The organism is Haloactinopolyspora sp., assembly GCF_027324685.1.
Lineage (GTDB): Bacteria > Actinomycetota > Actinomycetes > Jiangellales > Jiangellaceae > Haloactinopolyspora.
Genome location: NZ_DAHVSH010000188.1, coordinates 1 through 48,959, shown reverse-complemented (window position 1 = coordinate 48,959; position 48,959 = coordinate 1). Strand labels below are relative to the sequence as shown.

Below are 48,959 nucleotides of genomic sequence, written 5' to 3'. Positions count from 1 at the left end.
GCGCCGGGTGCCGGGGCGGTCCGGGTGCGGCCGACCGGGCTGATCTCGGGACCGGCACGGAAGCGGTACCAATAGTCGCGGCCGGGCTCCAAGCCGTCGACTTCGGCGTGCACGGAATGGCTGAGCTCCGGCGTCGCTCGCTGGGTGCCCTGGCGCACCACCCGCCGGAAGTCGGGATCCTCGGCTACCTGCCAGTTGACCGGGACCGCGCGCTGGGGCATGCCGGCGCGGCCCTCGGGCTCCGTCGGGTCGGGCGCCAGTCGCGTCCAGAGGACCACACCGTCCGGCGTGGGATCGCCGGAGGCCACACCCAGGGTGAACGGATCGTCGGCGAAGGTCGGCGAAGCCCAGACCGACGACGCCGAGAAACCGGCCAGCGTGGAGGCCGCGACGAGGCCGCTGCCTCCGGTGAGGGTGAGGAATCGGCGACGGTCCAGGGTCGGTGGTCGGCGGTCGGACATGACTCCTCCAGGGCCGGGTGACATTGGCGTCGATCACATCACGGACGGCCATACTAGAAGTCAAATTGTGGTTAACGTGCAGGTTAACGGCGAATAGTGCGATTTCTGCGCCCGGGTGCTCACTGGTGCCCAGCAGCGCGGGGTTTCAGGGGGCCTGCACGAGCGCGGCGCGGCGAGGTCGTCGTTGTCGATCACGACGATGCGGCTTCGGCCGGGAATCCAGCGCTCCCAAGCAGCCGCGGGTCCCATCCGTGCGCGTCTGAGCGGTCGAAGCAACCGAAACTGCCGCGTAACGCTCTCACTGCGCCGACACGCGTCGCTCAGATGCGCTAGGACCGCTCAAGCGGTCACCGTCGTCAGGCCAGGTCGGCCGCGCAGCGGAAGCCGGTGTTCCCGGTGGAGCTGTCTGGCGTGTTCCGCGTGCGTGCGGCCACGCGGTAGCGGTTGCAGTACGAATGGTGGCACAGGTAGCTGCCGCCGCGGGTGACGCGGAACTCACCCTCCGGGGGGCCGACCGGGTCGATGCGCGTCTGCGGCCGCTCCTCGGCGTGCCAGGTGGTGCTCCACCAGTCCGCGCACCACTCCCACACGTTGCCGGCCACCTCGTACAGCCCGTACCCGTTGGGGGCGTAGGACTTCACCGGCGCCGGACCGACGTGCCCGTCCTCGACGGTGTTGACGCGCGGGAAGTCACCTTGCCAGATGTTGCACCGCCACCGGTTCTTCGGCACGAGCTGATCGCCCCAGGCGTATTTCGCCTGGTGCAGTCCGCCTCGGGCGGCCTTCTCCCACTCGGCTTCCGTGGGCAGTCGTTTCCCGGCCCAGGCAGCGTAGGCCGCGGCATCGCGCCAGGACACGTGGACGACGGGGTGCTGCGGCCGGGTGGTGACGTCGCTACCGGGTCCCTCGGGGGCACGCCAGGTGGCGCCTTCGACGGCGAGCCACCACGGCGCCCCGGGAACGGTGGCGTCCATGACGTGCGGACGCGCGGCAGGACCGATGAACAGGTGGAACACGAACGACCAGCCGAATCGTTCGGCATCGGTCTCGTACCCGGTCGCCTTGACGAATGCTGCGAACTGGCGGTTGGTGACGGCGGTGGCGTCGATGCGGAACGGCGACACCTGCACCGTGCGGACCGGGCCTTCGCCGTCGTCGGGGAAGGCGTCGGGGTCGTCGCCGCCCATGGCGAACTCGCCCCCGGGGATGGCGACCATGCCGCGGGCGACATCGCGCGGGTCGCGCTGCGGCGGGGTGAAGGGGAGTTCGAGGACGTCCGCCGCAGGCTCGCCGTGATCGGCCGAGGGACCGCAACAACCCGACACCGTGACCGCCTCTCCGAGTCTCCTCGCTGTTCTCGCTGGTTCGCTTCGCCACAGTAGTCGAGCCCGCCGACGGTGCCGGAACGAACGGGGTGCTCGTGCGGCGGCGCGGGCGGGGGTAAGGCGAGGCGCACCAGGAGGGGAAAGAGGTGCACCACGAGGGGAAAGGCGAGGTGCACCACGAGGTGTTGTGTCGCATCACCACCCGTACACGCATGGTGCGGCAGGTAATCGGGTAGTGAACATGATCATTCAACAGGGGAGGGGTGGGTGGGTAGGGTGGAAGTCAAGGTCGGCAACGGGTAGGTGAGCGCGATTTCTGGAATCGCGGCAGCTTACGGTCCATTCGATCCGCTCGAAGGATTGCGGATGCTGGACCGGCTGACCCATCGCGGCCCGGACGGGCAAGGCGTTCGCACGTTCGACCACGCGTGGCTGGGCCACCGGCTGCTGGCGATCGTCGACTTCGACGCCGGCCTCCAGCCGTTGAGCGACCCGGACGGCACCCGGCTGCTGGTCGGTGACGGCGAGGTCTACAACTACCGCCGGCTGCGCCGTGAACTTGAGCGACGCGGCCACGTGTTTCGTACCCGAACCGATCACGAAAGCGTGTTCCACCTGCTCGAAGCCGATGGCCTGGACGCGTTGTCCCGGTTGTGGGGATGGTTCGCGTTCGTGGGTGCCACAGCCGACGGCGGCTTCTTCGCCGCCCGCGACACCATCGGCATCTCACCGCTGTACTGGACCGGCCCCGGCGACACGGTGGTGTTCGGCAGCGAGCTGAAGGCGTTCGACCCGGACCGTCGGCCCGATGTCGAGCCCTTCCCGCCAGGTCACGTGTGGACACCGGACGAGGGCCTGCGGGAGTTCCGCAGCTTGCCCGAGGTCGAGCCGGTCATCGCTGCGGCCGCGAGCGAGCCCGAGGCCGAGCCGTCCGACGACGTGCTGGCCATGATCCGCGAGCGGCTGATCGCCGCGGTCGAACGCCTCATGGAGACCGACGTGCCGGTGGGGTCGCTGCTGTCCGGCGGGCTGGACTCCAGCATCGTCACCGCGATCGCCGCACGCCACATGCATCGGCAGGGCCGCCAGTTGCCCACGTTCGCCGTCGGCCTCGTCGACAGCGACGACCTCCGCAAGGCCCGGCAGGTGGCCGCTGAGCTGGGCACTGACCACCACGAGCGGGTCTACACCGACGACGAGCTCATCGACTGGGTCCCGGAGGTCATCCGGGTCATCGAGTCGTTCGACCCGCAGCTGGTCCACAGCTCGGTCCCGAATCTGCTGGTGTCCAAGATGGCCGCGCGATCGGTGAAGGTCGTGCTCATCGGTGAGGGCGCAGACGAGCTGTTCGCCGGCTACGACTACTACAGCAAGATCAAGGACGAGAAAGACCTGCACGAGGAGCTGCTCGAGACGATCCGCGGGCTGCACGTCGGCGGTCTGCAACGGGTCGACCGCGTGGCCGGCGCCACCGGCCTGGAGGCTCGTACCCCGTTTCTCGATCTGGACGTGGTCGAGCTCGGGCTCAGCCTGCCCGCGCAGTGGAAGCTGTCGCACGGCGGCCGGATGGAGAAGTGGCTGCTCCGCAAGGCGTTCACCGGATGGCTGCCCGAACGGGTGTTGTGGCGGCCCAAGGCTCAGTTCGGCGAAGGCACCGGTGCCCGGGACGCGCTGGGCGAGTACTATGCCTCTACGGTCTCGCCGGAGGAGTTCGAGGCGCAACGCGGTGTCATCGACCCGCCCTTGCGCTCTCCCGAGGAGTTGGCCTACTACCGCCTGTTCGAACGCGAGCTCACCGGCATAGACCCACGTAACCTCGTCGGCCGTTTCGCCGAGTGGTGACTCCGCGTCCTCCGGCCTGAGTGGAGGTTCCGATGACCACTCTTCGCGTCGCCGTGGCGCAGATCCCGAACCGGGTCGGCGACCTGCGTGGCAACACCGAGCGCATCGGCGCGGCCATGGACTGGGCCGAACACGACGTCGAAGCCGACGTTCTCGTGTTCCCTGAGCTCGCCCTGACCGGCTACGGACTCGGCGACCTGGTGCTGCACCGCGAGTTCGTCGACGACGCCGCCGATGCGCTCTCCAAACTCGCCATCCGCTCGGGCCGGGTGACCACCGTGGTGAGCACGGTCGAGCGGGTGCCGCCGGTCCGCTGGGCCGACAGCCGCGAGCGAGACGTCGCCATCAGCGCCGCGTTGCTGTGCGGGGGAGAGATCCGCGGCCGGTACATCAAGTCGCTGCTGCCCTTCTACGACGTGTTCGACGAGGGCCGCCACTTCGTGCCGGGAACCCAGCCCGACGCGCTGTGGCGCATCGGTGACGTCGTGGCCGGTGTGGTCATCTGTGAGGACATGTGGTCCGCCGACGGTCCGCCGGAGGCGCAGAGCGCGGCCGGCGCGCGCGTCCTGCTGGTCCCGAACGCCTCACCGTTCCACCGGGGCAAGGCCGAAGGCCGGCTGGCCACCACCCGGGCGGTGGCGGTGCGCAACGGCCTGCCGGTGGTCTACGTGAACTGCGTCGGCGGGCAGGACGACCTGGTGTTCGACGGCGGCTCGATCGTCGTCGACGCGCAGGGCCGCCTGCTGCACCGCGGGCGGGAGTTCGCCGCCGACCGGTTCTGGCTCGACCTCGAAGTCGCCCCGCCACGTGTGGTGGGGCGATCGGTCACGAACGTTCACACCCGGCCCACCATGCGCCCGTCGCCACTCGCCTTGGAGCCGCCCAGGGAGCCGATGGGTGAGGTGGAAGCCGTCTGGCACGCCATCACGACCGGGCTGCGCGACTTCGTCGAGCACAACGGGTTCGAGGGGGTGGCGCTGGGGTTGTCGGCGGGCATCGACTCTTCTGTCGCCGCGGCGCTGGCGGTCGACGCCGTGGGCGCAGAGAACGTGTTCGCTGTGGCCATGCCCTCGCCGGATACGGCTGCTGCTGAGACCGAGGACGCCCGCCGGCTGGCCGAAAACCTCGGAATCTCCTTCGAGGTCATCCCGGTGCAGATGCAGGCCGCCGCGGAGGACGTCCCGCTCGCGGTGCGCCGTCGCCACCCGGAGATCTCCCCGCTGGAGCGGGAACGGCATTACGCCCGAGCCCGGGGCGCCGTGCTCGGCGCGGCCTTCGGCGAGCGCGGATATCTCGTCCTTGCCACGGGGAACAAGAGCGAGATCTCGATCGGGGCGGCGTCGCTGGCCGGCGACCTGCTCGGGGACTTCGCGCCGCTGAAGGACTGCCCGAAGACGCTGGTGTACGAGCTGGCCGGATACCGCCAAGAGCGCAGCCCGGTGTTCCCGCCCGGAGTGCTGCGGCGACCGGCGACGACGCAACGTCTCGGCCCGGAGCACCTGCCCGACTACGAGATCCTCGACGACATCGTGCGCCGCCACGTCGAACACGGCGAGGACCTGTCGGACATCGTCGCTGCCGGACACGACCCCGACGTCGCCTTGTACGTCTTGCATCGCTTCGCCGCCGCCGAGCGCACACGCCGGTACGCACCGCCCGGCGTGAAGGTCACCTCGCGGGCTTTCGGCCAGGATTCCCGCTTGCCGATCAGCAATGCCTGGCGGACGCATCCCCGTCCGCTCTGACGCTGTGCGCCGCCCGCTCGGCGCGCTCGGACGGCTACTCTCGTGGCGTGGTGAGCCAGGCATCCGACGAGACCGATGTGGACCGGCGCTCTCCGCGTCGGCTGCGGGCCGAGATCTGGATCGTGCTCGGGCTGTCGCTGGGACAGTCCGCCGTCTACGCCGTGGTCAGCCTGATCGCCAAGCTGACCGAGGACACGGCGTTGCGCGACCAGGTCGTGACGATGAACGTCTCGCGCAGCAGCCGGGGCTACCTCGACCTGACCTATCAACTGCTGTCCATCGGCTTCGCGCTGGTGCCGGTCGTGCTGGCCCTCTATCTGCTCTCATCGTCGGGTCGCTCGGCCACCCGTGCCATCGGCTTCGACTTCGCCAAGCCGGGACGCGACCTCGCCTTGGGCGCCGGCCTGGCCGCCGTCGTCGGGATCCCCGGCATCGGCATCTACCTGCTGGGCCGCCTGCTCAACGTCAACGCGACCATCGCGCCGGAAGGGCTGAACGAGCACTGGTGGACCATCCCGGTTCTGGTGTTGGCGGCCGTGGAGAACGCCGTGGTCGAAGAGGTCATCGTCGTCGGCTTCTTGATGACGCGGTTGCGGCAGCTGCAGTGGCGGCTCCCGGCGATCATCGCCACGAGCGCCGTGCTCCGCGGGTCCTACCACCTGTACCAGGGGTTCGGGATGGCCGTGGGCAATGCGTTGATGGGCGTGCTGTTCGCGTGGTGGTTCCACCGCACCGGCCGGGTGATGCCGCTGGTGATCGCACACACGATCCTCGACGTCGTCTCGTTCGTCGGCTATGCCTTGTTCCGCGACGCGCTCGGCCTGCCCTGACGGGTATGTCGCCCGCGCTCACCGGCCGGCATCGCTGATCCGTGGCATCATGCATGAGAGACCTCTCATGATGGTCTCATCGCGGTCTAGTCGGGCTGGAACAGCATCGTGAGCATGAAGTCTGCTGTCGCACTCGCGTTGGCCGGCCTGGCTGTGATCGTCGCCGCGGTGGTCGGTGTCGGTGCGCTGCTCGCCGGACCGTCGGCCGGGTCCGACCTCGGTGGTCCCGTCGACGTCGGCGCCACCGACAGCACGGGCTCCGATCGCGGGGCGACGAGCCCGGCCGACAGCGCTTCGCCGTCCCCGACGCCGGACCGGACGAACCCACCGCGGCCCACCCCGACCGACGACGATGACGATGACGACGATGACGACGACGTGGGCGAACGGGTCAGTCCGCCGCCGCCGGTGAACCCCGACGACGACGATGACGATGACGACGATGACGATGACGACGAGGAGGATGACGACTGAAGCGCGACAGCGCCGGCGCCGTCGTTGACGGGCGCGTCTGGCTGTCAGTCCGCACCCGAGTCCTCGCGGCGGTCCTGGGGGCGACGATGCTGGGCATGCTCGTCGCCGGGGTGGCGGCCTTCCTCGTGCAGCGTGAACGGGTCGACGCGAGCATCGACGACAACCTGGCGCAGGAGGTCGAAGAGTTCCGGGAGTTCGCCCGGAGCGGGATCGACCCGGAGACCGGCGCTGAGTTCACGTCGGTGTCGCGGTTCCTCGAAGTCATCTTGCGGCGCAACGTTCCGGACGCCAACGAAGGCCTCGTGGCCCTGGTGGACGGGCGGCCCGCGTGGGTGCCGGGAACCGAGGTCGACGTCCAGCTCGAGGACGACCCGGAGTTTCTGCGCGAGGTCGCCCAGGTCCCCGACTCCGCTCGGGTCCAGCCCCGCACGGCCGAGACGTCGCTCGGCGCGTTGCGCTACGTCGTCGTGCCCGTGTCGGTGCCCGGCGACCCGTCGTCCGGGCGCTACGTCATCGCCTACTCGCATGATCTGGCGCACGCCGACGTCGTGGACGCGTTCCAGACCTTCGCCGCGGTGGCCGCCATCTCGGTGGTCGCCGTGGGCATCGTCGGTTACGCCGTCGTCGGCCGACTGCTGGGGCCATTGCGGCTGCTGCGCGAGACCGCCCAGCGCATCAGCGACACCGATCTGTCCGGCCGGATCGCCGTCAGCGGCAACGACGATGTGTCCGAGCTCGCCCGTACCGTGAACGCCATGCTCGACCGGCTCGAGGTCGCTTTCGCCGCCCAGCGCGATGCGCTCGACGACGCCGGGCACGAGCTGCGTACGCCGATCACCATCATCCGCGGGCACCTCGAACTCGTCGACGTCGACGACCCCGCCGACGTCACCGAGACCCGCGACCTGGCCCTCGACGAGCTCGACCGGATGCACCGGATGGTCGACGAGCTCGTCATCCTCGCCAAGGCCAAGCGCCCGGACTTCGTGCGCCCACGCCCGGTCGAGGTGGGATCGCTGCTCGACGACGTCGTGGACAAGGCCGAAGCGCTCGCGCCGCGGGCCTGGACCGTCGACGCTCGAGCGGAGGCGAGCCTGCTGCTGGATCCGCAGCGCATCACCCAAGCCTTGCTCCAATTGGTGATGAACGCGGTAACGTTCACCGATCAGGGCGACATCATCGCAGTGGGGGCGCAGGTCGACGATGACGTGGTGCGGTTGTGGGTACGCGATTCTGGACCGGGCGTGGCGCCGGAGGACGCAGAGCGCATCTTCGACCGCTTCGCCCGGGGGGACGGCGGCCGGGGCGGGGAGGGTTCCGGCCTCGGGCTGGCCATCGTTCGCGCCATCGCCGAAGCGCATCGTGGCCGAGTGGTGCTCGACGGGCGCCCCGGCGAGGGGGCGAAGTTCACCCTCGAGCTGCCGGCCCACGTCGCTCGCGCCGACGAGGCAGCTGTGGAGGGCTAGATGCACAGGATTCTGATCGCCGAAGACGAGTCGCGCATCGCCTCGTTCGTCGAGAAAGGGCTGCGCGCCGAAGGCATGACGCCGACGGTGGTCGGTGACGGCCGCGCCGCCTTCGACTACGCCATGACCGGCGGGTTCGACCTGATGGTTCTCGACATCGGGCTGCCGGTCATGGACGGGTTCTCGGTCCTTCGGCAGTTGCGAACCGCCGGCAGCGAGATGCCGGTGATCATCCTGACCGCGCGTGATTCCACGACCGACACCGTCGCCGGCCTCGAGGGCGGCGCGGACGATTACATGGCCAAGCCGTTCCGGTTCGAGGAGCTGCTGGCCCGGATCCGGCTGCGGCTACGTGAGGACCGCTCGCCGGACTCGATGCTGCTGCGTCAAGGTGGCCTGACACTCGACTTGCGCACCCACCGCGCCACCGTCGACGGGCGTACCGTCGAGCTGTCGGCGCGGGAGTTCGCGTTGGCCGAGACGTTCATGCGGCACCCGGGCCAGGTCCTCAGCCGAGAGCAGCTGCTCAGCCGAGTCTGGGGATACGACTTCGACCCGGGCTCGAACGTCGTCGACGTCTACGTGCGGTATTTGCGCCGCAAGCTCGGTGGCGAGCGGTTCCACACGGTTCGGGGCGTCGGTTACCGCTTCGTCGGCGACGAGTCCGACGCGGTGGAGGAGCCGGTGGGTCCGGCGCCTCGCGCCGACTGAGGCCGAAACAACAGTGGCACCAGCGCTGCGCTGGTGCCACGGTGCTGAGCTGAGCGTGCCAGGGCCGCCGTGCCGCGCCAGGGTCATCGAGGCGACGACGCGCTGTTCGCCGAGGCCGGGCTGGCCGGGGTGTTCGCCGAGGCGGCCGTGTTCGCCGAGGCAGCGGTGTTCGCGGAAGCCGCGGTGTTGGCCGACGCGGCAGAGCTGGCCGAGGCGCTGGTCGCCGCCGAATCCGACTGCGACGAGTCACCCGGCGAGACGGGGCCCTCGATGCTCGGCGACGACGGCGGAGCGTCGTCGCTGAACGACGGAGCCGCGACGACGGCACCAGCACCGATGCCTACCGCAGCCAGCGCCCCGACGGCGACCCACTTCTTCTTCTTGACCTTCACGACGTTCCTCCTTGCCGGTGAGCAACACCGGAAACGTTGCTGTTCGGTGCTGACATCCTCAGTTTCGACAGGCCGGGTGAAGCTACGAGGAGAGCCGGATGAGAGAGCTCTCAGATTCGCGTCGAGCCGGCCCCGAGCCACTGCTCGGCCAGCTCGATCCGCTCGACCGTGGCGGCCTGCCAACCAGGCTCCTGGGCGCGATACGGCCCGGTGGCCAGCGACATCAACACTCCGGCCGTGCGGGCGTACAACTCGCGCCGATCAACCTGCAGTTCGAACCGCTGCGTCCACTGGGTCAGCGCGCTACGCGCGGCCGCGGCCGCCGGCTCGCGAGCGGTGATGCTCAGATGGGCCAGCAGGCACGCCAGGTCGTCCGCGCGGCGGCCGGGGCCGATCGTGTCGATGTCCAGCAGGCCGGTCACGGCGCCGTCGGCCACCAGCAGTTGTGCCTCGTAGAAGTCGCCATGGGTGGGCTCGTCGCCATCGGGGTCATCGGCGATGGCCGCCTCGATCCTTCCGGCCACATCGTGCACTCTGGCGCTGACCTGCGGGTACGCAGAGGCCACGACGCCGGCGTAGTGCACGGCGTGCGCCGACCACGCCCGGCGCCGAGGCAACTCGGCGACCTGCGCCGGGAACAGGTCCAGCACGGAGAGCAGGTCGTCGGCGCGCACCGGCACCGGGTGCGGGCCCATGAGCAGGGACCCCAGCGACGTTCCGGTCAGGGCTTCGAGCGCGATCACGCCGTCCGCGCTGGTGCCCAGGACGCGGGGCACCGGGACGCCGGCCTCGGCGAGCAGGCGGTGCCGATACTCCACGTCGGCGACGGCGCGCGGCCGCAGAACCTTCAGGAACATCCGCTGGGTACCGGCGCCGAAACGGACCTCGACCACCGCCCGTTTCCGGGGGCGGTAGGCGACGACGCGTACCTGCAGGCCCTCGGGATCATGGCCCATGCTGCGAAGCAGCTCGCGCACCGTGGAGTCGAAGGTGACGCCGGGAAGTCCCGGGAGCTCGGGGTCGAACGGGAACCGCCACACCTGGACGTGCCGGTCGCCGTCGGTGACCACCGGACCCGGCGGAGGTGCCCCGGTCGAGGTGCTCGCCCCGAGGGTCTCCACCCGTTCGCCGTCCGGCCAGGCGACGGTGGCGTTGTACGACACCGTCGTGCGATCCGACGGACGATGATCGACGTCGCGCAGCGACCAGTGCAGCAAGCGTCCGCCCGCGGGTTCGATGGCCGCGGTGAGCAAGTCCGCGGCGTCGGCTCCCGTGAGCAGCTCCAAGCCGTCGTCAGTGGTCGTAGGCACGATTCAAGCATCACCACCGCTGGTAAGCGACCGATGAGCCGTCGATGAGAGAACTCTCATCGACGTTGTGCGACCCCACCACATCACCGACTTCGCGACCGGGACAGGCAGGATAGGGAGATGACGACGCATGACGATGCCGCCACGGCCATGAGCTCCCTGGCTGACGAGTACTGGGAGCACGAGCTCGAAGCCCACCCGCTGTACGCCTCGTTCCTCGGGGACCACCGCTACGACGACCGCGCCGACGACTACTCGGTCGAAGCCGACATGGCCAAGCGGGAGCGGTATCTCACCCTGCGCGGCCGGCTGGCGGCCGTCGACGAAAATGCCCTGAACGACACCGACCGCGTCACACGAGAACTGCTGCAGGGCGAGCTCGACGACGCGATCCGGCGGATCGACCTGCGCCTGGTCGAGCTGACCGCCGACCAGATGCAGGGCGCGCACGCCGAACTGCTGATGATCGCCGGGCAGCTGCGGGCCCCCGAGCCCGAGCATGCCCGCAACGCGGTGAGCCGCATCTCGGCCATGGCCACGATGCTCGACCAAGCGGCCCAGCGCTACCGCGACGGCGCCGCGGCCGGGCGGACCCCGGCGGCGATCAACATCACCCGGTCAATGCATCAGGTGGACGGCTACCTCGCCTCACCCCTCGAGGACGACCCGTTCGTGTCGCTGGCAGGTCCCGAGAACTGGGACGGTGAGCAGGAGTGGCGCCAGGAGCTGGCCGAGGCCGTGCGGCACACGCTGCGCCCGGCATTCGCTCGCTATCGCGACGTGCTCGCCACCGAACTCGCCCCGGTCGCCCGCCCCGACGAGCAGGCCGGCTTGTTGCATTTACCCGAGGGCGAGCAGATCTACCAGACGCTGATCGAACTGCACACCGGCCTGCCGTTGAGCGCCGATGACCTGCACCGCATCGGCCTCGAGCAGGCCACCGAGACGATCCGGGCCGAGTTCGCCGAGGTGGGCGAGCGGGCCTTCGGCACCTCCGATGTCCGGGCGATCTTCGATCGCCTGCTCAACGACCCTGACCTGCGGTACAAGGACGGCGACGAGATCGTGCGGCAGGCGACCCGGTGCCTGGACGCGGCGCAGGCCGAGATGGCCGCGTGGTTCGGCACCCTGCCCGCCGCGCCGTGCGTGCTCACGCCGGTCCCGGAGTACCTGGCGCCCGACGTGCCGCCCGCGTACTACCTGCCGCCTGCACCCGACGGCAGCCGGCCGGGGGAGTTCTTCGTCAACCTGCACGCGCCGACCGAGCGCGGCCGGTACTCCACCGCGTCCATCGCCTACCACGAGGCGATCCCGGGCCACCACCTGCAGCTGGCGATCGCCGCCGAGTCCGCCGGCCTGCCGGAGTTCCGGCGGCTGGGCATGGGGCACACCGCCTTCGTCGAAGGCTGGGCGCTGTACACCGAACGCCTCGCTGACGAGATGGGCCTCTACGCCGACGACCTCGACCGGCTGGGCATGCTGTCCTCCGACGCCTGGCGAGCATGCCGGCTCGTCGTCGACACCGGGCTGCACGCGCGCGGCTGGAGTCGTCAGCAAGCCATCGACTTCATGGTCGAGCACATGCCGGTCGATCTCGACACCATCACCGTCGAAGTCGACCGCTACATCGGTATGCCTGGTCAGGCACTGGCCTACAAAGTGGGCCAGCGTGAGATCCTCAGCCTGCGTGAGCAGGCGCGACGCGAGTTGGGCGACGCCTTCGACGTGAAAGGCTTCCACGACGCCGTGCTCGGTGCCGCGACCATCAGCCTGCCGGTGCTGCGGCGTCGCGTGCACGAATGGGTGACTCGCGTACGCGGCTGACCGTTCGTCGACACCACGACACGTGATCATGCGCGATGACCAATTAGGCTGACCGCATTGACCCGACGAGCAGATCGGGCCATGACACATACGGGAGGAGTTGTGTCCGCCGTGCAGACGGACGGATCAAGTCATTCAGGCGTTCTGACCAGTAGGTGCGGTGATCGTCGGTGACCACCGCACTGGCCCTTGTCGCCGTCTTCGTTCTCACCTTCGGGACCGCCTACTTCGTCGCTCAGGAGTTCGCCTACGTCTCCGCCGACCGGGTGGAGCTCTCGCGGCTGGCCGCGGCCGGAAACAAGCGCGCCGCTTCGGCGATCCGGGTCATGGAACGGCTGTCCTTCATGTTGTCGGCTGCCCAGGTCGGCATCACCGTCACCGGCTTGCTGGTCGGGTTCATCGCCCAGCCTGCGTTCGTCGACGTCATCGACCCGGCGCTCTCGGCGGTGGGGGTCCCTGACGTCGTGGTGTCCGGCCTGGCCGTGGCGATCGGCTTCGGCCTTGCGACGGCGGTGCAGATGCTGCTGGGCGAGCTGTTCCCGAAGAACGTCGCGCTGGCCACGCCGGAGCGGCTGGCGATGCTGCTCGCGCCGTCGACCCACGTGTATCTCGCGGTGAGCGGCCCGCTGGTGCGGATCTTCGACAACTCGGCCACCTGGATGTTGCGCAAGGTCGGCATCGAGCCGGTCGAGGAGTTGCACCATGGTGCGACCCTGGAGGAGCTCGGGCACGTCATCGGCGAGTCCCGAGAGCAGGGATCGTTGTCGCCGCAGATGTCGCGTCTGCTCAGCCGAGCGTTGACGTTCTCGGACCATACGGCCGGGGAGGCGATGATCCCGCGGCCCGACGTCGTCAGCGTGGGTCGGGACGAGCCGGCGGCCGCGGTGATCGATCTGATCACCGAGTACGGGCATTCGAACTACCCGGTCTTGGGCGAGAGCACCGACGACGTCGTCGGTGTCGTCGGCGTGCGTGAGCTGATGTATCTGCCCGAGGTGGACCTGGCCCGCCGGCCGGTGGGTGACCTCGTCCGGGCGGCGCTGCTGGTCCCGGACAGCCTGGCCCTGCCCGCACTGGTGCAACAGATGCACGACGCCGACGACGAGTTCGCCGTCGTGGTCGACGAGTACGGCGGTCTGGCCGGGATCGTGACCTTGGAGGACATCTCCGAGGAGCTGCTCGGCGAGATCACCGACGAGACCGATCGACAACCGACGCTGGCCACCCGGCACGGGGAGTGGTGGCGCGTGGACGCCGGGCTGCGTGTCGACGAAGCAGTCGAACAGACCCGGCTGCCGCTGCCGGAGTCCGACGACTACGACACCGTCGCGGGCATGATCGTCGCGGCGTCCGGCCACTTCCCGGTACCCGGTGAGCGGCTGACGCTACCGGCGGCGCCGCACGACGACGCTCGGCTGATCGACATCGAAGTGCTCACGGTCTCGCGGCACGTGCCGGAGTTCGTGTTGATCAAAGAACGCCTCGACGTCAAGGGTGAGCACGTCGCCAGTGCGGGGGCCGAGTCGTGAGCCCGATGACGGCGATCGCCGTGACCCTGGCCCTGTTGGCGGCCAGCGCGTTCTTCGTCGCCACGGAGTTCGCGCTCGTCGGCGCCCGGCGACACCGGCTCGAGCAGGCCGCGGCCGAAGGGCGACGCGGCGCCCGAGCCGCTCTGCACGGCGTTCGCGAGCTCTCGCTGATGTTGGCCGGTGCGCAACTGGGCATCACCATGGTGATGATCGGCCTGGGCATGGTGTCCGAGCCGGCCTTCCACCACCTGCTGGAGCCGCCGCTGTCGGCACTGGGTCTGCCGTCGGGGGTCGCTGACGTGGCGGCCCTGGCGGTGGCGCTGGTTGTCGTCACCTACCTGCACGTCGTCGTCGGTGAGATGGCGCCGAAGTCGTGGGCGATCGCTCATCCCGAGCGCTCGGCCATGCTCCTCGCGCCGCTGTTCCGGGCGTACACGGCGGGCGTGCGCTGGGCGTTGCAGTCGATGAACGCGACGACCAACGTGCTGGTCCGGCTGGTTCGATTGACCCCGCGCGACGAGATCACCACGGTGCGCAACCGCGAACAGATCCACCAACTCGTCAGTGAATCTCAGCGCCTGGGCCTCATCGGCGACGACGATCACGGTCTGCTCACCCGGGCACTCGGGGCGCCTGAGCAGCCGGTGCGCACCGTCATGGTGGCGGCGGCACAGATCGTCTCGGTGCCGGCGACGGCCGGCCCGCAGGAGGTCATCGACGTCGGGCGCGACAGTGACCGAACCCGGGTCGTCGTCCGCGATGAAACCGGCGACGTGGTCGGCGCCGTGCACGTGCGCGGCGCGCTGATCGCCCGGAACCGTGGCGCGGCGTGGACGGCCGGTGCGGCCGCCATGCCCGTGCCCAGAGTCGCGCCCGACGACGATCTGGCCCACGTGGCCGAAGTGCTCCAGGGCGCGCGGTCTCAACTGGGTGTGGTCGAGGACCGCGACGGGACCGTGGTGGGTTTGGTCAGCATGGACGACGTCGTGACGGCGGTGTTGCTGAGTTGACGGCGGTCTCGTGGATCGCGCTGCTCACCGACTACGGTCGGCGGGACGGGTTCGTCGCGGCCTGTCACGGTGTCATCGCTCGCATCGCGCCGTCGGTCCGGGTGATCGACATCACCCATGACGTCCCGCCACAGGACGTTCGGCACGGCGCGGCGGTCTTGGCGCAGACCGTGGGGTACCTGCCGCCGTCGGTGATCGTCGGCGTCGTCGATCCCGGTGTCGGCACCGGCCGGCGGGCGGTGGCGCTGGGCGCCGGTGACCACGTTCTGGTCGGTCCCGACAACGGACTCCTCACCTGGGCCGCCGATGCGTGCGGCGGCGTTCATCGCGCGGTCGAGCTGACGTCGCCGCGGTTCCACCTCGACACCGGCGCCACCACGTTCGACGGCCGGGACGTGTTCGCGCCGGTGGCCGCGCACCTGGCCGGAGGGCTCGCGATGACCGACCTCGGTCCCGAGCTCGCTGCCGATGACGTCGTGCGGTTGCCTGACCCGTGGGTGCGCGTGCAGGACGGCCGGTTGGAAGCCGAGGTGCACGTCGTCGACCACTTCGGCAACGTCGCCCTGGCTGCGCGCGCAGCAGACCTCGAAGCGGCACGACTGGCTGCGGCCGACACCGTGCAGGTGGCCGTCGGCGATCGGATCTCGGTGGTCCGGCTCGCCCGGTCGTTCGCCGAGGTGGCAGCGGGTGAACTGGTGGTGTTGGTCGATTCCGCCGGTCACGTGGCGGTGGCCGCGAACCGCGGTGACGCCGCCGCTGAGCTCGGGCTGCGTCCAGGGGACCGGGTGGTTCTCAGCGCCTGACGGTGGCGACGGCGAGGGTGGCCGCCTCGGTGCCGTCCCAGCTGCCGATCAGCCGGGCATCGCCGGCCACTTCGGTCCCGATCTCGCGGACGACGACGATGTCGACTGACCCGGCTGTCACCACCGTCGTCGCTCCTTCGTCGTGAGCGGTGACGGTCTCGATGGCCGCGACGTTCTCGGCGCGGGAGCCGGCTGCGTGGACGCGAACCGTCGGCGGCCGCGGGACGAGCTCGCCGTCCACGTCCATCACTTCCTCGGCCTGCTCCCCGCCGGCGAGGATCGCTGTGGCCAGTGCGGTCGCCCAGACCGGATCGCCGGACGCGTCGTACACCCAGCGCGTACCCAGCACCGAGTGCTCGGCGGTGCCGAGCAGGAAGTCGTCCGCGCCGGGCAGCGGTGCGCCTCGATAGGAGAGCGGGACGTGAACGATCACGTCACCGTCGGCCTGGATCAGCATGCCTTGCAGACCCACCTCGCCGGCGGGGTCGTCGAAGCGGTATGCGCCAACGTGGGTGATAGCGGGGCTCGCGGTGAACCACGACCTGGTCGGCAGCCAGGACGTCAATAGCTCGAGCTTGGATGGGGTGAGAGTCGCTCGGTGAATGAGTGCCACAGGTCGATCCTAGGGGGTCGGTTGGCACGAACAGGTTGGACGAGTTTGCAGTCTTGGCAACATATCTTGCCGCTGGCCGAGATGCAGGCGCACAGTGGAGATCTCCGGAACCGATGAGAGGAACTGAGCGCGTGATGGATGCCCAGCACTGGGACGAGATGTACAGCAGCCGCGAGCAGGTGTTCAGCGGCAACCCGAACGGCGTGCTCGTCGCCGAGGTCACCGACCTGCCACCGGGCCGGGCGCTCGACGTCGGTTGCGGTGAGGGAGCCGATGCCGCCTGGCTCGCGCGACGCGGCTGGCAGGTCACCGCCGTCGACATCTCCGAGGTGGCGCTGCGCCGTGCCGCAGCGACCGCCCCCGACGTCGACGGCCGGGTGGCGTGGAAGCAGGGCGACCTCACCACGTCGCCGCCCCCGGCCGGCGCCTTCGACCTGGTGTCCAGTCACTACTTCCCGCTCATGCGCGCGCCGGGCCACGCGGCCCTGCACGGCCTGCTGGCCGCGGTCGCCCCTGGCGGCACGTTGCTCTTCGTCACCCACGCCCTCGCCGACTTCGCCGCGCACGAGCACGAGGACTTCGACCCGGCCGACTACTACCAGCCCGACGAGGTCGCCCAGTTTCTGGACGCCGGGTGGGACGTGGTGGTCAACGAGACTCGGCCCCGTACCGCCCCACCGCCGCCGGGTACCCATCACATGAACGACACCGTCCTGCGAGCTCGGCGCCGCCCGGTCAGCTGACCGGCGCCACGCCGCGGTGCAGCGCTGCGTACACGAGGTCGCGCAGTTCGTTGACTTCGTCACCGCTGAGCGTGCGATCGACCGGTCGCAGGACGAGGCGGAGCAGGATGTTGTGCTGGCCCGGGCGGATGCCCAACCGGCGCCGAGCCGCCTCAGGGAGCTCGGCGTAGGGCGTACTCGACAGCACGCTCACCTCTTCGACGAGATCGGCCCGCGTGCCGAGCGCCTCGCGGACCCGGTCGCCGATGATCTCGGCATCGTCATCGGCGTCCACCGCCACGGACAGGTCGCGGCGAGCCGTCGGCAGGTCCGACACCGGGGTGTAGGGCTCCAGGTCGAGCATCTGGTCCGCGATCCGCGGATCGGCAGAGCGCAACAACCGGATGTCCGGGATGTGCTTGCGCAGCATGAGCAGCCGGTCCAGGCCCATGCCCAGGGCCAGGCCGCTCCACCGGTTCGGGTCGAGCCCGCAGCGGGCCAGGACGTCCGGCGCCGCCAGTCCGCACTCGGCGATCTCGACCGGGGCGTTGTCACGGATCGCCTCCACCTCGCGTCCGCCGACGGTGTACGGATGCGTGGTGGCGTTCCACCGCCAATGGCTCCCCGGGAGCAGTGTCTGGGCGAGCGTGCTGACCATTCGGTGCAGGTCGTCGTGGTCGAGCCGGGGCCCACCAGGGCGTAGCAGCCACAGGTCGAGTTGGTGGGGTGCACTCGTGTGCAGTCGATCGATCGCGTCCCGGCGGTGACAGATACCGGGCAGGACCAGCAGTACGGGTTGCTCGGGACCCGTGGCGAGGCGGCGCAGGGCCGGCGGGATCCCTGCGCTCGTGTGGCTGCGCAGCATCGTGGTCGCGCTGATGTAGCGGGTGTAGCGCACATCGCGCGCGACGGCGTCGGGCTGATAGCCCAACCGGTCGTAGTTGTCTTCGAGCGAGACCACGGGGCGCGATCGTTCGACCTCAACGGCGCAATCCCACAGCGCGGCCAATGCGCTCGCGGCATCGTCGACGAGGAGCTGGAGTGCGTGCCGTCCCTGCGCCGGATCGGTGAGATCACGCAACTGCAGGGCACGAACCAGCGCCGGTACGGGCAGGGCCTGCGGCGCGGCAACAGGATCGGATGAAAGGACAGAAGTGGACATGACCAGGCCTTCGGATCGAGACGACGGATCAGGGAGCCTCCCCCGGTCGGTCGTCCGCGAAGGGCCTAGGCGCGCCTGGCCTCCGGGCGGCGGACGTGCACCGACCGGGGGCAGCTAAACCAGCGTTGACCTGGCATGGGTAGAACCTTATCCGACCGCGAGATGATCAGCCAGCCGAGCCAGGCAGTCGTGCCAGCCCTTGAGGTGGTCGTCGCGTTGCAGCTCCGTGGCGTTCTCGCTGTGGGTGACCACGACCTCGCTACCGCCTTCGTGGGGCCGGATCTGGACGGCGACCTGGGTGAACGGCGACATGTCCCCGTCCCAGGCCCACAAGAACGTCAACAGCTCCGGCCGACGGATCTCGCCGTAGATTCCGCGGACCGCGACGTTGTTCCCGGCCGGAAGTCCGGTGCTGCGGAAGGCGAACCGGCCGCCGGGCCGGGGATCGGTTTCGTACAACGTCGCGAACGAGGCGGGCCAGTACCACGTAGCGAGACGGCCGGGCTCGGTGAACGCGGCGAAGACATCGTCAGGCTCGGCGTCGACGGTCACCGTGAGTACGGCGGTGCCAGCATCTGGTGTGGATGATTCGACCATAACGGCAGACTCTAGGACACGTGCGTCCTGCCTGACGAGAACGAAATTCCGTGATGGTCACCGGTTCGCCGGTATCTACTCGCCCTCGTGCAGCAGACCCCGTTGGTAGGCCAGCGCCACCGCTTCCGTACGACTGCCGGCGCCGAGCTTCGCCAAGATTCTCGAGATGTGGACGCTGACGGTCTTCTCGCTGATGTAGAGCTGTTCGCCGGCTTTGCGGTTGGTGTGACCCTGCGCGACCAGTTCCAGGACCGCACGTTCGCGTGGCGTGAGCAGGTCGACCGTGGGCGCGGGGACACCGGGAACGCTCAGCCGGGCCCGGCGCGCCAACTCCCGCAGGGCCGCGGCGAGCGGCCGGGCACCGAGTTCGTCGGCGATGCGCAGGGCAGCGACGACCTCGGCGGTGGCGGCATCGCGCTCGCCCCGTGACACCAGAGCCTCAGCCAGCCGCCAACGCGCCAGGGCGATCGGATAGACCTCGCCGTAGCCGAAGGCCTCGACGACCTCGCTCCAGGCGGCTGGATCGTCCACGCCGTGCAGTCGGGCGGATTCGGCGTGCATCCGGGCCAGCCAGGCTTGCCCTTCCGGACCGAGCTTGTCCGCGCGCGGAACGCCACGGCGATGGGTCTGCTCGGCGAATTCGATCAGACGCTCGCCGTGCGCGACCGCGGCGGCGTGGGCCACGGTGTCGCCGCGGGAGAGTGCCTGGCTGGCCAGGTCTGCCTGGAGGGCGATGCCGAGCGTGGCCACCCGGATGCCGCCGAGCGGCCAGTCCATGCTCGACGACTTGCGCATGGACGCCAGGGCTTCGTCGACCATGGTCGACGCTGCCTCGGCCTGCCCTTGCCATCCCGCCATCTCGGCGCCGGCGATACCGGCGAGCTGGGCGATCTGGCTGTCGCGATGCCACTCCGGATAGACCTTGGCCAGTTCGCGCTCGGCCTCGTCGAAGCGGCCCAATCCGACCTTGACGATGGCTCCGGCCGCCGCGAGCAGTGCGGTGACGGTGTCGGAGACCGGCTCTCCGGGCGGACTCGACGCCGCGATCGCATCGGCCCAGCTTCCGTGGGCGTAGTGCATCATGACCTGCATCCAGCGCAGATGGAGACCGTACGGACTCCACGTCAGCCCGAGTTCGGAGGCGCGGGCGGCGGAGTTGTCGGCGACCTGGGTGGCGCGGTCGATCAGACCCTGTTCGTAGAGCATGACGACCAGGTTGAACAGGGCGCGCAACTCGGTGTTCGGGGCCTCGGCGTGCACGGCGCGTGCGCGGGCCTGCTCGAGCAGGGCACGCGCCTGCTCGACAGCGCCGGTGTGGACGTCGTGATAGGCCAGCGTGATCAAAGCATCCGCTTCGGCTCCCGCAGCCCCGGCGACACGAGCCTCGGCGGCTGCCTGCTCGGCGAACGAGCGGCCCTGTTCGTCCAGCGGCGTCGTCCGGGCACGCAGGGCCAGCACCCACGCCCGGGTGGTGCTGGGCTCGGTGTCCTCGATCAGTGACCACGCCTCGGCGATCACGCGGTCGGCTTCGTCGTCGCGGGAGTTCGCCGTCAACACCTCGGTGAGTTGGCGGCGCATGTCGGCTCGAGCCAGCAGGTCGTCTTGACTGTCGGCGAGCGAGACCGCTGCCTGCGCATAGGCCAGGGCCCGTTCCGGATGACCGGCCGCCGCGGCGACATAGGCCGCCGTGCGCGTCAGCGTGAACTCGTCGACACCGGCTCGCGCTTCGGCGTCGTCGACCCCTTGCCACAGCTCGAGCGCCTGCTCGACATGGCGCAGCTCCGCCGAGAGCGCGCCCACCCGCATGGCCTCGGCGGCCGCCCGGACCGACGCCGCCAACGCGCCGGGCAGATCGTTGCTGTGCAGGCAGTGGTAGGCCAGCCAGGCCGCGAGGTCGTCCCCGCCGACGGCTCGGATCCGTTCGGCGTACGCCGCGTGCAGACGTACGCGCTGGCCGGGTAGCAGATCGGCGTACACGGCCTCGCGCAACAGGGCGTGGCGGAAGGTGTAGGCGTCGTCGGCGTCGGTGACGAGGATGTGATGGTGCACCGCCTCGCGGAGTCCGGCATCGAGCTCGTCGTCGTCCATATCGGCTACCGCGCGCAGCGCCGAATGCAACACATGTTGGCGCCCGGAGACCGACACGGCGCCGACGACCTTCTGCGCGGCCGGGCTCAGTGATTCGACTCGGGCCATCAGAACGTCGGCGAGAGCGGTCGGAAGGCCTGCGCGCGGGTCGGAGCTCGCGGCGAACAGTTCTTCGGCGTAGAAGGCATTGCCCTCGGACCGGCCGGCGACCTCGGCCACGATGTCGTCGGGGGCGTCCGGGCCGGCCAGCGCCTGGACGAAGCGCACCGCGTCGTCGGGACCGAACGCCGGCAGGTCGAGACGCTCGACGACCGGCAGCCGGACGATCTCGGCGAGGAACGGCCGGAGCGGATGCCGGCGATGCAGGTCGTCGGCGCGGTAGGTGGCCACGATCAGCAACCTCTGCGTGTGCAGCCGGGAGAGCAGGAACGACAGGAGGTCGCGCGTGGACGCGTCACTCCAGTGCAGGTCTTCGACCGCGACGACCAGACAGGACTCGTCCGCGAGTTCGGACAGCGCCCCGAGGACGGAATCGAAGAGCTGCAGCTGGCCGAGATCGGCGTCCCAGGCCGGGGCAGCGCTCGCGCCATCCGGGCGGCGGACCAGCGCGGCCAGCGGTGCGCGAGTGGCCACGACGTCGTCGCGCTCGGCCTGCACCTGCTCGATGATCTCCTTGACCGGCAGGTACGCCAGGCCCTCGTCACCGATGCCGAGACACCGGCCGAGCAGGACCCGGGCGCGCCGCGAGCGCGCGTGGGCGATGAACTCGGCGAGCAGGCGGCTCTTGCCGACCCCGGCATCACCCGAGACGACGACGGCCGCTGCGGAGCCCGCCTCGGCCCGCTCGAGCGCGGCCTGCAATCGCGCGAGTTCGGCTTGTCGCGCAACGAACGGCACGTCGGTGCCCGGCCTGGTCATGTACTGATCGTGGCACATGGCGCCGACAGGTCGCCGGTCACAGCGAACCGGCGAGCTCCTCGGCGGTCGGCGGATCCGCCCCGACGCGGGTGCAGGTCAGCGCGGCGGTGAGCGCGGCACGGTCCAGGATGGGCCGCAAGGTCGCCGGTCCGGCGGTGTCCAGGCGATCGCGGTGCCGGCGGCCGAGCAGCCCGGCCAGGCGCAGCGAGTCCACGAGCCCCGACGTGAAGGCGTCCCCGGCGCCCACGGTGTCGGCCACGTCCACGGGGCGGGCGGCGACCTCGACGGTCGCACCGGTCGAGGTCACCGCATGCGCCCCGGCCGCGCCGAGGGTCACCACCACCAGGGCCGGCCCGCGCGCGGCCCAGCCAGCGGCCACGTCGACCGGGTCGGTCCCGGGGACGAGCCAGGCGAGGTCCTCGTCGCTGACCTTGACGACGTCGGCCAGCGCGATCAATTCGTCCCAGCGCGCCTGCACCTGCGCCCGCGTCGGCAGCAGGGCCGGGCGGAGATTGGGATCGAGCACGATGCTCGCCCCGTCCTGGCCGCGTACCCGCCGCACCAGCTCGAGCAGGGCCGTCGCGCCGGGCTCGCGCGCTGCTGCGATGGAGCCGGTGACCAGGGCCAGGGCTTCGGGTGGCAGCTGAGTGGGCAGTTCGGCCTCGGTCCATCCCCAATCGGCGGTGCCGTCGGCGTAGAAGTCGTACGTCGCGCGGGCCTCGTCGTCGAGCGTGACCACCGCGAGCGTCGTCGGGTCGCTGGTCGAGACCGCAGCATCGAGCAGGACGTCGTTGGCGGCCAAGTGCTCTCGGATCACCCGGCCGAAAGCGCCCGAGCCGAGCCGCGCCAGCAGATGGGTCGGGGCGCCGAGACGGGCCAGCCCGACGGCGACGTTGGCCGGCGATCCTCCTGGCACCGCGCGGTAGCGCCCGTCGGGCTCGGCGACGAGGTCGATGAGTGCTTCGCCGGCGACGTACACCTCACCGGCACGGTCTCGGCCCGGCTCGACGGTCTCGTTGCTGTTGACATGCTGATCCGACACGCCGATACCGTAGCGGCCGGGTTGTTCTCGCGGTGCGAGCGCACGGTGGTTGGTGTTCGATGCGCGGCCGTCATCATCTAACGTTGTGCTTCTCACCACACATCGAGGAGTACTGTCACCGTGGTCAGCGTTCCGAGCGTTTCGTACTCGATCACCGTGCGGCTGGAGGTGCCGGCCGGCGGCCAGGCGGTCAGTCAGCTCACCGCCGCTGTCGAGAAGGCCGGCGGCCTGGTGACCGCCCTGGACGTCACCGGTTCCGGGCACGACCGCATCCAGGTGGACGTCACCTGCGCGGCCACGTCGTCCGGACACGCCGGGGAGTTGGTGACGGCGCTGCGCACGGTTCCCGGCGTGGTCATCGGCAAGGTCAGCGACCGGACGTTCCTGGTGCACCTCGGGGGCAAGATCGAGGTGAAGTCGAAAGTACCGATCCGCAACCGCGACGACCTCTCGCTCATCTACACCCCCGGGGTGGCGCGGGTGTCGCAGGCGCTCGTCGACAACCCGCAGGACGCGCGGCGGCTGACCATCAAGCGCAACACCGTCGCCGTGGTGACCGACGGCTCGGCCGTGCTCGGGCTGGGCAACATCGGGGCGACGGCCGCGCTCCCGGTGATGGAGGGCAAGGCGGCGCTGTTCAAGCGGTTCGCCGGCATCGACGCGTTCCCGGTCTGCCTCGACACTCAGGACACCGACGAGATCATCCGCACCGTGGAGCACATCGCGCCCGTGTTCGCCGGTATCAACCTCGAGGACATCTCCGCTCCGCGGTGCTTCGAGATCGAGGCCCGGCTGCGCGAGCGGCTGGACATCCCGGTCTTCCACGACGATCAACACGGCACGGCCATCGTCGTGTTGGCCGCGCTGTACAACGCGTTGAAGGTCGTCGGTAAGGACATCGGCTCGGTCCGGGTCGCGATGGCCGGTGCCGGCGCGGCCGGGCACGCCATCGCCCAGCTGCTCGTCGCCGCTGGCGTCAGCGACCTCGTCGCCTGCGATCTCAACGGCGTCATCCATCGCGGCCGGGCGGACTTGTCCGGCGTGCCCACGTGGTACCTCGATCACAGCAATCCGCGCGGTGTCGACGGCGCCCTGTGTGACGCGGTGTCCGGTGCTGACGTGTTCATCGGCGTGTCGGCGCCCAACGTTCTCACCGCCGCCGACGTCGCCACGATGGCCGACGACGCCATCGTCTTCGCGCTGGCCAATCCCGAACCCGAGATCGATCCGCACGAGGCCGGCGAGCACGCCGCCGTCGTCGCCACCGGCCGTAGCGACTACCCGAACCAGATCAACAACGTGCTGGCCTTCCCCGGCGTGTTCCGCGGCCTGCTCGACGCCCAGAGCCAGTCGGTCACCACCGAGATGCTCACCGCGGCGGCTCAGGCGCTGGCGGGTACCGTCACCGACGACGAGCTCAACCCGTCGTACATCATCCCGAGCGTCTTCCACTCCGGCGTCGCCGATGCCGTCGCCGCCGCGGTGCGCGGCAGCGTCGAATCGATCCGCAAGGTCGCCGAAGAGACCGGTGACTTTCCCGCGATCCGGGTGTGAACACCTCGCCGCGCGGAGGACGATGAAGCCATGGCCATGAATGCCGAGTCGCTCACCGGGCGGTTGCTGGTGGCTGCCCCAGCTCTGCGTGGATCGACGTTCGACCGGGCCGTGGTGCTCATGCTCTCGCACGACGGCGACGGCGCGCTGGGCGTGATGGTGAACAAGCCCACGGAGGTCTATGTCGACGACGTGCTGCCGGGATGGGCCACGGTGGTCTCCGAACCCGGCGTCGTGTTCCAGGGCGGACCGGTGAGCCTCGACAGCGCCCTCGGCCTGGTGGCGGTCAGGGGCGCCGATGAACCCCTGGGTATCCGCCGGGTGCGCGGCGAGGTCGGCGTGGTCGACCTCGACACCCCGGCCGAGATCATCGAACCGGCCATCACCGCGATGCGGATCTTCGCCGGCTACGCCGGGTGGGCCCCTGATCAGCTCGAAGGCGAGATCGACGAGGGCTCGTGGTACGTCGTCGACGCCGAACCCGGCGACGCGTTCCGGGTGGACGCCGAAGGCCTGTGGTCGGCAGTGCTTCGCCGGCAGTCCGGTCCGCTGGCGTTGCTGGCGACCTTCCCCGCCGACCCGTCGCTGAACTGAGCGACACCACCCGGGCCGGCGTCAGTCCACTTCGGCGAGCTCGACCGACCCGTCGTCGCCCGGCGTGATCCGGACGACACGCCACGTGGTGCCGTCGGCGTCGATGGTCTCGTCGATCCCCAGCGTGTGGACCTCGTTCTCGCCGTCGTCGAGATAGCCCACGTCGACCTTGATCGGGTCGGTCTGGAAGTTCATGATCGCCAGCGACCGCTCCCGGTTCTCGTCCAGCCAGTGCGGGACGCCACGGCGCAGGGTGATGGTCTCACTGGACTCCGGAACCTCGGTCTCACTGGTCAGCTCGTCCGGCTCGTCGTCGCTGCAGCCTGCGCCGACGAGGAGCGTCAACGTGGCCAGGGCGGCGCAGGCCGCCCGCGGCACCCGTCCCCGGCGAGCCCGGGCCGGACGGGGGGTCACGCAATCTCCAGGATCACGTAGCCGCGATCGCCCGGCTGGATCTCGGTGACCCGCCAGCTGGCCTCGGCGGTGTCGATCCGGTCGCCGACGGCCAGCGTGTGTACCTCGTTGGTGCCGCCGGACAGATGCCCGAGGTCGACAGTGCCGTTCTCGGTGTCGAACGACATGATGGCCAGGGCGCGATCGCGGGTGGCGTTGTCGAGCCAGTACGGGACCAGGCGGCGGATGCGGATCTGCTGGGCCATGTCAGCCTCCTGTCGAGAACGAGCCGGCGCTGGAGAAGAACTCCTCGTACTCCTCGGGCGTCATGTACAACTTCGGGTGACCACTACCCCACGGATTGCGCAGGATGATCTTGCCGTCATCGGTGAAGCCGTCCACGACGTAGGCGTGCCCGGTGACGTAGCCGTTTTTGAACTTGTCCGGCACCTTCTTCTCGCCGGGCGTGCCGGTGACCACGACCTCGCCGTTCTCGTAGGCCTCACGGACGTCGTCGAAATCCGCGCCGATGTCGTTGGACGGCTGCCCGCTGAGGTACGGGCCTGCCTTGTCGGTGTAGTCGCCCTCGATCGCGCGGTACGAGCCGGCGAACCCGTCGTTGTCCTGGTCGTAGAACGCGGCGAAGGCCTTTTCGTAGTAGGCGACCCACAGCTCCTGCTGGCCCCCGACACCGGCCGGATTGCCGTTCTCGTCGAGCGGCAGCTCTGGGCTGACCGTGACCCAGTGAGCCTCGCCGTCTTGGTCGTAGAGGCGCACCGAGATGGTGCCGTTGGGGTTCTCCTTGATGTTGTTGCGGATGGCGTCGGGGTTCTGGTCCGCCATGCCCACGAGCGACGCGAGAAACCAACAGTCCCCGACGGCGCCTTGGTTGATGTCGTCAGGGGACACGCCGTTGTCGAACAGCGGGCGCGGCGGGTCGGGCACACCCCAGGTGACACCGTCGACGGTGACACCCTTCTTGTTGTCGTCGCCCGGGTCGAACGGCGGCTGCACGCCGGGAAACATCTCGATCAAGATGTCCCAGTTCTCTGGCGTGGCCTTGCTGAGGAGCACGCTGGCCAGGTCCAGCCGTTCGTGATGCGGCAACCCGTTCGAGTCGAACGGGTTCAAGCCGGAGTCGCCGGTGTCGTTGATCAGGTCGCCGAGCATTTCGCGTTCTTCGGCCGACAGGTCCTCCAGGACCCAGTTGAGCTCCACCGAGGACAGCCCGGTCAACGTGTTGGCCAGGGTGCGCAAGTCGTCACGGTTGCCGTTGACGCCGAAATCCTTGTCCTTGAGCGCGCGGATGGCCTCCAGCGCTTCGTCGGCGTCGGCCCGGCTCGGCGCAGATTCGTCGAGGAAGGCCAGGCTGGGGTCGACGGTGATGCCGTCCTTCTCCAGCTCCTTGAGCTCCTCGAGATGATCGCAGCGCCGGCCGCTGCTGTCGGCGATGTCGTCAAGGGGCGAAGACAGTGCGCCGGGTGGATACAACGGCATCCCGAACAGGTTGATCATGACCCGCTGCAGAAGCGGGCTCGACGTCACCGGGCCTTCAATGTCGTCCTGCGCGTCGGCCAGTACGGCTGCGAGGTCTTTGTGCAGGGTGGGCGAACTGGCGGCCGCGCCCTTCAGCCCGCGCACCAGACTCCGGATCTGCGGGATGTCGAAACCGACGTAGTGGCTGGCCTGTTGCGGCGGGCCCATCGACGCTCACTCCTTCTCGTCGGCTTGCTCGTCGAGCCGGTTCGCTTGGGCGCGCCACTCTGCCAGGGTGTCCTCGAGGTCTTGTGCCATCGTGCGCAGCTCGCGCTGGTACTCGGTCAGTTGGGTGGTGGCCTCGCCGGCGTACTGACCCGTCCACACACCCTGCGTCGTCGCGATCTCGACCTCGGCATCGATATGCGTTTCCAACGGCTCGACCAGCGCTTCGGCCCGCCGGGCGCTCTCACGCAGTCGTTCTGCGCGCTCGCGAAGCTCCTTCGCGGACGGCTCACCCGGCTCGTCTTCGGTGCACATGACGCGGAGCATAACGGGCGCGAAACGTGTCCCTTAGCCCTGGGGACGGCACGGGTTGAACCGGCGCCGGAGAGGTGTCGCCGACGTCAGGTTTCGCCGTCGTCGCCAGCCTTCATCTTCTCCCAGATCTCCTTGCACCGCGGGCAGACCTGGTACTTCTCGGGGTCGCGGCTGGGCACCCAGACCTTGCCGCACAACGCGATGACCGGCGTGCCGTTGATCATGGCCTCGGTCAGCTTGTCCTTGGGGACGTAGTGCGAGAACCGTTCCTCATCGCCGTCGCCGCTGCTCGGTTGGGTGCGGCGATCCTCGATGGTCTCGGTGCCGGGACTGAGCTGAGTACTCACACGACCCAGTGTACGAACCGGCGGACGTCCGCGCGTCTCCTGGCGGGTTGTCCACCCGTCGCGGGCTGCTTCGAGGGGTGGAGAACTCGCCAGGAGCGGCCGGGCGCTCAGGGCCGCAGGTCGTCCTGTGCCGCCGCATCAGCGTCGCTCAGGATCGGCGCGCCGGTTCGGCCGAGCTGGCCGTGCCGCTTCGCCGTCGGCGAGATCGACGAAGCCGAGTTGGCCGATCGGTTGGGCACGTCACGTCGTCGCTGACCGGTTCTGCCAGTGGTCCCGCGTGCCCCGGATGCCGCCAGACACCGCGGTCGTGATGATCGTCGTGTTAAAAGGTGCCGAGGTTGACAGGTCGTGATGATCGTCGTGGTGAAAGGTGCTGGAATCAGCGGCCGTGATGATCGTCGTGCCAGAAACTGCCGGTATAGCCCGCGTTTCCTTGCACGACGATCTTCACGACCGGCACCACTAGGCGTTCGTGCCCGGTTCGCCCCAATCGGCTCTGCCAACCGGCACCGCCAACCGGCTTCGCTGACCGGCTTCGCCAATCGGCTCCGCCAACCGGCGTCGCCAGTAGCCCGCGTGCGCCGGATGCCGCCAGACGCCCAGGTCGTGATGATCGTCGTGGTGAAGGGTGCTGGAGTCAGCGGTCGTGATGATCGTCGTGCCAGAGACTGCCGGTATAGCCCGCGTTTCGTTGCACGGCGATTTTCACGACCGGCACCACTAGGCGTTCGTGCCCGGTTCGCCCCTATCGGCTCTGCCGACCGGCTTCGCCCCAAATCGGCTTCGCTGACCGGCACCGCCAACCGGCCTCGCCAGCAGCCCACGCGCCGCGCAGCCGCCAGCAGTGGCAGGGCACGGAGAGCTGAGGAGCGTCGGTAGGCTTTGCTCGTGACATCCGGTCCTGCCAGCTCCGCCCCGACGAGGTTGATGGGACCGCAGTATCGGCGGCTGTCCGTCGCCATCGTGGCCACCGTCGTGTTCATCGCGTTCGAGGGCATGGCCGTCGCCACCGCCATGCCCACCGCGGTGCCCGACCTCGACGGCCTGCCGCTGTACGCGTTCGCCTTCTCCGGTTTCTTCACCACCAGCCTGTTCGCGATGGTCGTGTCGGGGGAGGTGTGCGACCGGCGTGGTCCGCTGCTGCCGATCCTCATTGGCGTCGCCGCCTTCACCGCCGGGCTCGTGATCGCCGGGGCAGCGCAATCGATGTGGCCGTTCCTGGCCGGGCGGGCGATCCAGGGCCTGGGCGCCGGCTTGATCATCGTGGCGCTGTACGTGGTCGTCGGCCGGACGTTCCCGGAAGACATGCGCCCGCGGATCTTCGCGGCGATCGCGGCGGCTTGGGTGGTTCCGTCCATCGTCGGGCCGCTGGTCGCGGGGTTGTTGACCGACCACGCATCGTGGCGCTGGGTGTTCCTCGGCATCGCCCCGCTGGTCCTGATCCCGGTCGCCCTGGCACTGCCGACGGTACGCACGGTGGACGGCCCGCCGCCGGGCGGCTCCCGGATTCGAGCGGGACGGAAGCGTTTCGCGCTGGCCACGGCGGTCGGCGTCGGCATGCTGCAGTACGCGGGATCGCGCACCGACATCGTCTCGGTGGTGCTGTGCGTGCTGGCGGTCGCGCTGGTGGCGCCGACGCTGCCGCGGGTGCTTCCGCCCGGCACGCTACTGCTGCGGCGCGGGCTGCCGACCGTCGTAGCGATGCGCGGCATCCTGGCCGGTGCGTTCTTCGGTACCGAGGCGTTCCTGCCGCTGTTGCTCGTCTCGGAGCGGGGCCTGTCGTCGACGCTGGCCGGGCTGTCGCTGACCGGCGGAGCGCTCGGGTGGGCGGCCGGATCGTGGTATCAGGGCCGATCGTCGACGGTGACGCCGCGGTACCTACTCATCCGCATCGGCGCCGCGCTGGTCGCGATGGCCATCAGCTCGGTGACTCTGGTCCTGGTGCCCGGCGTGCCGGTGGTTGTGACGATGCTGGGCTGGGTGGTCGGTGCCTTCGGCATGGGCATGTCCATCGCCAGCATCAGTGTGGTGCTCTTCGAACTGTCGCCGGTCGAGGATCACGGGGCGAACTCAGCGGCCTTGCAGGTCAGCGATGCGCTGTTTGCCGCGGTGTTCGTCGGGCTGGCCGGCACCATCTTCGGCACGGGGCACGGCGCGGCGCCCGGTGAGGTGTCGGTGCCCGGGTGGATCTATCTCGTGATCATCGCGGCGATGACGGCGCTGGCGCTGTTCGGGTCGTGGGCCGCGGGGCGAGTCCGCGTGCCGGTCACCCGGTGAATCCCTGTTGATCAGCGAGCAGTGCGAGTCGTGTCGCGAGCTTGTCGGGGTACGCCGTTAAGCTCACAGGTGTTGCCCGGGTCGCGTTCGGCGTTCCGGGCACCTGCTTGTGGCGCATCGGTTGCCACCTGCAGGGAACGTCGTCGACCTGCACGGGAGCTGTGTGAGCACTTCGGCCGCTGAGCATCTGCCACCCGCCTATCCGGGCCGCGCCCCGTGGGGAACCGCGGGGCGGTTGCGTGCCTGGCAGAAGGAGGCATTGGACGACTACATGGCGCGCGACCCGCGCGACTACCTGGCCGTCGCCACGCCTGGTGCCGGTAAGACGACGTTCGCGCTGCGCATCGCCGCACAGCTCCTGGAGCGCAAGATCGTCCATCAGCTGACCATCGTCGCACCTACCGAGCATCTCAAGCGGCAATGGGCCGACGCCGCGGCCAAGGTCGGCATCAACGTCGACCCGTCATTCACCGGGCGCACCGGCCGGGCGAGTCGCGACTACACCGGCGTGGCGGTCACCTACGCCGGGGTCGCGGCACATCCCATGCTCCACCGCGCGCGCTGTGAGAACCGCCGCACGCTGGTCATTCTCGACGAGGTCCATCACGCCGGCGACTCGCTGTCGTGGGGCGAGGCCGTGCGTGAGGCGTTCGAGCCCGCGGCGCGCCGCCTCGCGCTCACCGGCACGCCGTTTCGCTCCGACATCAATCCCATCCCGTTCGTCACCTACGCCGAAGGTGACGACGGCATTCCCCGCAGCGTCGCCGACCACTCGTACGGCTACGCCGCCGCGCTGCGCGACGGCGTCGTCCGCCCGGTGCTGTTCCTGGCCTACTCCGGTGAGATGAGCTGGCGGACTCGCGCCGGCGACGAGGTCACCGCCCGACTGGGCTCGCCGCTGCCCAAGGACGTCACCGCCCAGGCCTGGCGGACGGCTCTCGATCCCGACGGTGACTGGATCCCGTCGGTGCTGCGGGCTGCCGACACCCGGCTCACCGAAGTACGCCGGCACGTCTCCGACGCCGGCGGCTTGGTCATCGCCACCGACCAGGAGGCGGCGCGAGCCTACGCCAAACTGCTGGCCCGCATCAGTGGCGAGCGGCCGACCGTGGTGGTCTCCGACGAGCCGCGGGCGTCGAAGAAGATCGCGGAGTTCGCTGAGAACGATGCGCGCTGGATGGTCGCGGTGCGGATGGTCTCCGAAGGTGTGGACGTGCCGAGGTTGGCCGTGGGGGTGTACGCCACGGCCACACAGACGCCGCTGTTCTTCGCGCAGGCCGTCGGTAGGTTCGTCCGGGTCCGCAGGCGGGGCGAGACGGCATCGATCTTCCTACCGACCATCCCGTCGCTGTTGTCCTACGCCGCCGAGATGGAGGTCTCGCGCGACCACGTCCTGGGCAAACCCAAGGTCGACGAGGACGACGTGCTCGCCGCTGACGAAGCGTTGATGGCCGCGGCTCAGCGCGAGGAACCGACCGCCGACGAGCAGGTCCCGTTCGAAGCCCTCGGCTCGGATGCCTCCTTCGACCGGGTGCTCTACGACGGTGGCGAGTTCGGTACCGAGGCCCAGGCCGGCTCCGAGGCGGAGGCGGACTACCTCGGCATTCCCGGCCTGCTCGAGCCCGACCAGGTCGCGGCGCTGTTGCGCCGCCGCCAGGCCGAGCAGCAAGCCCAGCGGGCCAGGTCCGCTACGGCGTCGGACCAGGCTCCGACGTCCGAACCGAGCGAGCCTGCGGCCTACGAACAGCTGGGCGTGTTGCGTCGTGAGCTCAACGGCCTGGTGGCCGCGTGGCATCACCGCACCGGCAAGCCGCACGGCGTGATTCACACCGAGTTGCGCAAGAAGTGCGGCGGGCCGCCGGCCGCGTTGGCCACGGCCGCGGAGATCCAGGAGCGCATCGACACCATCCGAGCCTGGGCCGTGGCCCGCCGCTGACCGCCCTCGCGCGGCCGCTCTCAGTCGAGCGAGCTGATGCGTACGGCGTCGGCCTCGACCGACCCTGACGTCGACGTCCACCGACTGACCGCCACGACCGGCCCGGAACCCTGCGCCAGGGTATGGGTGCCGAGACCGACCCACCGTCCGCCGCCGCTGCGCTGGTCGACATAGACCGTCTGGTTGCCGCCGGTGGTCTTGACGATGTACGGGGTGCGTGAGTTGTTGCCCGGATCCTGGGGATACCAGGCCTCGACGCGGTAGCTCGCGGTTTCCGGGATGTCGGCACTGAACCACGCGGGATCGCTCTCGAGGACCGGCTGGGCGTGGTGGTGATTGCTGCCGTACTCGCCGGGTGCGTTGGCCGCCGTCCAGTTGGAGCTGGCGGAGAAGGCGTCACTGTCGTTGTCGATCACGACGCGAAAGGACGGGTCCTCCCCATCACCACCCCGGACGTAGTCCATGTAGAGCGCCCAGTCCCAGTTGGGGCCCGGGTCGGTGTGGGTGGCGCCAGGAGCTTCACTGTGGGCGATGATGTGGTCGCGGTCGATCGGGATGCCGTATTTGTCGCACACGTGGCGGGTCAGTGCCGCCGATGAGCGGTACATGGCCTCGGTGTACCAGGAGGCGTCGTCGACCCAGCCCTCGTGCTCGAGGCCGATGGAACGGTTGTTGGTGTTGCCGACGTGCCACGCGACGTCGGCCTCGCGCACCATCTGGGTGACCTCGCCGTCGGAGGATCTGAGGACGTAGTGCGCCGACACGTTGGAACTCGGGTTCTTGAACCACGAAATGGTGCCGGCATAAGAGCCTTGAGTGGTATGGATGACGACCCGGTCGATGGCGTAATCGGACGGTCGATTGGCGTTGCGGTAATTGCTGGAATGCGCTGCCGACCACAATGCGGGCGGGTAGTCGTCACTCATCGCCTCGAACTGCTGGCGCAGGGTCGGCACATCGGCGAACGCGCCGAGTTCGGGCTTGACGTCGCGGCCGGGGACCACGAACGACACACCACCGGTACGCATCGCGATCCCGCGCTGCAAGGCGTCGTACACCGCGTCGGCTTCCAGGCGCGCGACGGAGGGATTGGCGAAGTCGGAGTAGTGGGCTACCGGCTCGTACCACGCATCGATGCGGGCGCGATCGCTCTTCGACAGGTTCGCGCTGTCGGCATGGGCTTTGAGTAGGGCCGCCGCGCCATCGATGTTCGCATCGAGGCTGGTACGCAGCTCGCGCTCGGTGTGCCCGGTGAGTTCGGCGGCGCGCCCGAGCGTGTTGGTGGTGGGGTTGCTGACGAGGTGCATGACGCCGTAACCGCCGGCCGCGCTCGGCTCGCCGTCATGGTCGTTGATGCGGGTCACGGTGTGTGCGAGGGCCACGAGCAGATCGCGGGGCACGCCGTGACGCCGAGCCGCAGCAGTGAACGCGGCGTCGAGTCGATGGCCGAGGCCCGATGGCGAGCCGGCTGCCTGTGCGGTGGCACTGATCACAGGTGTCACGACGAGTGCGGCTCCTGCGGCGATGACTGTTCGGCGGGTGGGGTTGGTCGTCACGTTTACATCCCATCTGTCGCCCGGATACCAAGGTTGAATGGCACGTCACCGCAGAACCTACCGCTGGTTTGTCGGCTTGTCACCGGATTCAAAGAGAATGTCCGGTTAATGCGGTCAACGGCCGGGAATTGTGTGGCTGAGGTGACGATAGCCGGAGCCGGTGCGCGCCGGGTCTGCTCGCCCACGATGTATCGATACGCGAAGTTTCTGCTCGAGTGAACTTCGCCGGAAGTTCACTGCACGAGCGGCTGGATCCGGGAAGATCCCGGCACTCATGGTGACCGCAGCGGCTTGTTCACAACGAGCAGTCGCGAACGAGCGGAGGGCAACCATGACGACAACGATCGACCGGCCGACCGGCTCAGGCTCGCCGGAACGCCGAATCGCCGACGAGTCCGCCGAGTTGGCGCGGCACTGGGCCTCCGACCCGCGGTGGTCCGGCGTCAGCCGTTCCTACAGCGCCGAAGACGTCGTGCGCCTGCGCGGATCGGTGCGCGAAGAGCACACGCTGGCCCGCCGGGGCGCCGAACGGTTGTGGGAACTGCTGCACACCGAGGACTACGTCGCCGCGCTCGGCGCGGTCACCGGAAACCAGGCCGTCCAGATGGTGCGGGCGGGGTTGAAGGCCATCTACCTGTCCGGTTGGCAGGTCGCCGCCGACGGCAACACCGCGGGGCAGACCTACCCGGACCAGAGCCTCTATCCGGTCAACTCCGTGCCCACCATGGTGCGGCGGATCAACAACGCGCTGCTGCGGGCCGACGAGATCACTTTTGCCGAGGGCGACGGGACGGGCATCGACTGGCTGGCGCCCATCGTCGCCGACGCCGAGGCCGGCTTCGGCGGGCCGCTCAATGCGTTCGAACTGGCCAAGGCGATGATCGCGGCCGGTGCGGCCGGCGTGCACTTCGAGGACCAATTGGCCTCGGAGAAGAAGTGCGGGCACCTCGGCGGAAAAGTGCTCGTGCCGACCTCGCACCACGTCCGGACGCTCAACGCCGCACGCCTGGCCGCTGACGTCGCGGGTGTGCCGACCATCGTCGTCGCCCGCACCGACGCCTTGGCCGCCACGCTGATCACCAGTGACATCGACCCGATCGACCAGCCGTTCCTCACCGGCGAACGAACAGCCGACGGGTTCCACCGGGTCACCAACGGCGTGGGGCCGGTCATCGCGCGAGCACTGGCCTACGCGCCGTATGCCGACCTGCTGTGGGTGGAGACCGGCACACCGGACCTCGACCTGGCACGTCAGGTCGCCGAAACCGTGCACGAGCGGTACCCCGACACCATGCTCGCCTACAACTGCTCACCGTCGTTCAACTGGAAGTCACACCTCGACGACGACGTGATCGCCCGGTTCCAGCGCGAGCTCGCCGCCATGGGCTACCGGTTCCAGTTCATCACCCTGGCCGGGTTCCACCAGCTCAACCACGGCATGTTCGAACTGGCCCGCGGCTACGCGGCAACCGGCATGAGCGCCTACGTCGACCTGCAGCAACGCGAGTTCGCCGCGGAGGCATACGGCTACACCGCGACTCGGCACCAACGTGAAGTGGGCACCGGTTACTTCGACCTCGTGGCCACGGCCTTGAACCCGGACGGCGACACCCTGGCGCTGCGCGGGTCGACCGAGGAGCAGCAGTTCGGGTGAGCGGGCTCGGGCTTCACAGCTTGCGCATCGTCCACGCGTCCTGAGCTGCTCGGGTGACGGCGTCGAGGTCCTGGCCCGTGGCGGCCAGGACCGCGGCGGCGACCGCTCCTTCGGTGAACGGAGCGTCGGCCAGCTGGACCCGGGGCGCGTCGTCCTCGTCTTCAAGCTCGCCGAGCAGGGTCTTCGCGGTCAGAACCGAACTGCCCATGTCCATCAGGACGCAGACGCCGTCGCCGCTGTCGGCGGTGGCGATGGCAGCGCGGATCAGCTCGATGCTGGTGCCGAACTCGCCGTCGTCGGTGCCGCCGGCCGGGGCGATGGTGACGCCGGAACCGGCGAGCGAGCCGGCCATCTCCGCCGTGGCGCCGGCCAGCGCAGGACTGTGTGAGACCAGCACGATACCGACGCTCACGCGGTCACCTCGGCCAGCGCACGCAGGATGATCGCGGTCGAGGCCGCACCCGGGTCTTCGTGCCCGATGCTGCGTTCGCCGAGGTAACTCGCCCGGCCCTTGCGCGCCTGCAACGGGACGGTGGCCGCCACCCCGGCCTCGGCGGCCTCGGCGGCAGCGCGGGCGGCCTGGGCCAGACCGTCGGGCGCGGCCTCCCGGAATGCGGCCACGGCGGGCGCGAGGGCGTCGATCATGGTCTTGTCGCCCTCGGCCGCGCCGCCGAGTTCCTGGATGCCGGTCTGCATCGCGTGCAGCGCCTCGCCGAGTTGGGCGGCGTCGGCATCGGTTTCGTCACCCAGCGCCTTGCCTGCCTTGCGCAGGCCGCTGCCGTACAACGGCCCGGACGCGCCGCCGGTCTTGGCGACGAGTCCTCGCCCGGCCGCCACGAGGACGCCACCGGGGGTGTCCGGCGCCTTGTCGGTCAGCGACGAGACCGCCGCGGCGAGCCCCCGAGCGAGGTTGGCCCCGTGGTCGCCGTCGCCGATCGCGGCATCCAGCGCGGTGAGCCGCGCCTCCGCGGCGCGGACTTCGTCGGCGCATCGAATGATCCAGGCCGTGGCCGTTGCGGTGTCGAAGGCCATGTCAGCGGCCCCAGCGCAGCGCAGGCGTCTGGACCGGCGCGTCCCAGAGCCGGACCAGCTCGTCGGTCAACGAGGTCACGGTGACCGAGAAGCCTGCCTGGTCGAGACTGGTGATGTAGTTGCCGACGAGATTGCGCACGATCCGGGCGCCATGGCCCTCGATCCAGGCCGCGGCCTCAGCGAAGGCGCCGTAGAGCTCGATCAGCGGGGTGCCGCCTTGTCCGTTGAGCAGAACCAGGACGTCGCCGCTGACCGGCATGTCGGCGTGAATCGCCTCGAGGGCGTAGGCGACGAGGTCGCGCACGGGCGCCATCTGGCCGCGTTCGCGGCCTGGCTCGCCATGAATACCGACGCCGAGTTCGACCTCGTTCTCGCCCAGTTCGAAGCCCGGCTTGCCGGCTGCGGGCACCGTGCCGGCGTGCAGCGCGATACCGAAGGAGCGGGAGCGTTCGTTGACCTCGGTGGCCACGCGGGCCACGGTGGCGAGATCGGCACCCTCTTCGGCTGCTGCCCCGGCGATCTTCTCCGCCACCACCGTCGCTCCGGTGCCGCGACGGCCCGCGGTGAAGGTGGAGTCCTCGACAGCTGCGTCGTCGTTGAGTACGACGGACGAGACCTCGATGTCGTCGTCCTCGGCCAGCTCGGCGGCCATCCGGAAGTTCAGCACGTCGCCGGTGTAGTTCTTCACGATGTGCACGACGCCGGCGCCGCCGTTGGCCGCCTTCGTCGCGGCGAGGATCTGATCGGGGACAGGGGAGGTGTACACCTCCCCCGGCGCGGCGGCATCGAGCATGCCGTAGCCGACGTATCCGCCGTGCAGCGGCTCGTGGCCGGACCCGCCGCCGGAGACGAGCCCGACCTTGCCCTGGCGCGGCCCGTCCGCGCGCGCGATGACCCGGTTCTCGACGTCGACGTTGAGCGACGGATGCGCCGCGGCCATGCCGCGCAGCGCGTCGGTGATCACGGAATCGGGGGAGTTGATCAGCTTCTTCATCGATGGCTCCAACCTTCCCGAAGGCGGATGAGACTTCGCCGAGAGACCGTGCCCCCGGTTTGATTGCCACAGTACGCGGCTCGACCGCTGTGCGGCAGAGCAAAACGGCACTGACCACGGTCATGAGTCATTCGGTGACCCGGACTGCGTCGGCGTGGAGCGGCACCGGCTGTGTGCCGCGGCACTTAAGGTTGTGCCGTGGCGGAGATCTCGCAGACTCTGGATCGTGGGCTTCGCTTGCTCGAGGTGCTGGCGGACGCCGCCGGTGGACTGACGGTGGCTGAGGCCTCCGCCATGCTCGGCGTCAATCGCACCATCGTCTACCGGCTGTTGGCCACGCTCGAGCTGCACGGGCTGGTACGCCGGTCGGCTGCTGGGCGATTCTCCGTGGGCTTCGGCGTGTTGTCCCTGGCCGGCAGCGTCTACCCGATCCTTCGCCATGTCGCCCAGCCGGTGTTGCGCTCGCTGGCGGAGTCGGTGGGCGCCACGGCTCACCTGACCATCGCCGACGGCGCCGAAGCGCTCGCCGTCGCCGTCGTCGAGCCCACCCGGACCAACTACCACGTCGCGTACCGAGTCGGCTCGCGACATCCGCTCGGGCGCGGGGCGGCGGGTCGCGCGATCATGGCGGGCCGAGACGGTGATCCGCGCTACACCGCGTCCAGCGGCGAGCTGGAGCCGGGAGCGCAAGGGGTCGCCGCGCCGTTGGTGGGCGCGGGGGTGGAGGCCAGCATCGGTGTCGTCGCGCTGGGTGAGCTCGACGCCTCGGTCGTCGGGCCGCAGGTGGTCAGTGCCGCCGAGGAGTTGACCCTGCGGCTGTCCTGAGCTGACGCGTCAGCCGACGGTGACCTCGACTTCGTTGGACACGACGGAATCGTCGTCGGTGCGTACCACCCGGAACGAGTTGACGCCTTCGCGGCCGGTGATGACCCAGGTCCGGAAACTGCCGCCGGCGTCGGTGGTGAGCGGGGTGCTGAGGTCGAATTCGCTCCATTCGCCGCCGTCGACGCTGCGTTCGAGTCGCAGCTGGACCCCCTCTTCGGCGGGCTCGATGGCACCGGTGAGGTCGAACCGCTCGTTCGCCGCCACCGATTCCTTCGCCGCGGTCAAGTTCAACCCGCTGTCGGTCGGCGATGGCGACGGCGAGTCGGCGGTCGGGTCGCCGGTGGGGGCGTTGGTGTCGTCGGTCGCGGCGGGTGTTTCGTCGGAGGCTGCTTCAGCGCCGGATCCGCCGGACTGGGTGCCCACGTACGCACCACCGACGAAGCCGACGATCGCGGCGGTGATGAGGCTGGCGGCGAGTGCACCGCCCGAGGCTCGACTGGACATCACCCTCATTCAACCCCGGGCACCGGGGGGTCGTGCAAATCGATGGCCTGCGACGCAGCCCTGTGACCAGCTGTGATGTCCGGTGTGAAGGCCAGGACCTCAGCCGATGGTGACCTCGATTGGATCGGACACGACGGACTCGTCGTCGCTGCGCACTACCCGCAGGGCGTTGACGCCTTCGCGCTGCGAGCACGCGAATCCGCCGAACTCGCCGTTCTCGTTCGTCGTCCAGGGTCCGATGCTGGGGAACTGCTCCCAGTCGCCGCCCTCGACGCTGCGTTGCAACTGCACCTTCACCTTCGCGACGGGCGGGTTCAGCGCGCCGTGCACGTTCACGCAGTCGCCGGGCGTGACCTCGGCCTGCGCGGGGTCGTCCAGGGCCAGTGTCAGCCCGGCGTCGCTGGAGGCGTCGTCCGTCGGCTCCGTGCCACCCGCGTCGCCGCCGTCGCCGTCGGCCTGGTCGTCGTCCGGGGCAGCCGAGCCGTTTTCGCCGGCCGAGTCGTTCGAGCCGGACGAGGCGTTACCGGTCTGGGTGCCGATGTAAGCACCGCCGGCGAAGCCGATGATGGCGGCGGTGATGAGGCATGCGGCAAGCGCGCCGCCGGAGGCTCGACTGGACATCGACACATATTCAACCTTGACACATCGCCGACGGCGGCCATCCGCTCACTTCGATGTCGTTTCGTGACCTGCAGTGATGCTTCAGGTGCCGGATCATCGGCCGGATCGCGGCAGGCCCGGATGTGCCGCGCCGGCAGCCTGGGTACGGTTCTGTCGACACGGCAGGCAGGAAGGACCACGATGGACAACGCATCGGAGCAGATGGCCGACGTCCTCGTCGTCGGGGCGGGCCCGACTGGCCTGCTGCTGGCCGGCGACCTCGCCGCGGCCGGGGTGTCGTGCACGGTTCTCGAGCGGCGCCACGGTGAGTCGAACCTGACGCGCGCGTTCGCCGTGCACGCCCGGACGCTGGAGCTACTCGATGCCCGGTCGGTGGCCGACCGCCTGGTGGCCTCCGGCCAGCGCGTCTCGTCGGTGAACCTGTTCGGCAACATCGACGTGGACCTGTCGCAACTGCCGACCAGGTTCCCGTTCGTGCTGGTGACGCCGCAGTACACCACCGAGTCCGTGTTGAAGCAGCGCGCTGTCGAGGCCGGAGCGTCCATCATCGAAGGTGCCGAAGTCACCGATGTGCGCTCCGGCGCGGACGGCGTCGACGTCGACTACCGGGGCCCGGATGGCCAGACGGCGACAGCCCGCGCGAGCTACGTGGTGGGTGCGGACGGCGTGCACAGCACCGTGCGTCAGTCGCTCGGCCTGCCCTTCGACGGCGAGCCGGCCGTCGAGTCGGTGATGCTGGCCGACGTCCGGCTCAGCGATCCACCCAGCGACGTGCTCACCGTCGGTTCCGGCGAGGACGGCTTCGCGTTGGTCGTGCCGTTTGGCGACGGGTGGTATCGGGTCATCGCGTGGGACCGGCACCGGCAGCGTCCGTCCGACGATCCGGTCGAGCTCAGCGAAGTGCGCGATGTGACCAGTCGAGTGCTCGGAACCGACCACGGCATGCACGACGCGCGCTGGCTGTCCCGATTCCACAGTGACGAGCGCATGGTTCCGCAGTACCGAGTCGGGCGGGTCTTCCTCGCCGGCGACGCCGCACACGTCCACTCGCCGGCCGGGGGGCAAGGCATGAACATCGGCCTGCAGGATGCCGCCAACTTGAGCTGGAAGCTCGTGGCGGCGCTGCGCGGCTGGGCCCCGCCCGGCCTGCTGGACACGTATCACGATGAGCGCCACCCGGTCGGGCAGAGCGTCGTGCAGGGCAGCGGCACCCTGCTGCGGATGGTACTGCTGGATTCGGCGCCGCTGCGGACGGTACGCAACGTGGCTGGTGCCGCTGCGGTGCGGATCGGGCCAATCGTGCGCAAGGCCGGCGAGTTCGTCTCGGGACTGGCCATCGCCTACCCCAGCCCGCGGGGCGAGCACTCGTTGGTGGGCACCCGGGTTCCCGACGTGACGCTGATCGGCGAGCACGGACCCGAACGGCTCTACGAGCGGCTGCGCAGTGGGATGTTCGTATTGCTCACGGGGCAGGACCATCACGGCCTCATCAAGCCCTGGGCCGACCGCGTCGACGTCGTGACCACGGTGGACCGCTCCCAGGGGCTGACCTTGGTCCGGCCCGACGGCTACGTCGCCTGGGCCACGGACACCAAGGCGTCGATCCGTCGCGACGCCGAGCTTCGCTCGGCGCTGATCGCGTGGTGCGGCGAGCCCGCCTGAGCGCCGCTGACCGGCGTGGCTGGGCGGCAGGTCGTGGCTGGGCGGCAGGAGTTCTTGCGCCTTTGTGACCTGCGCAAACGTCCGCCCCTGCGGTGCGGCCGCTCGACACCACCATGCGTCTCTCAACATCAACAGGCTTGTAGCCCTGTTCCTGCTGCAATTCGGCTCGTGGTGTACACGATCGACTCATGATCGTCCGGGCCGGTAGAGCAGCCAGGGCCGAAGATCTTTCGGCCTGGACCTGTGTCGTGTGATCACCTGCGGTCTTCGCTGAGGGGCATCCTGCTCAACCGACTTCGATGGCCTGCCGTTCGCCGATCCGGACGTGCACGGTCGAGGTCAAATGGCCCGACGTCCAACTCCCCAGAGGCCCCGGTCGACGCTGACCACTCCGCGAATGAGTTGTTTGCGCGAGGTGACCTGCGCAACCGTCCGCAACAGTGGTCGTGGCCACTAGACGTCCGACGACGTCGACCGGGCCACTGCGGCGTCGACGAGTGGAAGGACCCGCGGGCCGATGACGGTCGTGAGCGCGATGAGCGTGCTCATGCGCACGATGTCGGCGTCACCGACCAGTTCGTCGATCACCCGCTGCAGGTCGTCGTTGTCGCGGGCGACGATGCGGCACAGCAGGTCGCCCTGCCCGGTGATCGTGTGCACTTCGAGCACCTCGGGAATCCGGCTCAGGTGTGCGGCGACGGACTCGCGTGCGCCTTGGCGGATGTCGAGTGAGGCGAACGCGGTGACGCGGTATCCCAGCGCGGCCGGGTCGACCGTGGGCGAGGTGCTGCGGATCACCCCGCTCGAGCGCAGCTTGTCCAGGCGAGCCTGCACCGTCCCGCGCGCGACGCCGAGCCGGCGGGACGCCTCGAGGACGCCGATCCGGGGATCGTCGGTGAACAGCCGGATGATCCGGGCGTCGAGATCGTCGATCATCGCCGTCGTGCTCCTTCGTGGCAGCGGCATTGGCTGGACATGTTGACTAGTGGCAACCCGCCTGAGCTGTCCAGACAGTACAGCATGTTCAGCTGATCCATGCACACTTGCCCAATCCAGGGTGGGCGGGCAGAGTCCGTGACATCAAGCGTCGGTTCGTCCCTGGAGGCCGCTCATGACCACCACAGATTCCGCTCGCACTCTCACCCCCGAAGAACGCGACGCCGAGCTCGACCTCGAGCAGCTCAAGCAACTCGTGGGGCTGGTGGAGTACGACGAGAGCAAGGATCCCTTCCCGGTCGTCGCCATGGACGCCGTCGTGTTCATCGTGGGCAACGCCACGCAGGCGGCGCACTTCTACCAGTCCGCGTTCGGCATGGACCTCGTGGCCTACTCCGGCCCGGAGACCGGCGTTCGTGACCACAAGGCGTACGTCCTGCGCAGTGGCTCGGCGAGGTTCGTGCTCAAGGGCGGTGTGGCGCCGGACAGCGACCTGCTCGACCACCACCGCCGCCACGGTGACGGCGTCATCGACCTGGCACTGGAGGTGCGCGACGTCGACGCCTGCATCGAGCACGCGCGGGCCCAGGGCGCCACGATCCTCGAGGAGCCGCATGATCAGTCCGACGAGCACGGCACTGTGCGCTCGGCGGCCATCGCGACCTATGGCGAAACTCGCCACACCCTGATCGACCGGTCGCGTTACTCCGGGCCGTACCTGCCCGGCTACGTCCCCAAGACCTCCACGTTCGTCAAGCGCGAGGGTGCGCCGAAGCGGCTGTTCCAGGCTGTGGACCACTGCGTCGGCAACGTCGAACTGGGCAAGATGGACTACTGGGTCGACTGGTACCGCAAGGTCATGGGGTTCATGAACATGGCCGAGTTCGTCGGCGACGACATCGCCACCGAGTACTCCGCGCTGATGTCCAAGGTGGTGGCGAATGGCAACCACCGGGTGAAGTTCCCGCTGAACGAGCCGGCCGTCGGCAAGAAGAAGTCGCAGATCGACGAGTACCTGGAGTTCTACGGCGAGGCCGGGTGTCAGCACATCGCCCTGGCCACCAACGACATCCTGCGAACGGTGGACGCGATGCGCGCCGAGGGCGTGGAGTTCCTCGCCACCCCGGACGCCTACTACGACGACCCTGAGCTGCGCGAACGCATCGGTACGGTGCGGGTGCCGGTCGAGGAGCTGAAGAAGCGCGGCATCCTCGTCGACCGCGACGAGGACGGCTACTTGCTGCAGATCTTCACCAAGCCGATCGGGGACCGCCCCACCGTGTTCTACGAGCTCATCGAGCGGCACGGGTCCCTGGGCTTCGGCAAGGGCAACTTCAAGGCGCTGTTCGAGTCGATCGAGCGCGAACAGGAACGGCGCGGCAACCTGTAGGCGAGGCGTACGCGAGCGGAACCACCGGAGCATCGGCACTTTCGGTAAAAAGTGGACACCGAAAGTGCCGATGATCATGTGGCGTGCCCTAGGGTGCGGTACATCCGAGAACCGGTACATCCGAGAACCGGACGGGGGCGCCGATATGTCTGCGAAGTTCGCCTGGGTCACCGCTGCGGCCACAGCCATGATCGTCAGCGCCGGAGTCGCCGCCTCGGCAGCCCCGGGCGATCCCGGGTCGCCGCGATTCGGTCCGGGTGCGCCCGGCGCCGGCGACCCGTACTTCCCGCTGGCCGGCAACGGCGGCTACGACGTCACCCACTACGACCTCGAGATCGACTACCAGCCGCCCGGGCCGGCGCCGGCGCCGCTCGAAGGGACGATGCAGGCCACGGCCACGCTGTCGATCACGCCGACGCAGAACCTCGACCAGTTCAACCTCGACCTGCGTGACCTCGACGTCGAGTCTGTCGTCGTCCGGGGGCGCCCGGCGCGCTTCACCCACGACGACGGCGAGCTGGTGGTCACGCCACGGCCGAAGATGCACGCCGGGCGTCCGGTTCGCGTCGAGGTCACCTACGGCGGCACCACCGGGCGGCCCACCGACATCGAGGGCGCCCTGTACGGCTGGGTCACCACCCGCGACGGGGCGATGGTGGTCAACGAACCCGACGGCGCGTCCACGTGGTACCCGGTCAGCGACCACCCGACGGACAAGGCGACCTACGACTTCGACATCACCGTACCCGAGGGCCTGGTCGCGGTGGCCAATGGCGACCTGGTGGACTCGCGGACGAGCAACGGCCGGACCACATGGTCGTGGTCGTCGCGCGACCCGATGGCCAGCTATCTGTCGACGGCCTCGGTCGGCAACTACGAGCTGCGCACGTCGAAGACGCCGGACGGGCTGCCGCTGATCGACGCCATCGACCGCGATCTGGCGCCCGACGCCAGCGCCGGGCTGGCCCAGACCGCGGAGATGATCGCGTTCTTCGAGGGCGAGTTCGGGCCGTACCCGTTCGACTCGTTCGGGGCGATCGTCGACGACGACAGCGTCGGCTACGCGCTGGAGACTCAGACGCGCCCGATCTACTCGCGGCGGGCTAGCGAGGGCACGGTGGCCCACGAGCTCGCGCACCAGTGGATGGGCAATTCCGTCAGCCCGCAGCGGTGGCGTCACATCTGGCTGAACGAGGGATGGGCGACGTACGCGAGCTGGATCTGGGCCGAGCACGACGGCGGCACCACGGCGCGCGAGCAGTTCGAGGACGTCATGGCGATCCCGGCCGATGACGAGTTCTGGCAGACGATCGTCGCCGACCCGGGTGCGACCGGGCTGTTCGCCGGCGCCGTCTACGATCGCGGCGCCGCGACCCTGTACGCGCTGCGCCAAGAGATCGGTGACGCGGCGTTCGGCGAGCTGTCCCGCGCGTGGTCGCAGCGCTTCGCCGACTCGACCGCGACCACGGATGACTTCCAGGAGCTGGCCGAGGAGATCTCCGGGCGCGATCTGGCCGCGTTCTTCGACGCGTGGGTCCGCACCCCCGCCAAACCCACCCCCTGATGGTGAATGATCATGTTCACTTGGCAATTCCCTGCCGCACCACCCATACACGCCTGGTGATGCGACACAACGCCTGGTGGTGTCCAAGCGCCGAGCCCTGAGCGTGGCCGTCCCGGCGCGCGAGCGCTACTCGACCAGCTCCGTGGCCCACGCGGTCACACTGAGCTCGCCGGCACTGCCGAGGTCGGCGTCGAGCGGGAAGGTCTGCTGCGGCTCCCCGGGCATCGTCGTCACGACGACGTAGGCGCCTCGGTCGATGGCATCGGGGTCGGTGACCGTCGCCGACCACGAGATGACTGACAGCACCTGTTCTCCAGGCGCTATGGACACCGGGGCCGGACCCGGGTCGATCGCCATGTACGACGAGTCGTGCTCGGTACGAACGCCGAGGTCCTGCCCGTCGGCGTCGAGGATGCGCACCTCGGGATACCCGTCGACGGTCACGGCCTGCTCACCGTCGTTGGTGAGGGTGACGACCGAGGCGCGGTGACCGAGCGCCGCCTCAACCGGTCCGACCTGCACAGTCAGTCCGAACGGCGACGTGACCGGCTCGGGTGGGGTGAAGTTGGGCTCCAGTGTGGGCGCCAGTGTGGGCGGCGGGGGAGTGGCGGGAGCGCTCGTCTCGTCGGCCGGGCCGACAGCGACGGCGCTGGGCTGCGCCGAGTCGTCGCTCGCGCAACCCCCGACGGCCCCGAGCGTGACGAGCGCGATGCCGGCCAGGCCGAGAAGCCGCAGCCGGGACGAGCCATGAACCGGGGCCTTCGCTGTTCCCTTCGACCGCGCTCTCACCGGCCGTTCCCCCGAAGTACTCACCAGGTGGATGCTAGCCAACCCTGGTCCAGGCCCGGCGGCTGGGAGGTTGACACGGCATCGACGCTGACCGCTATCATCGGCCTATGCCGATGAATCGACTGGGTGCGGACCGCTCTGCCGTACTCTTGTTCCACAGCCTCGCCGACCCTGCGCGCCTGGCTGTGCTGCGGCTACTCGCCGACGGCGAGCGGAAGGTGGTCGATCTGACCGCCGAGCTGGGACTGGCTCAGTCGACCGTGTCCGGCCACCTCGCGTGCCTGCGCTCGGCCGGGCTCGTCGAGGCGCATCCGCACGGCCGCTCCACGTACTACGCGCTGGCCAGGCCCGAGGTGTGGCAGCTCTTGGTGGCGGCAGAACACCTGCTCGACGCCGCAGGCTCGACGGTCGAGCTGTGCCCGGAACACCACCGGCCGGCGGGCATGACCTGCGGTTCGTCGATCCATGGCTGTCTAGCGCACGCCGAGCGGGTGCGTGAGCCGCACGAGCATCCGGGCGTCCGGCCCGGCGTGACAGCCGTGCCGGCCCATCCAGGACGGCGTTGACGAGCGTGGGTCACACACACGGGCTCCACGGCGGTATGGCGGTCACCGCCGCGCAGGGCTACCGCCGCCGCATGGTCGCCGTTCTGGTGATCATTGCGGTCATCCTCGCCGTCGAAGTCGTCGGCGCCGTCGTGTCGGGTTCGCTGGCGCTGTTCGCCGACGCCGGGCACATGCTCGCCGACGGTTTCGGCGTCGCCCTGGCGCTGGTGGCCACGGTCATCGCCGCTCGCCCGGCCACGGATCGCACGACGTTCGGGCTGCAGCGAGCCGAGATCCTGGCCGCGCTCGTCAATGCCGTGATCGTCGCCGTCATCGGTGGTTTCGCGATCATCGGCGGCGTGCGACGGCTGTTCGACCCGGTTCCTGTCGACAGCGATTTCATGCTGCTCGCCGCCGTCGTCGGTTTGTTGGGCAACGTCGTCGCGCTGTTCCTGCTGCGCAGCGGGCGGAACGTGAGCCTCAACGTCCGTGGCGCCTACCTCGAGGTACTCGGCGACACGCTGGGCTCGGTCGCGGTCGTGGGTGCAGCGATCGTGATCATGAAAACGGGCTTTCTGCGTGCTGACGCTCTTGCGTCGATCCTGATCGGGTTCATGATCGTGCCGCGGGCGTGGATGCTGCTGCGCGACGTCGTCAACGTGCTGCTCGAAGCGACGCCGCGCGGCGTCGATCTCGAAGACGTCCGTCGCCATCTGCTCGAGGCGCCCGGTGTGGTCGACGTGCACGACTTGCATGCCTGGACCATCACCAGCGGTGTTCCGGTCCTGTCGGCGCACATCGTCGTCGCCGCGGACGTCGCTGCCGACTGCGGGCAGGGCTCCGTCCTCGACGGCCTGCATGAATGTATTGCCGGCCATTTCGACATCGAGCACAGCACGTTCCAGCTCGAGCCTGAGGGGCACGTCGAGCACGAGCACGCCTCGCACGCCTGACGTCGTCGCCGCAGGGACGTCGAGGCGAATCGGCCGAGTTCGCTGCCGGTCAGCCGGCGCCGGTTCTACAGTGTGTCGGCGACCAAGAACCGACCGGCCGAACGAGGCGGACCATGACCAGTACGACGTCACCTCGACCGTTCAACGCGGGCCTGACTCGCGCAGACAACGACCCGCACCGGTCCGAAGTCGGGCCGATCGAGCTGTTCTTCGACCTCGTCTACGTGTTCGCGATCATCCAGATCTCGCACACTCTGCTCGCTGATCCGACCTGGTCGGGCGCGGCCGAGGTGGCGGTGCTCTTCCTGGCCGTGTGGTGGGCCTGGAACTACACCGCGTGGGCGATGAACTGGCTCGATCCGCGCAACGGCTGGGTGCGCCTGTTGAACGCGGTGCTGATGCTGGCGGGCCTGGGTATGGCGTTGGGCCTGCCACATGCCTTCGACGACGACGCCCTGCTGTTCGCGGGGTGTTACGTCACCGCTCAGCTCATCCGGGCGATGTTCATGGTGTACGCGGGCAAGGGCACCTGGATGCGGCGCAACTATCTGCATCTGCTCATCTGGAGCGCCGCCGGCGGGGCGATCTGGCTCGCCGGGGCCGTGGCGCCGTCCGACGTCCGGCTGTGGATCTGGATCGTCGCGGTCGCCGTGGACTACCTGGCGCCTCGTGTGGACTTCCGGGTGCCCGGCCTGGGGTCGACGCCGATGGGCTCGTGGCCCGTCGACGCCGAGCACCTGGCCGAGCGGAACCGGCTGGTGTTCATCATCGCCTTGGGCGAATCGATCCTCGTGATGGGTTTCGCGCTGTCCGGCATGGAGACGGTGCCGGCCAGCGCCGTAGTGGTGACGGTGCTGGGTTTCGCCGGGCTCGTCGTGCAGTGGTGGAACTATTTCGCGATCGCCGGCCCGGACGCCGACCACACCGGCGAACGCGGCGAAACACGCATCCTGCGCTCAGCGTTCGCTTATGCGCACGCGATCATGGTGGCGGGCGCGATCGTGGTCGCCGTGTCGATCGAACTGCGCATCACGCACGACCACCTCGACTCGCTGATGATCCTCACCACCGTCGGCGGCCCGTTGATCTACCTCGTCGGCAACGTCCTCTACCTGCGTTCGCGCACCGGGAACGTGGCCAAGTCGCGCTACCTGGCCGCCGTCCTGTTGGTGCTCGTCGCGCTGGGCGCTTATGCCGGCCGCGACGTGTTCGCGCCCCTCGTGCTCGGCGTGTCGACCGTGCTCATCATGGTGGGCCTGGCCATCTACACCCAGCGGATGAGCGGGCGCACCGCGTCAGTGCCGTGACGGTGCCGGCACGATGGTGCCGGTGACCGCGCCGAGCTTGAGCCGGGTGCCGTTCGGTCCCGGCGCCTCGGCGCGGATGGTCACGGTGTCGCCGTCCTCGAGGAACGCGCGGGTACTGCCGTCGTCGAGGGTCACCGGCTCGGTGCCGTTCCACGTCAGCTCGATGAACGAGCCGCGCTGATCGACGCCCGGCCCGCTGACCGTGCCCGAGGCGTACAGGTCGCCGGTGCGCACCGACGCCCCGTTCGCCGTGAGGTGGGCCAGTTGCTGCGCCGGGGTCCAATACATGTCGGCGAACGCGGGCCGCGACACCACCGTGCCGTTCCACTCCACCTCCAGGCGCAGGTCCAGGCCCCACGGCTCGGCGTCGCGCAGATACGCAGCGGGTGCGGGGTCACGCGTCGGTGGGTCGATCCGGGCGTGTTCCAGCGCCGCGAGCGGCACCACCCAGGGCGACAGCGACGTGGCGAACGATTTGCCGAGAAACGGGCCGAGCGGCATCGCCTCGAACTTCTGGATGTCCCGCGCCGACCAGTCGTTGACCAGCACGAGGCCGAACACGTGGTCGGTGAACTCGGCGACGGAGACAGGGCTGCCCAGCTGCGATCCCGTGCCGACGACGAACCCGACCTCCGGCTCGATGTCC

Annotated in this window: 46 protein-coding genes; 23 read left to right on the top strand and 23 right to left on the bottom strand. The window is 69.5% G+C overall.

All coding sequences use genetic code 11. The features are described 5' to 3' along the window. Together M6444_RS20680 and M6444_RS20675 are read right to left on the bottom strand one after the other, a co-directional pair. Positions 1 to 461: PhoD-like phosphatase N-terminal domain-containing protein (locus tag M6444_RS20680; protein ID WP_298331761.1), on the bottom strand; the 461-nt coding region annotated here is incomplete at its 3' end. A gap of 356 nt (positions 462 to 817) precedes the next feature. Beyond that, on the bottom strand, positions 818 to 1,678 hold the full coding sequence (locus M6444_RS20675) for a formylglycine-generating enzyme family protein (protein ID WP_363326453.1): 861 nt from the start codon (positions 1,676 to 1,678) through the stop codon (positions 818 to 820). 411 nt (positions 1,679 to 2,089) lie between these two features. Here M6444_RS20675 and asnB point away from each other — a divergent pair, with 411 nt between their 5' ends. From asnB to M6444_RS20645, 6 genes are all read left to right on the top strand, one after another. Beyond that, positions 2,090 to 3,628, top strand: a complete 1,539-nt coding sequence (gene asnB, locus M6444_RS20670; RefSeq protein WP_363326447.1) for an asparagine synthase (glutamine-hydrolyzing) — start codon at positions 2,090 to 2,092, stop codon at positions 3,626 to 3,628. Positions 3,629 to 3,660: 32 nt separating this feature from the next. Further along, positions 3,661 to 5,373, top strand: a complete 1,713-nt coding sequence (gene nadE / locus M6444_RS20665) for an NAD(+) synthase (protein WP_298331753.1) — start codon at positions 3,661 to 3,663, stop codon at positions 5,371 to 5,373. Between the two features lie 50 nt (positions 5,374 to 5,423). Next, on the top strand, positions 5,424 to 6,203 hold the full coding sequence (locus M6444_RS20660) for a CPBP family intramembrane glutamic endopeptidase (protein ID WP_363326452.1): 780 nt from the start codon (positions 5,424 to 5,426) through the stop codon (positions 6,201 to 6,203). Positions 6,204 to 6,317: 114 nt separating this feature from the next. Continuing rightward, positions 6,318 to 6,677 (top strand): hypothetical protein, encoded by a 360-nt coding sequence (locus M6444_RS20655; protein WP_298331747.1) that lies wholly within the window; start codon positions 6,318 to 6,320, stop codon positions 6,675 to 6,677. Positions 6,678 to 6,772: 95 nt separating this feature from the next. Beyond that, entirely contained in the window at positions 6,773 to 8,143 is a 1,371-nt protein-coding gene (locus tag M6444_RS20650; RefSeq protein ID WP_298331744.1) for a HAMP domain-containing sensor histidine kinase, read from the top strand. Further along, entirely contained in the window at positions 8,144 to 8,854 is a 711-nt protein-coding gene (locus M6444_RS20645; RefSeq protein WP_298331741.1) for a response regulator transcription factor, read from the top strand. Between the two features lie 83 nt (positions 8,855 to 8,937). Here M6444_RS20645 and M6444_RS20640 read toward each other — a convergent pair whose 3' ends face one another. Continuing rightward, positions 8,938 to 9,246, bottom strand: coding sequence for a hypothetical protein (locus M6444_RS20640; RefSeq protein WP_298331738.1), 309 nt, complete (start codon positions 9,244 to 9,246; stop codon positions 8,938 to 8,940). Positions 9,247 to 9,356: 110 nt separating this feature from the next. Then, on the bottom strand, positions 9,357 to 10,556 hold the full coding sequence (locus M6444_RS20635) for a phosphotransferase (protein ID WP_298331736.1): 1,200 nt from the start codon (positions 10,554 to 10,556) through the stop codon (positions 9,357 to 9,359). A gap of 120 nt (positions 10,557 to 10,676) precedes the next feature. Between M6444_RS20635 and M6444_RS20630 the strand changes: the two genes are divergently transcribed. The 4 genes from M6444_RS20630 to M6444_RS20615 all read left to right on the top strand — a co-directional run bounded on the left by M6444_RS20630 (position 10,677) and on the right by M6444_RS20615 (position 15,722). Further along, positions 10,677 to 12,380 carry a DUF885 domain-containing protein gene (locus M6444_RS20630; RefSeq protein WP_298331735.1) on the top strand — a complete coding sequence of 568 codons (1,704 nt, stop codon included), beginning with the start codon at positions 10,677 to 10,679 and terminating at the stop codon, positions 12,378 to 12,380. 170 nt (positions 12,381 to 12,550) lie between these two features. Further along, a complete protein-coding gene (locus tag M6444_RS20625; protein WP_298331733.1) occupies positions 12,551 to 13,909 on the top strand; it encodes a hemolysin family protein in 1,359 nt (452 codons plus the stop codon). Beyond that, the gene (locus M6444_RS20620; RefSeq protein WP_363326446.1) at positions 13,906 to 14,919 is read left to right on the top strand and encodes a hemolysin family protein; all 1,014 of its coding nucleotides are present in this window, start codon (positions 13,906 to 13,908) and stop codon (positions 14,917 to 14,919) included. Before M6444_RS20625 ends, M6444_RS20620 begins: the two co-directional genes overlap by 4 nt. Next, positions 14,916 to 15,722, top strand: coding sequence for an SAM-dependent chlorinase/fluorinase (locus M6444_RS20615; protein ID WP_298331729.1), 807 nt, complete (start codon positions 14,916 to 14,918; stop codon positions 15,720 to 15,722). The genes M6444_RS20620 and M6444_RS20615 overlap by 4 nt, the downstream gene beginning before the upstream one ends. Here the strand turns inward: M6444_RS20615 and M6444_RS20610 are convergent. Continuing rightward, a complete protein-coding gene (locus tag M6444_RS20610; protein WP_298331727.1) occupies positions 15,712 to 16,335 on the bottom strand; it encodes a hypothetical protein in 624 nt (207 codons plus the stop codon). The two genes, M6444_RS20615 and M6444_RS20610, sit on opposite strands and share 11 nt — an antisense overlap. Before the next feature lie 134 nt (positions 16,336 to 16,469). Between M6444_RS20610 and M6444_RS20605 the strand changes: the two genes are divergently transcribed. Beyond that, entirely contained in the window at positions 16,470 to 17,078 is a 609-nt protein-coding gene (locus tag M6444_RS20605; protein WP_363326451.1) for a class I SAM-dependent methyltransferase, read from the top strand. Here the strand turns inward: M6444_RS20605 and M6444_RS20600 are convergent. The 4 genes from M6444_RS20600 to M6444_RS20585 all read right to left on the bottom strand — a co-directional run bounded on the left by M6444_RS20600 (position 17,071) and on the right by M6444_RS20585 (position 22,801). After that, complete coding sequence (locus tag M6444_RS20600) at positions 17,071 to 18,219, bottom strand: hypothetical protein (RefSeq protein WP_298331723.1); 1,149 nt, start codon at positions 18,217 to 18,219, stop codon at positions 17,071 to 17,073. The genes M6444_RS20605 and M6444_RS20600 overlap by 8 nt on opposite strands. 147 nt (positions 18,220 to 18,366) lie before the next feature. Then, positions 18,367 to 18,816 (bottom strand): SRPBCC domain-containing protein, encoded by a 450-nt coding sequence (locus M6444_RS20595; protein WP_298331721.1) that lies wholly within the window; start codon positions 18,814 to 18,816, stop codon positions 18,367 to 18,369. A gap of 75 nt (positions 18,817 to 18,891) precedes the next feature. After that, entirely contained in the window at positions 18,892 to 21,822 is a 2,931-nt protein-coding gene (locus M6444_RS20590; RefSeq protein WP_298331719.1) for a helix-turn-helix transcriptional regulator, read from the bottom strand. A gap of 37 nt (positions 21,823 to 21,859) precedes the next feature. Then, positions 21,860 to 22,801 carry a carbohydrate kinase gene (locus M6444_RS20585; protein WP_363326450.1) on the bottom strand — a complete coding sequence of 314 codons (942 nt, stop codon included), beginning with the start codon at positions 22,799 to 22,801 and terminating at the stop codon, positions 21,860 to 21,862. 183 nt (positions 22,802 to 22,984) lie between these two features. Between M6444_RS20585 and M6444_RS20580 the strand changes: the two genes are divergently transcribed. Together M6444_RS20580 and M6444_RS20575 are read left to right on the top strand one after the other, a co-directional pair. After that, positions 22,985 to 24,418 (top strand): NAD-dependent malic enzyme, encoded by a 1,434-nt coding sequence (locus M6444_RS20580; protein WP_298331715.1) that lies wholly within the window; start codon positions 22,985 to 22,987, stop codon positions 24,416 to 24,418. Positions 24,419 to 24,454: 36 nt separating this feature from the next. Further along, positions 24,455 to 25,012 carry a YqgE/AlgH family protein gene (locus M6444_RS20575; RefSeq protein ID WP_363326449.1) on the top strand — a complete coding sequence of 186 codons (558 nt, stop codon included), beginning with the start codon at positions 24,455 to 24,457 and terminating at the stop codon, positions 25,010 to 25,012. A 21-nt stretch (positions 25,013 to 25,033) separates the two neighbouring features. On the opposite strand, the gene M6444_RS20570 is transcribed toward M6444_RS20575, so the two are convergent. The 5 genes from M6444_RS20570 to M6444_RS20550 all read right to left on the bottom strand — a co-directional run bounded on the left by M6444_RS20570 (position 25,034) and on the right by M6444_RS20550 (position 27,768). Further along, complete coding sequence (locus tag M6444_RS20570; protein ID WP_298331710.1) at positions 25,034 to 25,426, bottom strand: DUF6406 domain-containing protein; 393 nt, start codon at positions 25,424 to 25,426, stop codon at positions 25,034 to 25,036. Continuing rightward, on the bottom strand, positions 25,423 to 25,671 hold the full coding sequence (locus M6444_RS20565; protein WP_298331707.1) for a DUF6406 domain-containing protein: 249 nt from the start codon (positions 25,669 to 25,671) through the stop codon (positions 25,423 to 25,425). Before M6444_RS20565 ends, M6444_RS20570 begins: the two co-directional genes overlap by 4 nt. A gap of 1 nt (position 25,672) precedes the next feature. Further along, the gene (locus M6444_RS20560; RefSeq protein WP_298331704.1) at positions 25,673 to 27,109 is read right to left on the bottom strand and encodes a C2 family cysteine protease; all 1,437 of its coding nucleotides are present in this window, start codon (positions 27,107 to 27,109) and stop codon (positions 25,673 to 25,675) included. 6 nt (positions 27,110 to 27,115) lie between these two features. After that, complete coding sequence (locus tag M6444_RS20555; protein ID WP_298331701.1) at positions 27,116 to 27,421, bottom strand: hypothetical protein; 306 nt, start codon at positions 27,419 to 27,421, stop codon at positions 27,116 to 27,118. Positions 27,422 to 27,507: 86 nt separating this feature from the next. After that, positions 27,508 to 27,768 (bottom strand): DUF3039 domain-containing protein, encoded by a 261-nt coding sequence (locus M6444_RS20550; protein WP_298331698.1) that lies wholly within the window; start codon positions 27,766 to 27,768, stop codon positions 27,508 to 27,510. 927 nt (positions 27,769 to 28,695) lie between these two features. Between M6444_RS20550 and M6444_RS20545 the strand changes: the two genes are divergently transcribed. Together M6444_RS20545 and M6444_RS20540 are read left to right on the top strand one after the other, a co-directional pair. Next, complete coding sequence (locus tag M6444_RS20545; protein WP_298331695.1) at positions 28,696 to 30,045, top strand: MFS transporter; 1,350 nt, start codon at positions 28,696 to 28,698, stop codon at positions 30,043 to 30,045. A gap of 163 nt (positions 30,046 to 30,208) precedes the next feature. Continuing rightward, positions 30,209 to 31,981: a DEAD/DEAH box helicase gene (locus M6444_RS20540; protein WP_298331693.1), complete on the top strand. Its 1,773-nt coding sequence runs from the start codon at positions 30,209 to 30,211 to the stop codon at positions 31,979 to 31,981. A gap of 20 nt (positions 31,982 to 32,001) precedes the next feature. Here M6444_RS20540 and M6444_RS20535 read toward each other — a convergent pair whose 3' ends face one another. Further along, entirely contained in the window at positions 32,002 to 33,537 is a 1,536-nt protein-coding gene (locus M6444_RS20535; RefSeq protein WP_298331690.1) for an N-acetylmuramoyl-L-alanine amidase, read from the bottom strand. Positions 33,538 to 33,868: 331 nt separating this feature from the next. Here M6444_RS20535 and aceA point away from each other — a divergent pair, with 331 nt between their 5' ends. After that, positions 33,869 to 35,191 (top strand): isocitrate lyase, encoded by a 1,323-nt coding sequence (aceA, locus tag M6444_RS20530; RefSeq protein ID WP_298331686.1) that lies wholly within the window; start codon positions 33,869 to 33,871, stop codon positions 35,189 to 35,191. Between the two features lie 13 nt (positions 35,192 to 35,204). On the opposite strand, the gene M6444_RS20525 is transcribed toward aceA, so the two are convergent. From M6444_RS20525 to dhaK, 3 genes are read right to left on the bottom strand one after another with little or no spacing between them, the layout of a single operon-like run. Further along, on the bottom strand, positions 35,205 to 35,543 hold the full coding sequence (locus M6444_RS20525; protein WP_363326448.1) for a PTS fructose transporter subunit IIA: 339 nt from the start codon (positions 35,541 to 35,543) through the stop codon (positions 35,205 to 35,207). A 56-nt stretch (positions 35,544 to 35,599) separates the two neighbouring features. Continuing rightward, positions 35,600 to 36,223: a dihydroxyacetone kinase subunit DhaL gene (gene dhaL, locus M6444_RS20520; protein WP_298331681.1), complete on the bottom strand. Its 624-nt coding sequence runs from the start codon at positions 36,221 to 36,223 to the stop codon at positions 35,600 to 35,602. A gap of 1 nt (position 36,224) precedes the next feature. Further along, positions 36,225 to 37,217 (bottom strand): dihydroxyacetone kinase subunit DhaK, encoded by a 993-nt coding sequence (dhaK, locus tag M6444_RS20515; RefSeq protein WP_298331679.1) that lies wholly within the window; start codon positions 37,215 to 37,217, stop codon positions 36,225 to 36,227. 198 nt (positions 37,218 to 37,415) lie between these two features. Here dhaK and M6444_RS20510 point away from each other — a divergent pair, with 198 nt between their 5' ends. After that, on the top strand, positions 37,416 to 38,042 hold the full coding sequence (locus M6444_RS20510; RefSeq protein ID WP_298331677.1) for a helix-turn-helix domain-containing protein: 627 nt from the start codon (positions 37,416 to 37,418) through the stop codon (positions 38,040 to 38,042). Positions 38,043 to 38,051: 9 nt separating this feature from the next. Here M6444_RS20510 and M6444_RS20505 read toward each other — a convergent pair whose 3' ends face one another. Both M6444_RS20505 and M6444_RS20500 read right to left on the bottom strand, forming a co-directional pair. Further along, entirely contained in the window at positions 38,052 to 38,546 is a 495-nt protein-coding gene (locus M6444_RS20505) for a hypothetical protein (protein ID WP_298331674.1), read from the bottom strand. A 99-nt stretch (positions 38,547 to 38,645) separates the two neighbouring features. Continuing rightward, positions 38,646 to 39,167: a hypothetical protein gene (locus tag M6444_RS20500; protein ID WP_298331670.1), complete on the bottom strand. Its 522-nt coding sequence runs from the start codon at positions 39,165 to 39,167 to the stop codon at positions 38,646 to 38,648. Between the two features lie 180 nt (positions 39,168 to 39,347). On the opposite strand from M6444_RS20500, the gene M6444_RS20495 reads away from it, so the two are divergent. Next, entirely contained in the window at positions 39,348 to 40,829 is a 1,482-nt protein-coding gene (locus M6444_RS20495) for an FAD-dependent monooxygenase (RefSeq protein ID WP_298331666.1), read from the top strand. A 453-nt stretch (positions 40,830 to 41,282) separates the two neighbouring features. Here the strand turns inward: M6444_RS20495 and M6444_RS20490 are convergent, their stop codons facing one another. Beyond that, a complete protein-coding gene (locus tag M6444_RS20490) occupies positions 41,283 to 41,765 on the bottom strand; it encodes an Lrp/AsnC family transcriptional regulator (RefSeq protein ID WP_298331663.1) in 483 nt (160 codons plus the stop codon). A gap of 175 nt (positions 41,766 to 41,940) precedes the next feature. Here M6444_RS20490 and hppD point away from each other — a divergent pair, with 175 nt between their 5' ends. Both hppD and M6444_RS20480 read left to right on the top strand, forming a co-directional pair. Further along, positions 41,941 to 43,155 carry a 4-hydroxyphenylpyruvate dioxygenase gene (gene hppD, locus M6444_RS20485; RefSeq protein ID WP_298331660.1) on the top strand — a complete coding sequence of 405 codons (1,215 nt, stop codon included), beginning with the start codon at positions 41,941 to 41,943 and terminating at the stop codon, positions 43,153 to 43,155. A 145-nt stretch (positions 43,156 to 43,300) separates the two neighbouring features. Next, positions 43,301 to 44,719 (top strand): M1 family metallopeptidase, encoded by a 1,419-nt coding sequence (locus tag M6444_RS20480; RefSeq protein WP_298331658.1) that lies wholly within the window; start codon positions 43,301 to 43,303, stop codon positions 44,717 to 44,719. A 126-nt stretch (positions 44,720 to 44,845) separates the two neighbouring features. Here M6444_RS20480 and M6444_RS20475 read toward each other — a convergent pair whose 3' ends face one another. Beyond that, on the bottom strand, positions 44,846 to 45,532 hold the full coding sequence (locus tag M6444_RS20475; RefSeq protein ID WP_298331656.1) for a DUF4232 domain-containing protein: 687 nt from the start codon (positions 45,530 to 45,532) through the stop codon (positions 44,846 to 44,848). Between the two features lie 83 nt (positions 45,533 to 45,615). Between M6444_RS20475 and M6444_RS20470 the strand changes: the two genes are divergently transcribed. The 3 genes from M6444_RS20470 (at position 45,616) to M6444_RS20460 (ending at position 48,313) form a co-directional block, all read left to right on the top strand. Then, positions 45,616 to 46,074: a metalloregulator ArsR/SmtB family transcription factor gene (locus tag M6444_RS20470; protein WP_298331654.1), complete on the top strand. Its 459-nt coding sequence runs from the start codon at positions 45,616 to 45,618 to the stop codon at positions 46,072 to 46,074. A 35-nt stretch (positions 46,075 to 46,109) separates the two neighbouring features. Then, complete coding sequence (locus tag M6444_RS20465; RefSeq protein WP_298331652.1) at positions 46,110 to 47,006, top strand: cation diffusion facilitator family transporter; 897 nt, start codon at positions 46,110 to 46,112, stop codon at positions 47,004 to 47,006. Positions 47,007 to 47,119: 113 nt separating this feature from the next. Continuing rightward, positions 47,120 to 48,313 carry a low temperature requirement protein A gene (locus tag M6444_RS20460; RefSeq protein WP_298331649.1) on the top strand — a complete coding sequence of 398 codons (1,194 nt, stop codon included), beginning with the start codon at positions 47,120 to 47,122 and terminating at the stop codon, positions 48,311 to 48,313. On the opposite strand, the gene M6444_RS20455 is transcribed toward M6444_RS20460, so the two are convergent. Next, the coding region (locus tag M6444_RS20455) for a fumarylacetoacetate hydrolase family protein (RefSeq protein ID WP_298331648.1) at positions 48,302 to 48,959 on the bottom strand (658 nt) is incomplete at its 5' end. The two genes, M6444_RS20460 and M6444_RS20455, sit on opposite strands and share 12 nt — an antisense overlap.

Bases quoted from the DNA above. Each gene is read 5' to 3' on its own strand.
- M6444_RS20675 (WP_363326453.1), bottom strand. From the start codon at position 1,678: ATGGTCGCCATCCCCGGGGGCGAGTTCGCCATGGGCGGCGACGACCCC.
- nadE (WP_298331753.1), top strand. From the start codon at position 3,661: ATGACCACTCTTCGCGTCGCCGTGGCGCAGATCCCGAACCGGGTCGGC.
- M6444_RS20655 (WP_298331747.1), top strand. From the start codon at position 6,318: ATGAAGTCTGCTGTCGCACTCGCGTTGGCCGGCCTGGCTGTGATCGTC.
- M6444_RS20650 (WP_298331744.1), top strand. From the start codon at position 6,773: ATGCTCGTCGCCGGGGTGGCGGCCTTCCTCGTGCAGCGTGAACGGGTC.
- M6444_RS20645 (WP_298331741.1), top strand. From the start codon at position 8,144: ATGCACAGGATTCTGATCGCCGAAGACGAGTCGCGCATCGCCTCGTTC.
- M6444_RS20630 (WP_298331735.1), top strand. From the start codon at position 10,677: ATGACGACGCATGACGATGCCGCCACGGCCATGAGCTCCCTGGCTGAC.
- M6444_RS20605 (WP_363326451.1), top strand. From the start codon at position 16,470: ATGGATGCCCAGCACTGGGACGAGATGTACAGCAGCCGCGAGCAGGTG.
- M6444_RS20600 (WP_298331723.1), bottom strand. From the start codon at position 18,219: ATGTCCACTTCTGTCCTTTCATCCGATCCTGTTGCCGCGCCGCAGGCC.
- M6444_RS20595 (WP_298331721.1), bottom strand. From the start codon at position 18,816: ATGGTCGAATCATCCACACCAGATGCTGGCACCGCCGTACTCACGGTG.
- M6444_RS20590 (WP_298331719.1), bottom strand. From the start codon at position 21,822: ATGACCAGGCCGGGCACCGACGTGCCGTTCGTTGCGCGACAAGCCGAA.
- M6444_RS20575 (WP_363326449.1), top strand. From the start codon at position 24,455: ATGAATGCCGAGTCGCTCACCGGGCGGTTGCTGGTGGCTGCCCCAGCT.
- M6444_RS20565 (WP_298331707.1), bottom strand. From the start codon at position 25,671: ATGGCCCAGCAGATCCGCATCCGCCGCCTGGTCCCGTACTGGCTCGAC.
- M6444_RS20560 (WP_298331704.1), bottom strand. From the start codon at position 27,109: ATGGGCCCGCCGCAACAGGCCAGCCACTACGTCGGTTTCGACATCCCG.
- M6444_RS20555 (WP_298331701.1), bottom strand. From the start codon at position 27,421: ATGTGCACCGAAGACGAGCCGGGTGAGCCGTCCGCGAAGGAGCTTCGC.
- M6444_RS20545 (WP_298331695.1), top strand. From the start codon at position 28,696: ATGGGACCGCAGTATCGGCGGCTGTCCGTCGCCATCGTGGCCACCGTC.
- aceA (WP_298331686.1), top strand. From the start codon at position 33,869: ATGACGACAACGATCGACCGGCCGACCGGCTCAGGCTCGCCGGAACGC.
- M6444_RS20525 (WP_363326448.1), bottom strand. From the start codon at position 35,543: ATGGCCGGCTCGCTCGCCGGTTCCGGCGTCACCATCGCCCCGGCCGGC.
- dhaL (WP_298331681.1), bottom strand. From the start codon at position 36,223: ATGGCCTTCGACACCGCAACGGCCACGGCCTGGATCATTCGATGCGCC.
- dhaK (WP_298331679.1), bottom strand. From the start codon at position 37,217: ATGAAGAAGCTGATCAACTCCCCCGATTCCGTGATCACCGACGCGCTG.
- M6444_RS20505 (WP_298331674.1), bottom strand. From the start codon at position 38,546: ATGTCCAGTCGAGCCTCGGGCGGTGCACTCGCCGCCAGCCTCATCACC.
- M6444_RS20500 (WP_298331670.1), bottom strand. From the start codon at position 39,167: ATGTCCAGTCGAGCCTCCGGCGGCGCGCTTGCCGCATGCCTCATCACC.
- M6444_RS20495 (WP_298331666.1), top strand. From the start codon at position 39,348: ATGGACAACGCATCGGAGCAGATGGCCGACGTCCTCGTCGTCGGGGCG.
- M6444_RS20490 (WP_298331663.1), bottom strand. From the start codon at position 41,765: ATGATCGACGATCTCGACGCCCGGATCATCCGGCTGTTCACCGACGAT.
- hppD (WP_298331660.1), top strand. From the start codon at position 41,941: ATGACCACCACAGATTCCGCTCGCACTCTCACCCCCGAAGAACGCGAC.
- M6444_RS20480 (WP_298331658.1), top strand. From the start codon at position 43,301: ATGTCTGCGAAGTTCGCCTGGGTCACCGCTGCGGCCACAGCCATGATC.
- M6444_RS20470 (WP_298331654.1), top strand. From the start codon at position 45,616: ATGCCGATGAATCGACTGGGTGCGGACCGCTCTGCCGTACTCTTGTTC.
- M6444_RS20465 (WP_298331652.1), top strand. From the start codon at position 46,110: ATGGCGGTCACCGCCGCGCAGGGCTACCGCCGCCGCATGGTCGCCGTT.
- M6444_RS20460 (WP_298331649.1), top strand. From the start codon at position 47,120: ATGACCAGTACGACGTCACCTCGACCGTTCAACGCGGGCCTGACTCGC.